This window comes from Novosphingopyxis baekryungensis DSM 16222 (assembly GCF_000420305.1).
Lineage (GTDB): Bacteria > Pseudomonadota > Alphaproteobacteria > Sphingomonadales > Sphingomonadaceae > Novosphingopyxis > Novosphingopyxis baekryungensis.
Genome location: NZ_ATUR01000004.1, coordinates 223,357 through 277,049 on the forward strand (window position 1 = coordinate 223,357; position 53,693 = coordinate 277,049).

Consider the following 53,693-nt stretch of genomic DNA (forward strand, 5'->3'; position numbering starts at 1 on the left):
ATCGATCGGCTGCGCCTCGATCGGCTCGGCCACATCGGGCTGGCAGATGGTGTTGGCCACGGTGGCATCGGTCAGGCCGGCAATGGCGATAATCTCTCCGGCCACGGCCACGTCCACGGGGACGCGCTCCAGCCCGCGAAAGCTCATCAGCTTGGTGGCGCGACCGGTTTCGACCAGCTTGCCGGTGCGGTCCATCGCCTTGATCGGGTCGTTCACGCGGATGGTGCCGGACTGGACGCGGCCGGTCAGCACGCGGCCCATGAAATTGTCACGGTCCAGCAGGGTGGCGAGGAATTTGAACGGTGCGGTCTCGTCCAGGCCGGGGGCCGGCACGTGGGAGACGATCTTCTTGAACAGCGGCGTCAGATCGCCCTCGCGCGCGTCGACATTCTCGCTGGCATAGCCGTTGCGGCCCGATGCGTAGAGCACGGGGAAATCGAGCTGATCGTCATTGGCGTCGAGGTTCACGAACATGTCGAACACCTCGTCCAGCACTTCCTGCGGACGGCCATCGGGACGATCGATCTTGTTGACGACGACGATAGGGCGAAGGCCCAGCGCCAGCGCCTTGCCGGTGACGAACTTGGTCTGCGGCATCGCGCCTTCGGCAGCGTCGACCAGCAGGATCACGCCATCGACCATCGACAGGATGCGCTCCACCTCGGCGCCGAAATCGGCGTGGCCCGGGGTATCGACGATGTTGATGCGAGTCGCCTCGCCATCATGCTCCCACTCCACGCTGGTGCATTTGGCGAGGATGGTGATGCCGCGCTCTTTTTCCAGATCGTTGGAGTCCATCGCGCGCTCATCGATGCGCTGATTGTCTCGGAAGGTGCCGGACTGGCGGAAAAGCTGATCCACGAGGGTGGTCTTGCCATGGTCAACGTGGGCAATGATCGCAATGTTGCGAAGGGACATGGTTGTTCTGCCTGCAGGAAAGGGACAGGCGCCGTCCGCCCGTCATATACGCGCGGTCCTATAGCGAAGCTTGTGCGGCGCAGCAAGGGCTGTGGATTCCGCTTGCATGCCATGGGCGGCGCGGCGATGGCCCGGCGCATGATCTGGCGCGCCTTTACCGACAAATTCGTGATGCTGCTGTTCGCCACGGTGGCGCTGGCCAGCGTGCTGCCCGTGAGCGGACGGTCGGCCGAGATCGCCAGCGATGTCAGCGCGGCGGCGATCTTTCTGCTGTTCTTCCTGCACGGCCTGCGCCTGCCGCGCGAGGAGCTGGGCCGCGCGCTGAAGAACTGGAAGCTGCAGGCGGCGCTGTTCCTGTTCGTCTTCGGCCTGATGGCGGCGGCGGGCTTTGGCCTGTCGCATCTGATGCAGACCGTCCTGCCGGTCGATCTGGCGCTGGGCCTGCTGTTCCTTGGCACCCTGCCCTCCACCGTCCAGTCCGCCACCGCCTATTCCAGCCTGGCGGGCGGCAATGTGGCGGCCTCCGTGGTGGCCGCCGCGCTCTTGAACCTGATCGGCGTGGTGCTGACACCGGTCCTGTTCGCGGCGCTGGCGAGCACGGCGGGCGTGACCGTGACGGGAGACGCGGTGCTGCGCATCCTGTCCATCCTGCTGCTGCCCTTTGCGCTCGGGCAGATTTTGCAGCGCTGGCTGCGCCCGCTGGTGGCCGAGCGCAAGGCGCTGGTCACCTGGATGGACCGCACCGCGATTGCCATTGCCGTCTATGTCGCCTTTTCGGGCGCGGTGGTGGACGGCGCGCTGGGCCGGGTGAGCGCGGGCCAGTTCGCGATGCTGGGCGGCGTCATCGCGCTGTTTCTGGCGATCGGCTTCGGCGGGGCCTGGCTTACCGGCGGGGCCCTGCGGCTGGACGGGCCGGACCGGCGCACCATGCTGTTTTCCGGCGCGCAGAAAAGCATCGCCATCGGCGCGCCGCTCGCCGCGATCCTGTTCGCGCCGGACCGGGCGGGCGTGATCCTGCTGCCGGTGCTGGTCTATCATCTCGCGCAGCTGGTCCTCAGCGCGCCGCTGGCCGCGCGGCTGGGCGCCAGTGCCGACGGCTGAGACCGCGCGCCAGCCTTGCCCGCCGGGCAGGGAAAGGCCGAACGCCCCTTCCCACTGTTCTGCCAATGCAATACAGTGTAAGATGAACGCGCTTGATGGACGGCCCGGCAGCCGCCATCTTTTGCAGTGAAGGAGAATGCATGGCCCAGCCTACCGATTCCGCGACCCAGACCGCGACTGCATCCAAGCTGGAACTGACCCCGCCCGATCCCGTGCCCACCGTGACCGCGGAACGCGCCGCCGGTCTGGTGCCGGTGAGCGAGGAGAAGAAGAGCAAGCTGGACGAGAAGGTGGACCAATTCCTCAGCGAGCTGGTGGCGCAGGACGTGAACTCGCCCGAATTCGGCAAGCGCGTGGACCAGATCACCAATATGGGCCGCAAGGAGTTGCAGGTGGCCGCCGGGCAATCCAACCGCTTCCTCGACCGGCCCGTACGCGCGATGGACGAGACCAGCGGCGTTGGCGCCGATCTGGCCGAGCTGCGCCGCACGGTGGAGGATCTCGATCCCAGCAAGCGCGGCAAGCTGCTGCAGAAGAAGAAGCTGTTCGGCGTCATCCCCTTCGGCAACAAGCTGCGCGACTATTTCGACGGCTACAAGAGCGCGCAGGGGCATATCTCCTCGATCCTCGACCGGCTGAAGAACGGCAAGGACGAGCTGCTGATGGACAATGCCGCCATCGATGTGGAGCGCACCAAGCTGTGGGAGGCGATGGGCAATCTGGAGCAGATGATCCACATCTCCAAGACCATGGACCAGCGGCTGGAGGACAAGGCCGACGAGCTGGACCATAGCGATCCGGCCAAGGCCAAGGCGATCCGCGAGACGGCGCTATTCTATGTGCGCCAGCGCACGCAGGACCTGCTCACGCAGATGGCGGTGACCGTGCAGGGCTATCTGGCGCTGGACCTCGTCAAGAAGAACAATGTCGAGCTGTTGAAGGGCGTGGACCGCGCCAGCACCACCACCGTCGGCGCGCTGCGCACCGCCGTCACCGTGGCGCAGGCGATGACCAATCAGAAGCTGGTGCTCGATCAGATCACCGCGCTCAACACCACCACCGCCAACATCATCCAGGGCACCGGCAAGATGATGCGCGAAAACACCGCCCTGATCCACGAGCAGGCCAGCAGCAGCACCATCCCGCTGGAAACGCTGAGCCAGGCGTTTCAGGATATCTATGACACGATGGACACGATCGACCAGTTCAAGCTGGCCGCGCTGGGATCGATGAAGCAGACGGTCGATTCGCTGGAAGGCGAAGTGGAGAAGAGCAAAGGCTATATCGCCCGCGCCGAAGGCCAGGCCAACGCGCTGAAGGATGCGCGCGGGGCCGAGCCGGAACTGCTGAGCGCGCTGGGGGCCGAATGATGCTTGCCGCGCGCAGTTTGCCCTTCATCCCGGCGACAGATTGAGGAACGCCATGGTCTCCGCCTCCGGTTCCGACGCCATTCTGCGCAGCGCCAGCGCCGTGATCCCCAATCAACGCGCGCGGCGCGACGGATCGATCGGCGAGCGGTCCAAGGCGCTCAAGCGCAAGAAAGCGATGCAGAAACTGGCCGTGGGCGCGGGCGGTGCCGCCGCCGTGGTGATCGCGGCGATGGTGGTCGGCATGATTTTGAACGGCATCGGCTTTGTCGGGGTGATGATCGCCATCGGGCTGATCCTGCTGGCCTTTGTCATCGCGGCGATCCTGCCCGGCTTGCCCGAACCGACGCCCGAAAGCATCCAGAAGGCGGACCTCAAGACGCTGGCCGGCAAGACCGAAATCTGGCTGGAACGCCAGCGCCCGGCCCTGCCCGCGCCCGCCGTCACGCTGATCGACGGGATCGGCACCCGGCTCGATCAGCTCTCCCCGCAGCTCGCCACGCTGGGCGAACATGATCCGGCAGCCAACGAAGTGCGCAAGCTGGTCGGCGATTATCTGCCCGAAATGATCAACAGCTACCGCTCGATCCCCGAACCGCTCCGGCGGCAGGACAATGGCGGCGCCACCCCCGAAGAGCAGCTCATCGGCGGCCTGCAGCGGATCGACCGCGAGATCGAAACCATGACCGGCCAGATCGCCCGCGGCGAACTCGACAAGCTGGCAACAAGAGGCCGGTTCCTGGAACTGAAATATGACGGTGCCGACGAGGCCTGAGGGGCATCGACCGAAGATGGTGGGCGCGGCAAGGATTGAACTTGCGACCCCACCCGTGTGAAGGGTGTGCTCTACCACTGAGCTACGCGCCCGGATCGTTGATCCGAAGGCGGGGCCAATGCCAGAGCGCGGCGGCTATTGCAAGCGTGCTCCGTCCGCCACGCTCGTTTCTGTCTGCGCGATGGCGGCGTGCTGCCAATCCGGCAGGTCCAGGCCGGCCATATCCTCCACCCGGCGATGCTCGACCGACAGGCCGAGATCGGGATAGGCGATGCGCTGGCGCTTCTCGTTCGCCTGATCGATCGGCACGACCACCAGCCGCCGGTTGATCTTCTGCCGCCAGTTCATCCGCGCGGTATTTTCCTGGCCGACATAGCAGCCCTTGTCGAACGCGACGCCGTGCAGCTCGATGGCATTGCATTCCAGCCACAAGGTGGCGTCCTGCCCCAGCTCGTCCGTGCCTTCCGGCACGCCGAGCGACAGGCGGTGCGCCCGCCAGGCATCGGAAACATCGCGATCCTTATCCCTCATCGGCGCAATCCAGCGGTGGCCGAGCGCCGGGATACGCGGGTCGCGCGCGGCGGCGGCGGCATCGTCATCCCCGGACGGCCCGGCATCGGCTGACCAGAACACCCCCAGCATCGGGTCCTTGGCGATCGCGATCTTGCGGCGCAGGCGGTAGATCGACAGCCGCTTGATCAACGCATCGGCCTGGGCCGCCTCGCAATCGATCAGCACATTGGCCCCATCGGCCCAGAGCAGGAAATCGAACAGCGCCTTGCCCTGCGCGGTGAGCAGCGCGGCCCAGATCGGTGGCGCGTCCGCCGCCGCCTCAAGCTGCCGCATATCGTTGGTGACGAGGCCCTGCAGGAAGCCGCGCACGTCCTCCTCCGGCTCGGTGGCGGAAATGCGGATGATGGCGCGGTCGAACAGGCGGGGGGATGTCATGCCCCATGAGATAGGCCTTCACCGCGATCATTAAAACCGTTTGCCGGGTGCTTGTCGGTGGGCGGGACTTCTATAAACTATGGGCGCAAAACCCAGCATGGCCCTTCGACAAGCACGGGGCCAACGGATAGGAAAGCCGGATATGACCGAAACCCTCACCCTGCGCCGTCCCGATGACTGGCATGTCCATTTGCGCGATGGCGACATGCTGGCCGCGGTGGCCGGCTATACCGCCCGCCAGTTTGCCCGTGCGATCGTGATGCCCAATCTCTCGCCGCCGGTCACCAGCGTGGCCGCGGCGGAAAGCTACCGCAACCGCATCCGGCTGGCGGTGCCTGAGGGCATGGACTTCACCCCGCTGATGACGATCTATCTGACCGATGACAGCGACCCGGACGAGATGGCGCGCGGGCATGAAAAGGGCGTGTTCACCGCGGCCAAGCTGTATCCCGCCAACGCCACCACCAACAGCGCGGCGGGCGTGAGCGATATCGCCAATCTGGGCAAAGTGCTGGAGCGCATGGAACGCATCGGCATGGTGCTGTGCGTTCATGGCGAGGTGACCGACCCGGCTGTGGATATCTTCGACCGGGAAGCGGTGTTCATCGATCGGATCCTGACGCCGATGGTGCGCGATTTCCCGGCGCTGCGGATCGTGCTGGAGCATATCACCAGCGAGCAGGCGGCGCAGTTCGTGGCCGATGCGCCGCCCAATATCGGCGCGACGATCACCCCGCATCACTGCATCATCAACCGCAACGCGATGTTCGCCGGCGGCATGCGGCCGCACGCTTACTGCCTGCCGGTGGCCAAGCGCGAGCGGCACCGGATCGCGGTGCGCGCGGCGGCGACATCGGGCGATTCCAGCTTCTTCCTAGGCACCGACAGCGCCCCCCATGCGCGCGGGGCCAAGGAAAGCGCCTGCGGCTGCGCGGGCATCTTCAACGCGCCCTACGCCATCGAGACATACGCCCGGATTTTCGAGGAAGACGGCGTGCTCGACCGGCTGGAAGGCTTTGCCAGCGAACATGGCGCGCATTTCTACGGCCTGCCGCTGAACGAAGAGACGATCACGCTGCGCCGGTCGGACGCGGTGGTGCCCGATCGGCTGGACGGCGATCTGGTGCCGTTCATGGCAGGCGAGACGCCCGGCTGGTCGCTGGACTAAAGCGCCTCGCCCCGCCGCGATCGCCGGACGCTGTCTACCGAGAAGATCACCAGCGCAAACCAGATCAGTGCGAAACAGGCCAGGCGCGGGGTCGTCAGCGGCTCATCGTACAGCAGCACGCCCAGCAGGAACTGGATGGTGGGGCCGATATAGCTGATGAAGCCCAGCGCGGTCAGCCGCATGCGGCGCGCGGCGCCGGCGAACATCAGCAGCGGAAACGCGGTCACCGCGCCGCCCGCGATCAGCAGCAGGTCGATCTTCAACGAGCTGCCGAAGCCGCCGCTGCCGCCATACATCCAGAACCAGGCCACCGCCCCCAGCGCCACGGGCGACAGGATCACCGTCTCCGCCGTCAGCCCCGGCATCGACCCCACCGGCGCCAATTTGCGCACCAGCCCGTACATGCCGAAGCTGAAGGCCAGCGCCAGGCTGATCCACAGCGTATCGAGCGCGCCCGCCGCCAGAATGGCCACGCCGATCATGGCCAGCAGCAGCGCGACGAAGGTGGCCCGCGTCATCCCTTCTTTCAGGAAGAAATAGCCGAGCAGCACGTTCAGCAGCGGAGTGAGATAATAGCCGAGGCTGGCCGCCAGAATATGATCGGCAAACACGGCGTAGACGTAGATCAGCCAGTTGGCCGCGATCAGCGTTGAGCTGAGCAGCATCAGCCAGCGCGTTTGCGGCGTACGCAGAACCGCCCAGAAAGACGGCAGCTGCCGGCGTATCGCCAGGATCAGCAGTAACAGCGGGACCGACCAGATCACGCGGTGCGCAACCACCTCCACCGCCGGGACGCTGGTCAGCTGCTTGAAGAACAGGGGCATGAAGCCCCAGGCCAGATAGGCCCCAATACCTTGGGCAAGGCCGCTGCCCTTTTCGGGCGGCGGCGCGGCGGCGGCAGCGCTGGTCATGAAATTACAGGAAGACGATCAATCGCAGGAAACACAGCACGAAGATCAGGATGCAGAAATTGCGCCCGCTCTTCCGGCGCGAGAAGCTGCCGATCAATATGCCGATCAGCGGCAACGGCAGAATGATCAGCGCCAGCAGCCAGCCCAACACGGGCAACACCGCCGGGATCGCAAGCACTGCGGAGACAAGACCGATAAGCCAGGCGGCGATATTTCCCATGGGACAAGCCCTGCCGATTCGGCGCGGCACTGGCAAGCGCTTTCGCCCTGCACCGCACCGATCGGGAAATCTGCCGTTCAGGCTGCAAACGGTCCGTCGACGGAAAACCACCGCTGGTCTTGTCGCCGGACGTTCATGAAACCGGGCGTAAAACTGAACTGTTCTCGACATCATGATGAACCGGCACCCCATTTCCGGTTCCGGCAAAGGAGTAGTTTCATGAAGTTCGCCATCCTCGCCGTCGCAGCCGCCTTTACGATGACGGTACCGGCACCGGACCTCGGCCCCATTACCGAAGGCGCCGCCGTCCATGCCGACAGCGGCAAGCATTACAAGAAACGGTACAAGCGCCAGGAACGCTATGAGCGCCAGCGCGCGCGGGACTATCGGCAGGACCGGCGGGCCTATAACCGCGACGTTCGCCGGGATCGCCGCCTGGCCCGCAATGACCGGATCTGGCGCGGAAATGACGGGCGCTACCGCTGCCGCCGCGATGACGGCACGGCCGGCCTTGTGATCGGTGGCGCGCTGGGCGCGATTGCCGGGTCTGAAGTCGCCGGCCGGCAGAACCAGACCATCGGCGCCATCATCGGCGCTGTCGGCGGCGGCCTGCTCGGCCGTCAGATCGATCGCGGCGGGCTGAGCTGCCGCTGATCCCACCACGATATCGTCACGCGAAAGGGCGCCTGTCACGGGCGCCCTTTTTTGTACGCGCGAACCGGGCTACTGCGCACGCTTCCCAGCGAAAGGCGCACCCAACATGTTGAACGGCCCCCTGATCGTCACCGAACGGCTTATCCTGCGCCCGCCAGCCGCCGAGGATTTCGAGGCCGCCGCCGCCTTCCATGCCGATGCCGAGACCATGCGCTTTCTGGGCGGCGCCAAGGAGCGGTCCGAGGCGTGGCGTGCCTGGTGCACCCTGGCGGGCAGCTGGCATATCGAAGGCTTTGGCATGTTTTCCATGATCGAGCGGGCCAGTGGCCGCTGGATCGGCCGCACCGGCCCATGGCAACCCGCCGACTGGCCGGTGGCCGAAGTCGGCTGGGCCGTGGCGAAGGACTTTGCCGGCAAAGGCTTCGCGCAGGAAGCCGCGGTCGCCTCGATCGACTATGCGTTCGATCAGCTGGGCTGGAATGCGGTGCATCACCTGATCGATCCGGAAAATACGGCGTCGATCGCGCTGGCCGAACGGTTGGGATCGCAACGCATGGGCTCCGCACGCATGCCCGCCCCGTTCGCGGACAAAGAGGTCGATTGCTACGGCCAGTCGCGCGAAACATGGCAGGCGCGCACAGCCTAGACCGCGTCCAGATCCACCGCCTGCACCAGCTTCGGCTTGGCCCGCGCGGCGATGAAGCTGCCCGCGACGATCAGGCCCGCGCCCGCCAGCACCGGCAGGCCGGGCCTTTCCGCAAAGAACAGCCAGCCGAACAGGATGGCCCAGAGAAAGCCGGTATATTCCACCGGGATCAGCGCCTGCGCCTCGGCCCGCGCATAGGCCCAGCTCAGCAGCAGCAGCGACAGGCTGGACAGCGCCGCCGCGCCCAGAATGGCGGGCCAGTGCTCGGCGGCTGGCGGCGTGGCCAGAAACGGCGCGGCCAGCCCGTAATAGGCCGCCAGAAACAGCCCCATGAACAGGGCGATCTCCATCGGCCCGGCCATCTGCGCCTGTCGCCGCGCGAGGATGAGATTATAGGCGAACAGACAGGCCGAGACGAGCACCGCCCCCGCCGCCCACAGCGCGCCCGGATCATAGACGCCGCGCAGCCGCCCGCTGACGATCACACCGACCCCGATCAGCCCGAGCAGCGACGCCCAGATGGCGCTGCGCCCGATCGTCTCTTTCAGCAGCAGCGCGGCCAGATACAGCGCAATCACCGGCGCGATGAAGCTGAGCGCGATCGCCTCGGCCAGCGGCAGCCGCCCGAGCGCCCAGAAAAATGCCAGCCCCATCGGCAACACCACGGCGGCGCGGTGCGCATGCATGCGGATCGCCGCGCGCGTCGGCCGCGTCCGGCGGCGCAGGACAAAATAGGGAAGGACAAGCATCGCGATGGCCGCCAGCTGCCGCCAGAACAGCGCGTTATACACGTCGATCTGCAGCACCAGCCCCTTCATCAGCGCGTCCATCAATGAAAAGCTGCCAATGCCCGCACAGGCGACGAGAAAGGGGATGAGCGGGCGCTGATGCATGATCGCCCTGCTATCGGATGGGCGGCGGATGCTGTCCAGTAGTCGCAGGCAGCCGGGCACCGTTCGGACTGGCCCCGCCAAATCCTCGGCCATCCGTCGCGGCGGCCCCGGCGCGTCATGGACGGCTTCGGGTCAAATCATATCAAGAGCGCGAGCTAAGGGGCGTCTATAGAAGTGGGCAACCCATAGGACGGCGTAACCGAATAGCTGATACGGCACGCGATGTGCTTAGACTTGCCTTTCCGCTAACGACTCACTTGCGGGCGTTCGCCACCTTCGCCACGAAGCCATGATGAAAGCTATGCATTATGCCCTCGCGATTGCTTCCCTGTCAGTGGCAACGAACCCTGCAAGTGCTTCGGCGCCAGCTGACTGCCCTCTTGCGAATATCGAAAGGCAGACAGAGCTGCACAAGTTTTTGAGCTTGCGTGCCATCGAAATCGTGAGGCTTGCCACGAGTGGCGACCGCAAGCGTCTTGCGAAGTGGATCACCCCAACTGCGCGTTTCAATCTTGGCGGTGGAGATGTTGGTCGGCCGCTTGGAGCCGGTATTCAGGGCGCTGAAACGCTTGCAGCCATGATGAACGCTGACACTTACCGTTACCTAGGCTGGGACTATATGAATGGGCCCGCGATGCCATGTGCTTCGCAGAAGGTGACGGTTGAGTTCGTGGACAGCCAGGGCAAGGCAGTGTCGCAGGTCCAATTCACCTTCATGGGTGGCCGCCTCACTGACGCCAGCGGGTGGCAACGATCGTTCGAAGAGGGGGCACTGATTGCTGCTCACCCCAGCCACTAGCTGATGGTAGCTAACCACCCCATTTTTGGCCGTTCGCGGCGGTTTGAAGCGTGGCTGTAAGCGGGCCCTCGCAGAACACACCGAAGACGGAGCAAGGTGACGGGTTCTAAGCATGCCCACAGGCGATAACGGCGACAGGCCGGCGGCGGTTTGTTACACGGATGGTGTCGAACCAACAGGAGCCGTCCATGATCCGTACCCTTGCCCCGCTTGCGGCGCTCATGCTGGCCGCATGTGTCACCAACCAGCCGGACGGGCCAGCCTCCCCTTACGAGATCCAGCAGCAAGTCGCCGAAGACGGCGGCGTTGCAGAGCCCGAAGATGCGCCGGAAAAGCTGGAGAGCACCACGGTGTTCGATCAGTCCGCGCTGGACCGATTGCGCAACAATAGCGGGCTGACGCTGCAGTGGATCGGATGGGAGGATCGCGGAGCGTTGACCGTGACGCAGCCTGGCCGGATCGTCTATCTGAAAGGGCGCCAGACCGGCACGCCGCAGCGCCCCGGCACGCTGACGCTGGACGGCGCGGTGGTGGCTATCGATACCGACACATTCACCTTTGATGGCACCATCCACATTCGCAATACGCCCGATCCGGGCCGGGATTGTTTGCGGGAAGGACAAATGACGTTCGCAGTCACGCAGAACCGTAAATATTGGCGGCTCCAGGACATGACCGCGTGCGGCGGGCTGACCGACTATGTCGATATCTATTTCTGAAACTTAACGCCGCGCCTGCACCTGTTGCGGCGCAGGCCACCGGGTGTTTTCATCGGCCATGCTGAGCATCGCGTTCGCGTGGCGCTGCGCCACGACGCGCTGGTCGGCCCCATATCCGCCGCCCATGGCGCTCGCCACCGGAATGCCGCGCGACCGTGCTTCGCGGATCACGAACCGGTCGCGCCGTTCCAGCCCGCCGTCGGTCAACGCCAGACGCCCGAGCTTGTCCTGCGCATGCGGATCGACACCGGCCTGGTAGAGGATGAGATCGGGCCGATGGCTCTCGATCAGGCGCGGCAGATGCTGCGACAAGGCGGAAAGATAGCCGTCATCGTCGGTGCCGTCGGGCAGCGGCAGATCGAGATCGGACCGCGCCTTGCGGACCGGGAAATTCTTTTCGGCATGCATCGAAAAGGTGAAAATCGCCTCGCGCCCGGCGGTGAGCGAGGCGGTACCATCACCCTGATGCACGTCCAGATCCACGATCAATATGCGCCGCGCATCGCCCTCGGCCAGCAGCCGGTTGGCGGCCACCGCCAGATCGTTGAACACGCAATAGCCCGCGCCCGTATCGTGCAGCGAATGATGGCTGCCACCCGCGCTATTTGCGGCGAAGCCGTGCTGAAACGCCAGATGCGCCGCGCGCCAGGTGCCGCCATTGGTGTGCTGCACGCGCTGCGCGATATGCGGGGTGACCGGAAAGCCGATCCGCCGCTCCTTTTCGCGCGGCACGCTAGCCGCCAAGACGCTATCGACATAATTGGGATCATGGACCGCAGCGAGCCAGTCGCGCGGCATGGGCGGCGGGGCATGTTCGGTCATCGCCGCGCCGGATTCGCGCAGCAGGATCATGACCAGCTGATATTTGTCGAACTTGAAGCTGCCGCGTTCGGGCGGCGGGGCCATATAATCGGCGTGGTGGACGACGTGGAGCATGGGGCAGAATGTGGCGCTTCGGCCGGTTCATTCAACCGATATGGCTGCGCCCACAGCCCATTCAGCCGGGCGACCCCGCAAAGGCCGTCAGCGCCGCGCCATCCATCCGCATCACGCGCCATTCCGGCTGCATCTGTGCGCCCAGATGCTCATAGACGCGGATCGCGCTCTCATTCCAGTCGAGCACCACCCATTCGAACCGCGCGCAACCCCGCTCCACCGCAATCTCGGCCAGCCGCTTGAGCAGCGCCGTGCCGATGCCATGGCCACGCTTGGCCTCGCTCACATAGAGGTCTTCCAGATAAAGACCCTTGCGCCCCTGCCAGGTCGAGAAATTGTGGAAGAACATCGCGAACGCCGCCGGCTGCCCGTCCCATTCCGCAATCAGCGCCTCGACCACGGGGCGCGCGCCGAACAGCGCGTCGTGCAATCCCTCCGGCGTGGCCTTGACCGTGCCGGGCGGTGCTTTCTCGAACGTCGCCAGCTCCTCGATGAAGCGCAGGATATGGGCGATATCGTCCGGCGTGGCGGGCCGTATTTCTGTGGTCACTCGGCCGCCACCGGCTCGGCCGCCGCGTTCGCCGCCTCGATTTCCGCGGCCTTGGCCTCGACCAGCCCGACGATATGATCGAGCATCGCGTCGCTTTCGACCGTGTGGTCGGTCACGCCGCTCAGATACACCATATGCTTGCCCTTGCCGCCGCCGGTCAGGCCGATATCGGTCTCGCGCGCCTCGCCGGGGCCATTGACCACGCAGCCCAGGACGGAGAGCGAGAGCGGCGTGTTGATGTGCTGCAGGCGGCTTTCCAGCGCCTGCACCGTGCGGATCACGTCGAAGCCCTGCCGCGCGCAGGACGGGCAGCTGACGATGCGCACGCCGCGGGTGCGCAGGCCGAGCGTCTTGAGCATCTCATAGCCCACCCGCACCTCTTCCTCCGGCTCGGCGGAGAGCGAGACGCGGATCGTATCGCCGATCCCGGCCCATAGCAGATTGCCGATGCCGATGGCCGATTTCACCGTGCCGCCGATCAGCCCGCCCGCCTCGGTAATCCCCAGGTGGAGCGGGCAGTCGACGGCGTCGGCCAGCTGCATATAGGCCGCCACCGCGAGGAACACGTCGGACGCCTTCACGGCGACCTTATATTCGTGGAAATCCTGATCCTGCAGCAGCTTGATATGATCGAGCGCGCTCTCGACCAGCGCTTCCGGGCAAGGCTCGCCATATTTTTCCAGCAGATCGCGCTCCAGCGATCCGGCGTTCACGCCGATGCGGATGGCGCAGCCATTGGACTTGGCGGCGTCCACCACTTCCTTCACCCGCGCCTCGCTGCCGATATTGCCGGGGTTGATGCGCAGGCAAGCCGCACCCGCATCGGCGGCTTCCAGTGCGCGTTTGTAATGGAAATGGATGTCCGCCACGATCGGCACCTTGGCGGCGCGCACGATCTGTTTCAGCGCGGCGGTGGAGGCTTCATCGGGGCAGGACACGCGGATGATGTCCACGCCCGCCTCTTCGCAGCGGCGGATCTGGTCGATCGTGGCCCTGGCATCCTCGGTCGGCGTGTTGGTCATGGTCTGCACGGTGATCGGCGCATCGCCGCCCACGGGCACATCGCCCACCATGATCTGCCGGCTCTTGCGGCGTTCGATATCGCGCCAGGGGCGCAGGGACGGATTGTCGGCGGTCATGGAACGGGCCTCGATGCTCGGGTGTTTGCCATCATATAGCCGCTCGGCGTTACAGTTGCGAGAGGCGCTTCCCCATAACCACAAAGGCTTTTCCCATGCCCACCATTCTCATCACCGGCGGCAGCCGCGGCATCGGCGCCGAACTCGTCCAGCAATATGCCGCAGAGGGCTGGGACGTGATTGCCACGGCACGCAGCGACGACGATCTGAAAGAACTGAACGCGATGGACAAGGTCGAGGCGCTGGAACTGGATGTGGCCTCGGACGAGAGCATCGACTCCTTCGTCAGCGCGCTCGGCGACCGGCCGATCGACGTCTTCCTGAACAATGCCGGCGTCGCCAGCATGGACGCCACCAACCGCAGCGAATTTCTGAAGACGCTGGAAATCAACACCGTTGCCCCGTCCATTCTTGCGCATAAGCTGAAAGGCCATGTCGCCAAATCGGACCAGAAGAAAATGGCGGTGGTGACCAGCCGCATGGGGTCGATCGGCGACAATGGCGGCGGCGGCCATATCCCCTATCGCGCATCCAAGGCGGCGGTGAACGCGGCATGGAAAAGCCTGGCGATCGACCTGAAGGATGACGGCATCTCGGTCGTCATGCTGCATCCCGGCTGGGTGAAGACCGCGATGGGCGGCAGCAACGCGCAGATCGATACGCAAACCAGTGCCAAAGGCTTGCGCAAGCAGATCGACGAGACGGGCATGGACAATAGCGGGCGCTTCGTCGCCTATGACGGCGCCGCCATCGAATGGTGACAATCGCCGGTTGCTGACAAGAAAAAAGCCCGCCCCGCCGTCCGACAGCCGGAGCGACGGGGCGGGCTTTCTGGCGTTCTTTAGAACTTTGCGCGCAGGGCCAGGGCGAACTGGTCCACATCGCCGCGATTGGTCGACCGGACGGTCTGCGAGATGGCGGCGGGCGTTCCTTCGAAGAAGCTGCTGGTCAGGTTCAGATCCGCCGTATCGACGAATACATGCGCATAGCTGGCGTCCAGACCGAAATTGCGGCTCAGCTCATAGCTTGCACCGACCGAGCCCCATACCCGGTCCCCGTCCGGCACGCGCGTGCCGCGGAACGCGTCATTGACCGGGCTTTCATCGAACATCGTGCCCGTGCGCAAAGTCAGACGATCGGTGAAATCATGCTCCGCGCCCAGCGCCATGGACCAGCTGTCCGAATAATTCTGCTCGGCGACCTGCGGCGGCAGGCCTTCGGGGAAGATACGGATCGCATCGAATGTGGACCAGTTGTACCAGTTCCAGCTGCCATAGACGCGCGTCGGGCTGTCCACGCCGAACATCACGCTGACGGTGGCGATATCGGGCAAGGTGATCGGGGCGATCGCGCCGACCGAGCGGTTCTGACCCGCCAGCGGACCGACCAGTCCGGACAGATCGAAATCGCCTTCCAGCTGATGCTCCATGCGGGACCGGTAGTGCGCGCCGAGACGAACCTTCTCCACCTCGAGCTGCGCGCCGACATTCCAGCCCAGGGAGAAATCATCCCCCTTCACGCTGAGGGAACCGTCGCCGCTCAGCGGGCTGAGATTGGGCACGGCGTTGGTCAGCTCGACATCGATATATTGCACGTCGAAACCGGCGCCGATCGAGAGATTGTCGTTGATCTTGTACGCGACGCTGGGCTGCACATTGATGGTGAACACGTCGGACCGGTTCGAATCGTACCGACCGAAAAAGTCATCGTCATAATCCACCACAACGCCGAACGGGCTGGACACGCCAAGGCCCACCCACAGGCGGTCGCTCATCTGCGCGCTGGCATAGGCCTGCGGCACCACCAGGGGCTGGGAGAAGGGGTTGCCGCCATCGCCGCCGGGCACCGGAAAGGCGTTGGTGACGCCGGGAATGCTGCGGGTGGTGCCGCGATTTTCCTGGCCGGAATTCACGAACAGCATTTCGCCGCCGATTTCGATCTGGACACCCTCCAGCTCGGTCATGCCGGCGGGATTGAAATAGATGGTTGCTGGCGAATCGGCGGAGGCCGCTTCGCCGGAAAAGGCCCGGCCCACTTCACGCGCGGACTGTTCCTGCAGATAGAAGCCGCCGGCAAAAACCGGGGTAGCACAAGCGATTAGCGGCAAAAACGCGGTCGCGGCAAGACGGAGAGACGTCATATTCATCCTTGTAAGCAAAATTAGGTGGGAGATGATTTGCCCTCCTCTAGCGCGCAAAAGGATAACGCGCTCCATACCCTTTCCGATTAAAATACACTGTGACTCTGCGGCATCGTTTTTGGGCCTGCCGCCGCCATCCGGCCGGCAAAAGCAGCCGGGCGACGCGCCGTCTTCACGCGGCAACAATTCAGGCCTAGAGGGCCAGCCCTATGATCCGTTCCCTGCTGATATCGCTGCTGGCGCTTGCCGCCCTGCTTCCCACGCCTGCCCTTGCCTGGGGCGAATATAGCCATCGCAGCACCGCGGCCATCGCGGCGGCCAATCTCTCGCCGCGTGCGCGCAGCAGCATGCAGCGCCTGCTGCGCGCCGCGCCCCTGCTCGGCACGCCGGACTGTCCGCTGGACAGCATCGGCGATGCCAGCGTCTGGGCAGACTGCGTTCGGCGGGACCGGGACCGCTGGGGCTATACCAGCCCATGGCATTATCAGAATGTCGATATCTGTGCGCCCTTCGCGCTGGAGCCCAATTGCCCGAACGGCAATTGCGCCTATGCGCAGGTGGAGCGGAACTTCAAGATCCTGTCCGACCGGTCTCTGCCGGACAATGTGCGGCTGGAAGCATTTGCCTTCCTGGTCCATTTCACGGGCGATCTGCACCAGCCGCTGCATGCCGGCGATCGGCATGATCGCGGCGGCAATGATGTGGACGCCGATTATGGCATCATCCCTGGTCTCAATCTGCATTGGATATGGGACGGGCCACTGGCCGAACGGGCCATTTCCACCCCGCCGCAGATCATCCGCAGCTATGGCCCGGACGAGCGCGCCGGGATCGTGACCGGCACCCCGGAAGACTGGAGCCGGGAAGCCTGGCAGGTCAGCCGCGACATCGCCTATGCGCGCGCGCTGGATGGCGATCCGTGCGGGCCGAAGCCGCAAGGCACCGTGGTGATCGACGAGCCGGATGTCGCCGCCTCCACCGAGGCGCTGCGCCTGCAGGTGGTCCGCGCCGGATTGCGGCTGGCCGATATGCTCGAAAAGGCGCTGTAGCGCCGTTAGCACCATAACAATCCGCCCGGCCCCCGCCAGCAACGTTGCCCAATAGTCACAGCGCGCACTCGGTTGAACGCTGGTGGAAACCTTTTCGCCGTCCGACGTTATGTCATGGAGTGTGAAAGGATAGAGTTATGACAGTGCAGCCCGCAATTCAGAGCTTCGGTGTTCAGGGTGCAATGAAGCGTTATTCCTTCTTGTATCATCATGGTGAGACGAACCACTGCCCCGGCTGTGGCCACACCCACTGGCATATTGGCCGTGCGACGGCGGAATGCGCCAATTGCTTCACCGCGATGCCGCTGGCCGAGGTCGCGTCCACGCCGGCCCGCCCGCTCTTCTATGTGCGCAGCAGCAAGACGGCGATGGCCGCCTGACCCGGTTGTTCGGGGACGGATTCGGGACCATTCCGGATCGCTGCCGATGACAGCGCCAGCACGGCGCTGAACTGCACACCCCTCGGCGCTCAATCCCCTCGACGCTGATGATGCGTCCTGTAATTCGATATGATCGAGCATGAAAAAGGGCGAGCCGTGAGGCCCGCCCTTTCTGATTCCGTATCGACCGCTCTTATTCGGCGGTTGCGTTCACCGGGAAGCCACGCTTTTCCAGAATGTAGCGCACTTCCGGATCGCGGCCGCGGAAAGCGCGATAGGCCTCGATGCGGTCCGTCTCATTGCCGGTCGAGAGCAGGATTTCGCGGAAACGATTCGCTGTGGCCTTGTCCCACGGGCTGCCCGCTTCCTCGAACGCGGCCCAGGTGTCCGCGTCCATCGTTTCGGACCAGAGATAGCTGTAATAGCCGGCCGAATAGGCATCCGACGAGAACAGGTGATTGAACTGCGGCAGGCGGTGCCGCATCACGATCTCCTTGGGCATGCCGATCGCGTCCAGCGTCTCACGCTCGAACGCATCGACATCGGTCACCGGTTCGCTGCGGTCATGCAGCTTCATATCGACGATCGCGCTCGACAGATATTCCACCGTCGAAAAACCCTCGTTGAACTTGGACGACGCCTCGATCTTGTCGACCAGCTCCTGCGGGATCGGCTCTCCGGTCTGATAATGCACCGCATAATTGTTCAGGATGTAGGGCGTCAGCAGCCAATTCTCGTTCACCTGGCTGGGATATTCCACAAAGTCCCGCGGCGTGCCGCGCAGGCCGGGATAGGTCACGTCGGTCAACAGCGCATGGATCGCATGGCCGAATTCGTGGAACAGCGTGCTGGCATCGTCCACGCTGATCAGCGCCGCCTCACCCTCCGCAGGCTTCACGAAATTATTGTTGTTGGAGGCGAGCACATTGCGCTCCCCGCCCAGCGACTGCTGCGAACGATAGGTGGTCGCCCAGGCGCCGGAGCGTTTGCCGGTGCGCGCATAGGGATCCATGTAAAACACGCCGACATTGCTGCCGTCGCGCTTGTCCGTCACCACCCAGGTGCGCACATTCGGGTCGAACACGGGAATTTCGCCCGTATTCTCGGTAAAGTCCAGATCGTAGAGACGCCCGGCGGCATCGAACATGCCCTCGATCATCTTGCTCAGCTGGAAATAGGGTTTGATCTCGTTCTGATCGAGGTCGTATTTATCCTTGCGCACCTTCTCGGCATAGAAGCGATAGTCCCAGGGCTGGATGGTGATGTCCGCCTGTTCCTTGTCGGCGATGGCCTGCATGTCGGCCACCTCTTCCTTCACGCGCGCCACGGCGGCGGGCCAGACCTGCATCATCAGGTCCATCGCGCGCTCGGGCTCCTTGGCCATGGTATCGGCCATCCGGTAATCGGCATGGGTTTCAAAGCCCAGCAGCTCGGCGCGCTGCTGGCGCAGCTTCAGGATGTTGGCGATGGTGGCATTGGTGTCGTTCTCGCCGCCATTGTCGCCGCGATTCACATAAGCGGTGTACACTTTCTCCCGCAGATCGCGCCGCGTGGAATTTTCCAGGAAAGGCTGCATGAAGCTGCGCGTGTTGACCACGGCCCAGCCGGTTTCGCCATTCTCCTCGGCCGCGCCCTTCATCGAGGCGACCAGGCTGTCGGGCAGGCCCGCCAGATCGGCCTCGTCGGTCAGCAGGATATAGCTTTCCTCATCGGCCAGAACCTTGTTGGAAAAGTCCGAAAACTCGCCCGCAAGCGCGGTTTCGATGCCGATCACTTCCTGCTTCTGCTCGGGCGTCAGCAGCGCGCCGCCGCGCACCAGATCCTCATATTGCCGGGTCAGCAGACGCATCTGCTCGGCATCCAGCCCCAGCGTATCGCGCCGGTCGTATAGCGATTTCACGCGCGCAAACAGGCGCGGATCGAACTGCAGCTCGTTGAAATAGGCGCTGAGCTTGGGGCTCCATTCGCCCTGGATCGCCCGCACTTCGGGGCTCGACAGGTTGGAGGTGTAGACCCCCCAATAGCTGAAGACGCGGCCGATCTCTTCGCCCGCCAGTTCCAGCGGCACCATGGTGTTTTCGAACGTCGGCTCGGCCGGATTGGCCAGGATCGCCTCATATTCCGCCTTGGTGCTGGCCATGGTCTGCGCAAAGGCATCGGGAAAATCGGACACGCTGACCTTGTCCCACTGGGGCACGCCCTCATAGGGGCCGGTCCAGGGATTGAGCAGCGGATTGGCGTTCATGGTCTCGGGGCTTTCGTCATCGGGCGAGGTGGCCGGGGCTTCGCCCACCACGGCGCCGGTTCCGCTATCGGTGGCGCCGCCCATTTGCGCCGCCGCGGGCGACGACAGGGCAAGGGCGGAAACGGAGAGGGCGAACGAAGCGATGGTCTTTGGCAAAGGGCAAACCTTTCGAATGGATAATGTTGTCATGCGATGTGGCGGCACCGGGCCGTTACCGCAAGGGGATGCACGGTGCGCCACATGGCGCGGCAATCGAAACCGAAATGGATCGAATTTGCTTGCCAGCATGATCGCCGTTCGCTGAATAGTCGATGACTGTCTTGGGGGAGGCGTGCGACGTGGAAATGTTTCCGGAAAACAAGCCGTTGGCGCTGCTGATGGGCATGCGCGGCGCGCAGGGCGATCGGCTCCCGGCCTTGGCGGACATGGCCGGTTGGCGTTCGCTCGACATTGGAGCTTCCTTCGACTGGCCGGGCGACCATGCTCTGCTGACACCGCCGGAATTGATCCTGTGCCTGTTTCAATCCGAAACGGAGACGCCTGAACGCGAAATCGCGCGCGCTGCGCAATATGCCGCGGATCATGGCACCGCTTTCATCCTGTGGACCGATTTCGCCCGGCTCGATCTGGCGGCTGCGCTCGCGCCTGAAGATGCCGACATATTGGTCGATCCGGATCCGGCGGAAGCGGTCTTCGCCTTGACCAGAGCCCGAGCGAAGACGCGCGGGAGCGCAAGGGAGGACCGGGGCGAAAGCCGGGAGCTGATGCGGCTGAGCGACGAGCTGGTCGATATGGCGCGCCGGGTGGCCGCGCTGACGCAAGGCGGGGGCAGCGACGGCGGCGGGAAAGTGCGCGCCGATCCGCTGGCCTATCGCGGCGCGCCCGGCGGCGGCACCACGGCGCTGGGCAAACCGCCGGCGCTCAAAGCCGCCACGATTCGCGAGATGATCCGCCTGCGCCGCATGCGCGAGGACATGTTCGAATCGGACCTGTTTGCCGATCCCGCCTGGGACATGCTGCTCGATCTCATGGCCTCCCGGCTGGAGGACAAGCCCGTCTCCGTGTCCAGCCTGTGCATCGCCTCCGCCGTGCCGCCCACCACCGCGCTGCGCTGGATCAAGCTGATGACCGACCGTGGCCTGCTGGAACGCCGCGCCGACACCGCCGACGCCCGCCGCATCTTCATCGCGCTCAGCGACGAGACCGCAGCGCGCCTGCAAGGCCTGCTCGCCGCCATGATCGGCAGCAAAACCCCGGCGGTCTAGCGTAGCAAACGAGGACGTGATTTTATGATAATATAAGACCGCGGAACGATAATCACAGGAGAAGCGCTCGTGGCTAAGAACATAATGATCTTTGCTGATGGCACCGGCCAGATCGGTGGTATCAAGCCCGATCAACGTCTTTCGAACGTATATAAAATGTTTCGCGCGATGCGGCCCGGCCCGGCCTCGTCAATTATGTGCCAAGATCAGGTAGCTTACTATGACCCTGGTCTAGGCGCAGGTGAAATCGAAGGCGTAACATTCAGCAAGATACGCAATATCTTTGAATCCGCTGTTGGGGCTGGCATCGAAGACAATATGATTGACTGTTACGAAAGGATTTTGTCCTATTACGAGGCTGGCGATCGTATAATTCTAATTGGTTTTTCAAGAGGTGCCTATACTGTCAGGGCATTGGCCAATATGATGAACCTGTGCGGCGTGCCGACACAGCAGCAGGATGGCAAACCAATCCCTAAATCAGGCAAGATTCTGAGGGAAATTGCAACCGAAGCTGTAAAGTCTGTATATGGCCACGGTACGGGCAAGCCGCGCGGTTTAAAACCATATTTTCAACAACGAGAGGAAAAAGGGCGGCGGTTCCGGGAGAACTATGGTTGCGAAGATACTGTCGAACAAGGCAACAAACGCGGTAATGTCGAGCCCACATTCGTTGGCGTTTTCGATACCGTCGCCGCGCTCCAAAATTCAGTTCTCACTTGGATAATCCGCGGCATCTTTGGCGCAGCTTTCACGGCAGCTCTTTGCAGCTTCCTTTTGAGTTGGTCCATCGGCTGGACAATCGGACTAGTTATTGTGTGTTGCCTCTCGATCTTTGGGTACATGTGGACAGTATCACAACAGATCCGATTTTATGAACCTGATCCAGCCAACCCTCTTAGTTTGATGAAACCTTGGCATTGGCCCCATATCCTGAAAAATACTCATCGAGCGTATTGGAGAAAGAAAAATTACGATATGTGGCTTTCTCCACAGGTCTGCCACGCGCGTCACGCTTTATCGATAGACGAATATCGGTCAAACTTTCCCCGCGTCGGATGGGGACTGGAGTCTACCGCCGAAACTATAAAAGATCGCGTTCCCGCTTGGCTCAAGCAAGTTTGGTTTGCCGGATGTCACAGCGATGTCGGCGGAAGCTATCCCGAAAACGAATCGCGGCTAAGTGACATTTCACTAAATTGGATGGTCGAAGAGCTTCGGGATTGCGTGCCTATGGTCAAAATTCAAGCGCATCTGCTGGTCACCAATCCCGATAGTCTTGGCTTGCAGCATGATGAAATTTACATGTGGAATAAATGGTGGCTAAAGATCAAATGGCCCCGAAAAGCACGGCGTCTGAAACGCGATATTCCTCTGCACCCTACTGTTTTAGAGCGCCTAGCTGCAAAAAACGCCCCACATGAAAATGTCACCAAACCCTATCGTCCGACCGAACTTGCAAGCCATCCGCAAGCCAAAGACTTTTACAAATAGTCATTTCATGGCAGTCGATTATCGCGGAAATGGTGGGCGATGACGGGCTCGAACCGCCGACCCTCTCGGTGTAAACGAGATGCTCTACCAACTGAGCTAATCGCCCGCTTGTTCGGCTCTACCGCGGGTCAGCCGAAGGTCAAGAGGCTTCCGCCAGCATCTCGGCCACGGCAGGGTCGTTCCACTCGGTCGGGCCGATCAGCCGCCAGACTTCCTGCCCCTGGCTGTCATAGAGAATGGTGGTGGGCAGCTGCACATTGCCGCCCAGCGCGGTGAGCAGGCTATTCTGGCTGTCCGTATAGGGCTCCAGCGTGGTGAACCCCTGCTTTGCCCAGAACGGATCGACCGCTTCCCGGCCGTCCAGATCCTGCGACACCACCAGCACTTTGGGGCCGCTCTCTCCGGCCGCCAGCGCGTCCAGCGTCGGCATTTCCTTGATGCAGGGCGCGCACCAGGTGGCCCACAGATTCACCAGCAGCGGCTTGCCCTTAAAATCCGCCAGCTGCGCCATGCCACCGGTCGGATCGGTGAACTGCCCATCCAGATAGGGCTCACCGGCATGCGCGTAGCTCAGCTCCGCTTTCAGCCCGTCGGCAGTTTCGATCAGCGCGCCCTCGCCCGCCTTGGCCGGCGGTGCATCGGCTGCCTGCTCTTGCTCCGCCACCGGCGCGGCTCTATCGCATGCGGCCAGCCCCAGGATCAGGGCGGCAGGGACGGCAAGGAAAGACAGGCGCATGAGCGATTCCAACAGCATGTGGGGCGGGCGCTTTTCGGGCGGCCCTTCGGCGATCATGCGGGAGATAAACGCCTCCATCCCCTTCGACAAGCGGCTGTGGCGACAGGATATCCGCGCCAGCAAGGTGCATGTCGCCATGCTGGCGGCGCAGGCTATCGTCAGCGAGGCCGATGCCGCGACGATCCGCGACGGGCTCGATACCATCGCCGCCGAATATGAAGCGGGCGGGCTGGTCGAGAATCTCGATCTGGAAGACATCCACATGCATGTCGAGGCGCGGCTGACCGAGCTGATCGGCCCGGTGGCCGGGCGGCTGCACACCGCACGCTCGCGCAACGATCAGGTGGCGACGGACTTTCGCCTGTGGGTGCGCGAGGCCTGCGACGAAATGGAGGCCGGCCTCGCCGCGTTCCAGAACGCGCTGCTGAGCCGTGCCGAAGAGCATGCCGATACGGTGATGCCGGGCTTTACGCATCTGCAGGCCGCCCAGCCCGTCACGCTCGGCCACCACCTGATGGCCTATTATGAAATGGCCAAGCGCGACCGCAGCCGGTTCAGCGATGCCAAGGCGCGCGCCGCCGAATGTCCGCTGGGCAGCGCCGCGCTGGCGGGCACCAGCTTCGATCTGGACCGGAACAAAACCGCCGGGGAACTCGGCTTCGCCCGGCCCACCGCCAATTCGCTCGATGCCGTGTCGGACCGCGATTTCGCGCTCGACTATCTGATGGCGGCCACCACCACCGCGCTGCATCTCAGCCGTCTGGCGGAGGAATTCGTGATCTGGGCCAGCCAGCCCTATGGCTTCGTCACACTGTCTGATGCGTACAGCACCGGCAGCTCGATCATGCCGCAGAAGCGCAATCCCGACGCCGCCGAACTGGTGCGCGGCCATTCGGGCCGGATCGCGGGCTGCATGCAGGCGCTGGTGATGGTGATGAAGGGCCTGCCGCTCGCCTATGCCAAGGATACGCAGGACGACAAGCCGCCGGTGTTCGAGGCGCATGATCTGCTCGCGCTCAGCATCGCGGCGATGACCGGCATGGTCGAAACCAGCGATTTCCGCGCCGACCGGATGCGCGCGCTGGCCGCCGGTGGGCACAGCACGGCGACCGATTTCGCCGACTGGCTGGTGCGCGGCATCGGCATGCCGTTCCGCGAGGCGCATCATCTGACCGGCGCGGCGGTCAAGCTGGCCGAGGAGAAAGGTTGCGACATATCCGAGTTGGAAGCCGATGCGCTGCGCGGGCTCGATCCACGTCTGGCGGAGGCCGATCTGCCGGATCTGAGCGTGGAAGGCTCGGTCGCCAGCCGCATGAGCTATGGCGGCACCGCGCCCGCGCGGGTAAGAGAAGCCATCGCTGCCGCCCGCAAGTCGATTGCCGAGGATATGGAATGAGCCGCACGAGCCTATTGCTGCTGAGCGCCGCCGCGTTGCTGTCCGCCTGCGGCAAGGTCGGCCCGCTATCACCGGCGCCGGGAGCCAGCCTGCCGCCGAAAACCTATGCGCAGGACGGTGCGGTCGATCCGCAGGCGCTGCTCGAACCATCGACGCAGGCCCGCCCGAGCCGGGTCGACGAGCTGCTGCAGCGGTCCGAGCCGCGCGCGGCCGACCCGTTCGATCTGCCCCCCGCCGGACGCCCTGTCGTCAACAGCGATAGCGCCAACGACGACGCTACCATTCCCACCACGCCGGAAGACTGATGGACCATTTCACCTATCGCAACGGCGTGCTCCACGCCGAAGACGTACCGCTGCCTGCCATTGCGCAGGCCGTCGGCACGCCCGTCTATATCTATTCGCGCGCCACGTTCGAGCGGCATGCCCGCGTGTTTCGCGACGGGCTGGCTGCCATCCCGAACAAGCATATCGCCTTTGCCATCAAATCGAACCCCAATCTGGCCGTGCTCAACGTGCTCTCGCGCGAAGGCTATGGCGCGGATGTGGTGAGCGGCGGCGAGATGGCGCGCGCGCTGGCAGCTGGCGTTCCGGCGAAGGACATCGTCTTTTCCGGCGTCGGCAAGACCCGCGCCGAACTGGCGCAAGGCCTGAAGGAAGGCATCGGCCAGTTCAATATCGAGCATGAGCCCGAAGGCGTGGCCCTGGCCGAAACCGCGCACGCCATGGGCCTGACCGCGCCGGCCACGCTGCGCGTCAATCCCGACGTGGATGCCGGAACCCATGCCAAGATTTCGACCGGCAAGAAGGAAAACAAGTTCGGCGTCGGTATCGACAGCGCGCCGGAGATCTTCGGCCGCCTCGCGGCGCTGCCGGGCTTGAACCTTCGCGGTGTGGCGGTGCATATCGGCAGCCAGCTGTTCGATCTTGCGCCCATGGCCGCGGCGTTCGAGCGCGTTGGCGCGCTGGTGCAGACGCTGCGCGACGCGGGGCATTACATCACCCATGTCGATCTGGGCGGCGGCCTTGGCATTCCCTACAAGGCAGGCGAGGCGCTGCCACCGAGCCCGGCCGACTATGGCGATATGGTCGCGCGCGTCACCAGGGACTGGAACGTGCATCTGACGTTCGAGCCGGGCCGCGTGATCGCGGGTAATGCCGGTGTGCTGCTGACCGAAGTGCTGTGGGTGAAGCCCGGCGCGGCGGCGCCCTTCGTGGTGGTCGATGCCGCCATGAACGATCTGGCCCGCCCGGCGATGTATGACGCCTGGCATGATTTTCAGCCGGTGATCGAGACAGGCGAACGCATGACCGCATCGCTCGTCGGCCCGGTGTGCGAGAGCGGCGATACCTTTGCCATCGGGCGCGATATCGGCGTGGTCGGTCCGGGCGATCTGGCCGTGTTCCGCACCGCCGGGGCCTATGGAGCGACCATGGCGAGCACCTATAACAGCCGCGCACTGGTGCCCGAGGTGATGGTGGATGGCGACCGGTTCGCCGTCGTGGCCGATCGTATTCCAGCCGGCACCATCATGGCCGCGGAACGTGTGCCGGACTGGCTGCGCTGAGCCGGTGCGCCAGTTTCCGCTCTTTCTGAACCTGAGCGGGCGCACGGTCATACTGCTGGGCGCCGGCGAAATGGCGGACGCCAAGCGGCGGCTGTACGAGCGCGCCGGGGCGGTGATTACCGACAATGCGCATGCGCCGGACGCCGCGCTCGGCATCGTCGCGCATGAGGATGCCGAGCTGGCCGCACTCGATGCGGCGAAGCTCAAAGCGCGCGGGCTGCTGGTCAATGTGGTCGACCGGCCGGCTCTGTGCGATTTCACCACGCCCGCCATCGTCGACCGCGATCCGCTGACGGTGGCGATCGGCACGGCGGGCGCCTCGGCCGGGCTGGCCAAGGCGGTGCGCCAGCGGATCGAGGCGATGCTGCCGCCCGGCACCGGCGCGCTGGCGCAGGGCCTGTTCGATGCGCGCGATGCCATTCGCGCCCGCTGGCCCGACGGGGCCGATCGCCGCCGCGCGATCGACGTGGCGCTGTCCGATGGCGGTCCGCTCGATCCGGCCACCGGGCGCGGCGATATCGACGCCTGGCTGGCCGCTGACGAAGCGTCGGTGGCCACGGGCCTGCATATCTTCGACATCGGCAGCGATGATCCGGACGATCTGACGCTGCGGGCCGCCCGCCTGCTCGGCCAGGCGGACCGGGTCTATCATGATGCGGATATCGCAGAAGCCGTGCTGTTGCGGGCCCGCGCCGATGCCGAGCGGATTGCCGGCGCACCGCCAGTGGAACCGGAAGACGGGCTGACACTCTATTTGCGCTGGATGGGCTAAAGTAGCGCGCGTCTGCGCCTACGCCTCCTTCACCAACCGTCCTTCCCGGTTACTCGCACCCTTTGCCCCAATGCAAAGCGGCGCCGATCCCGAGGAACCGACGCCGCAAAGTTTTCTCAACCGGACCTAAGTCCGGCGGAGCCGATTCAGATCAGAAGTGGAACACCACCGCTGCGCTTGGGCGGAAGGAGTTGAAGTCCTTGAACGTGTCCACACCGAAGCGCAGACGCGCGCCGCTGTTGCCGGTCAGACCGCCAAGACCGATGTCCTTCGGGCCAACTTCGGCACCGATGCCGTAGATCACGCCGTCGCGATCGCGGATGCTGCCGTCATAGACCAGCTGGTTGCCAGCGGCGTCGAGCAGGATCGGATCCTTCGACTCGCGACCTTCGACCCACATATAGCCGACGCGGCCATAGAACAGGCCGCTATCGCCCACGCGGACGCCGAAACGGCCCGCTGCGCCATATTCCCAATCCAGCTCGTTGAAGCCCTTGGACGCGAAGCCTTCTGCACCCACGAACAACGGGCCAAGCGGCACATTGGCACCGACGATCCCGTTGATGACGGCGCCTTCAGTGGAGTCCACACCGAAGCGCGAAGGCTCATCGGTGGTGTCGTAAATATCATAACCGCCGCCGATGGCGACATAAGGCTCGAACCCGAAAGCGGGCGTGCCGTCGGGCGCTTCGACATCGCCATTCTGCGCGAAAAGCGGGGCGGGAGCGAGGGAGAGGATAGCTGCCGTGAGCAGCGTGGTCTTGTTCATTTTTCTTGATTCCTTAGCGCGTGAACGCCGGCCCGTGGCCGGAGCCCATCTCTACGCGCCTTGAAACAATCCGTTCCTCAACTCGTCGCAAAAGTTCAAAGAAACATTTTATCCTAATATTCAGCCGGAATTAAGCTTTCGGAGTACGCAATAAATAGTGCATCTGAGCCGAGGCAATGAGTCGGTTTCGATCGTCCTGCCAGGCCACCGCCTCCACATTGGCCATCGTCCGCCCAAGGCGGGTGATACGGCCCACGGCAAAGGTGTCATGATCGATCCCGCCGCGCATGAAATCCACCGTCACGTTGACCGGCTTGATCCGCATCTCCAGCGCCTCGGCGGCCAGCGCGCTGTACAGCGCGGCCATGGAGGCGATCTCCAGAAGGCCCGAGATCGCGCCGCCGTGCAGAAAGCCGGGACGGCCGAGCACTTCGTCGCGAAACGGCATACGCAGCACCGGCAGACCGTCTTCCTGGCCCGTTGCGGCAATCTGCAGCGCCAGCGCATAAGGCGGCATCGCCACGTTTCCGAGAAAATTGCTCATCGGCCAAACCCCGCAGTGCGAATGAACGTACCGGTGACATGCGCGATCGGATCGGCCGGATCGCCATTATGCGCCAGCCCCCGCACGAAACCGATCGAGCGACTGACATGATAGCATTCGCCGCGCCCGATCACCGCGGCGCCGGGCGGCGAGGGCCGCATATAATCGACCCGCAGATCCATGGTCGCGTGCGGACGGAACTTGCCGAGCCTGGTCCAGATCGAAAGGCTGGTGGCCATGTCCATGAGCGAGATGATCGGTCCGGACGCCAGAATCTGGGTCTGCGCATCGCCCACCAGATCCGCCCGCCAGTCCATCTTCAAGGCAACCCAATCCGGCCCATGGTCATGATAGCTGATGCCCAGCATGCCGCCATGGCCATATTTGCCCATGAATTCGCTGATCTGGGCGGGATCGAACCGTTCGCCTTCCGCCATGTCTCCGGGAGATTTCGTCATGCGCCTGGCCATAGCCGTTTTTAGGCAGCGCACAAATGGCCTGCGTCCAGCGCTTGTGGCGCACCGGCCCGGCGCTACATTGCAACCATGATCGATACCATCCTATCGCACAGCGTCGGCACCGCGACTGTGCTGTCCGTGCTGCAGACTGCGCTGACGCCCGCTTTCCTGCTGGTGGCGCTGGGCAGCATGCTGAACCTGTTCACCGGGCGGCTGACGCGGATCATCGATCGCGCGCGCGACCGGGAGGGGCGCTATGAAGACACCGAGGGCGCCGAGCATGACCGGCTGGTTTACGAACTGCGCATGCTGGAACGGCGCATGACGGTGACGGGCCGCGCAATCTGGTTCGGCGTGGCGGCGGCGATGGTGGTGTGCGTGATGATCGGAATGCTGTTCCTGATCGGCCTGGCCAGGCTGGAACTGGCCATCGCCATTGCCGGCACCTTTCTGCTGGCGCTGGTCCTGATGGCATCCGCGCTGGGCTGCTTCATGTTCGAGGTGCATCTGTCCACGCGCGTGCTGCATGTGCGCGCCGAATATCTGGAATATGAGGAAAAGACCAAGCGCAGACGGCGGAGATGATCCCCCGCGCCATCAAGGCATAAGGGCGGCGACGCATAAGGGCGGCCAGCGCGAAAACCGTCTGCGCTTCTAGGGTCTGACCTGTTCGGCTCCCGCGCCGACGCTGGCCAGATATTGGGGCGGGACGCGGGCATCGGCGGCCCGTTCATAGGCATCGCCCACCTGCAGCAGAAAATCGTCCGTCCAGGCCGATCCGATGAAGCTGATGCCCACGGGCAGCCCCCCGATCAAACCCATCGGCACGGTGAGATGCGGATAGCCCGCCTGCGCGGGCAGGCCGCTCGCGCTGGGGCCGGTAAAGGCATCGCCCTCACCCAGCGTCGATAGCCAGACCGGGCTGCGCGTGGGCAGCGCCAATATGGTGACCCGGTGCTCGGCCAGCATCCGGTCGATCCCCATTGGCCCGGCCAGCCGCTTCGCCTTGTCCCGCGCGGCGATATAGGCCGGATCGTCGAGGCCCTCCTGCGCCTGCGCCGCCACGAACAGCGACTGATCGAAATATTGCAGCTCGCGGTCCTTGTCCGCCATATTGAAGGCCATCAGATCCGCGAGGTTACGGGCCTCGACACCGCCATTCTTCACGCCATCAGGCAGGCCCTGCAGATAGTCCGCGATGTCGGCCTTGAACTCGCTGAGCAAAACCTGAAACTCGGCATCGCCAAGGCCGTCCAGCCCGCTGCGGCTGTCGGCAATGTCGACGATGGTTGCGCCCTGCGCGCGCAGCACGTCCAGCGCCTGTTCGAACTGGGCGATGAGCGCCTCGTCATCCCCCAGCCGGTCGCGCGGCACACCGATCTGCAGGCCGTTCAGCACGTCGCGGCCCAGCAGCCCGGCATAGTCCGACACCCGGCCCTGCGCCGCCGCCGTGGCTGGATCGCCCGGATCGACGCCGGCCATGGCACCCAGCATGATCGCGGCATCGCGCACGCTGCGCGTCATCGGGCCGGCGGTGTCCTGGCTATGGCTGATCGGCACCACGAAGCGGCGGGAGACGAGGCCGACCGTCGGCTTGAAGCCGACCACGCCATTGGACGAGGCCGGGCAGGTGATCGATCCATCGGTTTCCGTGCCGACCGCGCCCGCCGCCAGACTGGCCGCCGCCGCCACCGCGCTGCCACTCGACGAGCCGCAGCTGTTGCGGTCCAGCGCATAGGGATTGCGCGTCAGCCCGCCGACCGCGCTCCATCCGCTGGTGGAATCATTGGAGCGGAAATTGGCCCATTCGGATAGATTGGCCTTGCCCAGGATCACCGCCCCGGCAGCGCGCAGACGGGCCACCAGCGGCGCATCGCGATCGGTGACATTGTTCTCCAAGGCAAACGAGCCAGCGGTGGTGGGCACCGGACCGGTGGTCTCGATATTGTCCTTCACGATGACGGGGATACCGTGCATCGGCCCGCGCACCCGTCCGGCGGCGCGTTCCGCGTCGCGCAAGCGTGCTTCGGCCATCGCGCCGGGCAGCAGGGCAATCACGGCGTTCAGCTGCGGACCGCGATCATCGAGCGCGGCGATGCGATCGATATAGGCCTGCGTAATCGCGGCGCTGCTGGCCTCGCCGGATGCCATGGCGGCGTCCAGATCGCCGATGGATTTCTCTTCGACCGGATAGGAGGCCGGGGCCGTGTCGCCGCTCGTCTGCGCGGCCAGTGGGGTGGCCAGCAAGGCCAGCGGTGCGGCAATCCGGCCCAGGCGCATCAGGCGTCGAACAGCCGGGCGAGCTCGCCATTGCGGTCACGCGCCGCCTCCAGCACGTCGGTCAAGAGCTTGACCAGCCGTTCGTCCGCGTCGAGCACGTTCATGCCTTCGCGCGTGCTGCCGCCGGGGCTGGCGACACGATCGGCCAGAACACCGGGATCGTCATCGGCCTGCACGGCCAACGCCGCGGCGCCTTCCACCGTGGCCAGCGCCATGCGCGCAGCCTGATCTTCGGGAAGGCCCAGGCGCGTTGCCGCCGTCGCCAGCGCGTCGGTGAAACGATAGACATAGGCCGGGCCGGATCCGGCCAGCGCGGCGACGAGGTCCATGTCGGACTCCTTGTCGATCCATTCCGCCGCGCCGGTGGCGTCCATCCAGCGGGTGAGCGCGGCGCGCTCGCCATCCGACAGGGCAGCGGAATACAGGCCCAGCGGTGATTTGCGCAGCGCCACACCGAGATTGGGCATCAGCCGCACATTCTTGGCGTCGGGAAACAGACGGTCGAGCGTGGCAATCTCGATTCCCGCAAGGATCGAGATGATGATGGTACCGGGCTTGATGGTCTTGGCGATATCGCCGGCCAGATCGCCCAGCATCTGGGGCTTCACGCCCAGCAGCACGATATCGAACGGCTCGGTCGGCGGGCTGGCGACATGCTTCACCCCGTCGGGAACACCGCCCGGATGCGGATCGAAGGCGGTGAAAGCGGCAGGGTCTGCGCCCGCGCTGATCCAGCCTTTGAGAATGGAACCCGCCATATTGCCGCAGCCATAGGCGAGAAGATCGGTCGGAAAATCGCTCTGTTCGTTCATGCGGCTTGGTGTGGCATGCGCGCGGCATCGCATCAAGCATTGCTGTTTTCTAGAGCGGCAAAGTTCCGTTTTGTCGCAATACGGCCCCGGCAGCGCAGCTCAGGCTTCGCCCGCCGTATCGATCAACGCGGCGTCGATCGCCTCCTGCGGCGTCTTGCCGCCCCAGATGATGAACTGGAACACCGGATAGAAGCGCTCGCATTCGTCGATCGCGGCATCGATCAGCATCTGCGCCTGGTCCACGCCCAGCATGCCGTTGGGCCCCAATAGCGCTCCATGCCGCATCAGCAGCATGCCGTTGGAAGACCACAGATCGAAATGGCCGAGCCAGAGCTGCTCGTTGATCAGCCCGATCGCCTCATACATCGATGCGCGCAGATTGTCCGGCACGGTGATGTCCGGCAGCACCAGAAGCTGGACCACATTGTCGTCCTCGCGGGCGATCACGCGCAGCTGATAGCTGGTCCAGCTGCCCTTTACTTCGGCTGCCAGCTCATCGTCGCCAGACATTTCGCAAGCCCAGCCACGCGCTTCGAACAGGGCGGCAAACATGTCGACGGCGGGTGCATCGCCATCGTCCATGTCACTGATATCTTCGTCATGCCCGTGCATGGCTGCCCCTTTTCGGCTTTGGTAAGCATGCCGAATCTGGCCCCGCCATCGCTTTGGGGCAAGGAGATTTACAGGCGGCCCCGATTTGGACTGGGGACCCTCTGTGGAAAAGGGTGGCGGCCTACAGGCCGTCCGGCGCGTTCTTCAACGGCTCGGATGGCGCAGGCTTGTCCGTGCCCTGTGCCGCACCGGCGCCCGGACGCCCGGCTTCCATGGCATCGAGCCGGGCCTTGAGCGCTTCCACTTCTTCCCGGGCTTTGGCCGCCATGGCTTTCACCGCGTCGAATTCTTCCCGGCTGACAAAGTCCATGCCGCCGACAAATTCACGGGTGCGCTCCTTGAAGGAGGCCTCCGCCTCGCGGCCCATGCCGGCCACCGTGCCGGCCATGCCGTTTACAAATTTGACAAGGTCGTCGACGATACGGTTTTCGCTCTGCATGGCGGGTCCTTCATGTGATCTTGGAGCCCTGATGGCGGGCCAGCCTAAACTTATGCGCCTATATCTGGGTACGCGCAGCAGGCGCGTAAAGGGTTTCGGCGTCCGGGTTCATCCGGTCGATCTGAAAATTCAGCACCGCGGCAAAGCATAGCCAGGCGAGATAGGGCACCATCAGCCAGGCCGCCAGCGTCCGAACCCGCCCGAACAAAAAGGTGGTGCCAAGTGCCAGCAGCAGGATGAGGAGGATCCAGTAAAAGGCCGTGGTCACCTGATGCATGCCGAAGAACAAGGGCGACCAGACGAGATTGCAGATCAATTGCAGGGCGAACAGCCCCACGGCGGCCCAACGCAGCCGGGCGCGGCGCGCGTTCAGGATCATCGCCAGCGCCAGACCCTGCATGAAATACAGGATCGGCCAGACAATCCCGAAGACATAACCGGGAGGCTGGGCGGCCGGGCGGTTAAGCGCTGAGAACCATGCATTATCCTCACCGGAGCCGGCAACCATGCCGGATAGCCAGCCCAGAAGCATGAGGAGCGGGATCGTCAACAAAGACCAGCGAAACAGCGACATGCGCAGCTGCGATGGGGATGCCAGTTCACTCATAAATACGGCTCTTTCACGTCGAGAAGTTCCGGGCCGAACCTGGCCTTAGCCGGGCCTTTTATAATTATCCACAAGCTCTTGCCGCTGCCCCGGCGTGGGACGATCCGTCCGGTTCGCCTTCCAGCCGGGCGGCGATCAGAAATTCCACATTGCCGCTGGGCCCGGTGATGGGGCTGCGATCGATCCCGATCACGGTCCAGCCCTGTCCGGCAACCCATTGCGCCACCGCGTCGCAAACCCTTTGATGCACCGCCGCATCGCGCACCACGCCGCCCTTGCCCACCTCGCCGCGCGCCGCCTCGAACTGCGGCTTGATCAGCGCCACCAGACCGGCGCCGGGCCGGGCAAAGCGCAGCGGCACCTCCAGCACCTTGGCCAGCGCGATGAAGCTGGCGTCGCATACGATGAGATCGACCGGTTCCGGGATATGCTCCGCCGTCAGAATACGCGCGCTGGTCTGCTCATGCACCACCACACGCGGGTCCTGCCGGATTTTCCAGGCCAGCTGATTGGTGCCGCTATCCACGGCATAGACGCGCACCGCGCCGCGGCTCAGCAGCACATCGGTAAAGCCGCCGGTGGAGCTGCCGACGTCCATCGCCACGCCACCGTCCGGATTGATGGCAAACCGGTCCAGCCCGTGCGCCAGCTTGATGCCGCCGCGCGAGACCCAGGGGTGGTCGCGCCCGCGCACGTCGATCGCGGCATCGGGGGCAACCTGCTGACCGGGCTTCAGCGCCTTGACCTCCCCGATATAGACCAGGCCAGCCATGATCAGCGCCTGCGCCCGCGTGCGGCTCTCCGCTTCGGCGCGGTCCACCAGCAATTGATCGAGACGTATCTTTTTTGCAGCCATGATGCGCATCGGCCTAGCCCCCATTCGCGCCGGATGCCATAAGTAGCGCCATGTTGCGTTTCCGTCCTGCCACCGCCCTGCGTCTCGCGCCTCTGGCCGCTCTCACGCTCACCTTGTCCTGCTGCGTTGCGCCGGAACGCGAACCGGCACCGGCCGCCACCGCTCCTGCCCCGGCACCGGCACCGGCACCGGTGTCTTCCCCCACATCCGCGCCCAAACCCACCGGAGAGTGGACCGAATGGACGGCGACGCCCGGCCAGTGGATCTATCGCCGCGACGAACGCGGCACCTTGGCGCTGTTCGGCGAGCCAAATCAGGATGCGCTGCTGACCCTGCGCTGCGAACTGCCGGCGCGGCGGATGTTCCTGACCCGGGCCGGCAGCGCCAGCGCGCCGACCCCTCTCACCATCCGCACCACATCGGGGCTGCAAGGCTTCACGGCCCAGCCGACCGGCGGCGTTCCGCCCTATGTCGGCATTGCGCTGTCGCCGACGGACATGATCCTGGACCGGATGATCTACAGCCGCGGCCGTTTTCTGGTGGAGGGCGGCGGCGCACCGCTGATCGTGCCCAGCTGGCCCGAAATTGCGCGCGTGGTCGAGGACTGCCGCGCCTGACTGCCTGCACGATCAAAGCCTGCTCGATCACTGTCTGGATGATGGCTGGCGGCTGGGTGACTGGCCGAAAACCAATTGCGGGCTAACCGATTGCTCGAAGCCTCCCGACAAGACGGCGGCGTTCGAAGCAACGGATGCGCCGGGCAATAAAAAAGCGCCGCAAACTCGCGGCGCGACACAGACGAACATGATCGCCCCGAAAAAAAGAAATTTCAAGCCTTGTTTCCAGGCCGCGAATGACTCACCTTGCGAGATGTGGAGGGCAGAACAATGCACACCATAATCGAGTTTCAACAAGCGAAAGGAGGTGATCCGATGTCTCATGGTTCAGTAAAGGGGTCGGCTAATTCCGTTCGGAGGACCACGCGCTAACGCAAAGGCCAACAGCGCCGATAATTACAAGCGTTAGAATAAGCACAGCTTCCGGCAGCGGACACTTCCGACCGCTGACCATGTTCTGGGGCCGCCCGTCGCCAAAGGCGCAGGTGGCCCCTTTTCATGTCCGCCATCGGTCGCCCTGCCGTTGCCATCATGACGCCCGTCACGACCAAGACGCCCGTCGCGATCATGACGGCCATAAGCGGCCTGCGCTTCTGTCTGTCGGCTGGGATGGCCCGCTGATCGAAAGGCCATGGCCTTGTGCGCGGTGCCATCTATGCACCGGATGGCAATAGAATTTTCAAACATATAGCTTCCAAAGGACTCGCATGAGCTTCGTCAAAGGCGCCTGGAAAATACTCGTCGGCATCAAGGATGGGCTGGCGCTACTGCTTCTGCTGATGTTCTTCGGCCTGCTGTTCGCGATCCTGAGCGCGCGCCCCAATGCGACGACGATCAGGGACGGCGCGCTGATGCTCAAACTGCAGGGCACCATTGCCGAACAGCCCGCCGCGCCCGATCCGTTCGGGGCGTTGTTTGCCGATGGACCGGTGATGCGCGAATTTGCCGTGCGCGATCTTGTGCACGCGCTGGAAGCGGCCAAGGACGATGCCAAGGTGAAGGCTGTCGTGCTGGACCTCGATGGCTTTGCCGGCGGCGGCCAGGCATCGCTGGCCACGATCGGCCGCGCGCTCGACGATGTCAGGAAAGCCAACAAGCCGGTATATGCTTATGCCACGGCCTATGCCAATGACGGCTATCAGCTTGCCGCCCATGCCAGCGAGATCTGGATCGATCCCATGGGCGGTGCAATCGTCGCCGGCCCAGGTGGCAGCAACCTGTATTTCGGCGATGCGCTCGACAAATATGGCATCAAGGCCAATGTCTATCGCGTCGGCACGTACAAGAGCGCGGTCGAACCCTTTACGGGCAATCAGGCATCGGAGCCTGCCAAGGAAGCGCTGAATGCATTGCTGCAGGAAATCTGGGGCGACTGGCAGGCAGAAGTGACCAAGGCACGCCCCAAGGCACGCCTGCAGAACATCATCGATCAGCCTGCCGATGCGGTGGAATCCGCCAACGGCAATCTTGCCCAGCTGGCACTGCGCGACGGTCTGGTCGACAAGCTGGGCTCGCGCACGCAGTTCGGCGATTATATTGCCGAGAAGGTGGGCCAGGGGCTGGACGAGACCCCCGGCAGCTTTGCCCAGATCGATTATGACGACTGGCTGGACGCGAACGAACTGAGCGACGAAGGCGAGGCAATCGGCCTCATCACCGTGGCGGGCACGATTACCGATGGCGAGGCCGGCCCCGGCACCGCGGGCGGCGAAACCGTTTCCAAGCTTATCTATAATGCGCTGGCCGAGGACGATCTGAAGGCGCTGGTCGTGCGGGTCGATTCCCCCGGTGGCTCGGTTCTGGCATCGGAGCAGATCCGCCTCGCCATCCAGGCGGCCAAGGACAAGGGCCTGCCGGTCGTGGTCTCCATGGCCAATCTCGCGGCCAGCGGCGGCTACTGGATCTCGACGCCTGCCGACGCGATCTTTGCCGAGCCGGACACGATCACCGGGTCGATCGGTATCTTCGGCATCATTCCCAGCTTCGAAGAGGCGCTGGGCAAGCTGGGCGTCAATGCCGATGGTGTGAAGACCACGCCGCTGTCTGGCGAGCCGGATGTTTTCGCCGGCCCGAACGAGACGTTCAACCGGGTGGCGCAATCGACCATCGAAAATGGCTATCGCGATTTCCTGACGCGGGTGGCCAAATCGCGGAACATGACCGTGCAGCAGGTGGACGCCATCGGCCAGGGCCGGGTCTGGGCGGGCGGCACCGCGCGGCAGCTGGGTCTGGTCGATCGCCTGGGCGGGCTGGATGAAGCGATTGCGGAAGCGGCCAAGCGGGCCAAGCTGGGTGAGGACGATTTCCATATCCGCACCATCGAAGAGCCGGTCGACCCCTTCACCGAACTGTTGCTGGCCATGAGCCGCGACGACGATGCCAAGACGGTGCGGCTCGACCTGTTCGGCCATGCGGCCATGCGCCAGCGCCTGACCATGTTGCAGGCCGCCGCGACCGCGCAGGAGCTGGTCGGCACCACCGGTGTGCAGGCGCGCTGTATGGAATGCGATCTGATGGTGCCGCGCGGCACTCAGAGCGCGCTGGATCGCGGCGGATGGGCCGCTCTGCTGGCGCGCTGGCTTTGAGCGCCAGCATGGCCTGCGCTTTCAGCTGACCGCCGCTGGCGCTGGTTTCCGTTTTCGACGGCGGAACATCAGCACGGTGCCGATGAGGGTGCCGCCAAGGGCAAGCGCGGCAAAGCCTATCAGGAGGGGATGGTTGATATCTTCCCGCCCCTCCAGATCCATGATGTGCAGCCCCCAGGCCAGATCGAACCAGCGCCAGAGCCTTGTGCGGACCGCCAGAAGCTCTCCGGTATCGGCGTCGATATAGAAGCGCGCGCCATCATCGAAGGCGACCTGCCACGCCGGTCGGTCGCGGCGCAGATCCAGCGGCGGATGATCGGCATCGCTCCGGCGCAAGGCCGCGATGGTCCCGCCACCGGCGCGCATGATCGTCGCGATCTCGCCCGCTTCGACGGCGCTCACCGGTGGCAGCAGCGCGCCATCGTTGACGGACGCCCGGCGGCGGCCACCGTCTTTATAGGCAATGATCCACATCGGCGCATCGCCCGCGCGGATGAGGCGCAACTCCTCCACCGCCCGCCCCTCTAGCATGGGCGCTACCGGCACGATGGGCGGAAGCGGCGCCAGCTGTGCCCGCAGATCCTCTCCGCGCACCTTTTCGATGGGGTTGGCGACCATGAACAGCCCGCTGGCGGTCCAGAACAACAGCGGGACGGCGATCAACCAGCCGAGCCGGATGTGCCATATACGCAGAGTCGACATCAACAGGATCTTTCAGGCAAACGGGTCGGCAACCTTGGCCGCTACTCTGTAATCGGCGCAAGCTGCGTCAGCGATGATGGGCATGGGTGATCGCCACGGCCAGGGCGTCGGCGGCATCGGCCCCGGCCAGCGCGACGCCGGGCAGCAACAGCTTGAGCATGGCCTGAACCTGCTTCTTGTCCGCCCCCCCTGTCCCGACAACGCTCTTCTTCACCAGACGCGCGGCATATTCGCCAATCTCGACCCCCGCCTTGGCTGCCGCAAGCAGCACCACGCCGCGGGCCTGCCCCAGCTTCAGGGTCGATTGCGGATTGGCGTTGACGAACACTTCCTCGACCGCGGCAGCCTCCGGCCGATATTCGGCGAGGACCCTGGCCAGCGCCGCGTCCAGTTCGAGGAGGCGCGCTGCCATGGGCGCGCTGGCGGTGGTCTTTACCTGGCCATTGGCGATATGCGTCAGGCGGTTGCCCTGCGCGCGTATGACGCCCCAGCCCGTGATCCCCAGGCCGGGGTCCAGCCCCAATATGATCATGCCGCGATCAGGACCTGACCGGAGCCAGCGTTCCATGGTCGTCCCGGGCATAGCGCGGCGCGCGCTGCACATCCCAGACCAGCCCGAGCTTTTCCCAGACATCGACCGTCCAGCCGCAGAAATCGAACTCCCACCAGCGGATCTTGCAGGAAGCCGAGCGAGGATGGTGATGATGGTTGTTATGCCAGCCATCGCCCAGCGTCAGGATGGCCAGCAGCCAGTTGTTGCGCGATTGCCCGCCGCCGCTCTTCAGCTGATAACCACGGCTGTGGCCGAAGCTGTTGAGGCTGAGTTCGGCATGCAGCACCGCGTTGATGCGCAGGAACCCGCCGATCAAGATGGTGCCGGCAATCACGCGTCCGTCAAACCCGGCAAAGGCGATGGCCCAGAGGGCCGGCAGCGCGAAAATGCTGAAATAATACCAGAACCAGCGGGTCCGGTGGGTGAAGCGCAGCACCGCGTCGTCCAGCCCCTTGCCATAGAGCGCCTCGTCCGTTGTGCTGGCATCGAAGAACCAGCCCATATGGGCGCGAAACAGCGCCTTGCCGCCGCTGGCCGGGCGTCCCTCGCTGTCGAAATAGGGGCTGTGCGGATCGCCGGGCTGATCGGTGCGGGCGTGGTGGCGCCGGTGATCGATCACCCATTTACGGACCGAGGCCATGCCCGCCAGCTGCGCCATGATGCCCAGCGCATAGCGCATCGGCTTGCTGGTCTTGAAGCAATTATGCGTGAAATAGCGATGATAGCCGATGGTCACGCCCATCATGTTGAGCACGTAAAAGGCGAAGAACGCGCTCCACTCCACCCAGCCGGCGCCGTAAACGATGAGCCATGCCACCGCGAGCACCACACCGGGCCAGCGGGTCAGCGACAGCAGCAGATATTCCCGCTTCTTTTCGCGCCCCGCCCGGCCGCCGAGCAAAATGCCCGGCACCGGTCCGGGGACCGCCTCCCCGGAACCGTCTCTGGCCGCTGCCCTGAATTGTGTGTGATCTGCCATGCCTGCGCCCGCCCCGCTGCAATAAGGGCAAAGGCTAGGCGCTATGGGCCAGGCCTGCAATGCAGTTAACCATTGGAGGCGGCGGAGAAGCCCGGTTCAGGCGTCCTGACCGAGCTTTTCCATGATCTCGTCCGAGACGTCGTAATTGCCCCAGACGGTCTGCACGTCATCATCGTCATCCAGTGCATCGAGGAGGCGGAACAGCGTATCGGCATCGCTTTCGGCCACATCGACCATCAGATTGGGCTTCCAGGCCAGCTTGACCGTCTCCGCCTCGCCCAGCGACTTTTCCAGCGCGCCGGCAACCTCATGCAGATCGTCGCCTGCGGTCCAGATCTCATGCTCTTCCTTGCCGGACTGGATATCGTCCGCGCCCGCTTCCATGGCCGCTTCGAGCACCTTTTCCTCGCCACCGATCGCAGCGGGATAGACAATCAGCCCCAGCCGTTCGAACCCATGTGCAACCGAGCCGGAGGCACCCAGATTGCCGCCGTTTTTCGAGAAAGCGGTGCGCACATTGGTGGCGGTGCGGTTGCGGTTGTCGGTCAGCGCCTCGACGATGATCGCCACGCCGCCGGGGCCATAGCCTTCATAGCGGATTTCTTCATAATCATCGCCTTCATTGGCGGTGGCCTTGTCGATCGCGCGCTGGATATTGTCCTTGGGCATCGACTGCGCCTTGGCGGCCTGCACGGCGGCACGCAGGCGCGGGTTCATGTCCGGATCGGGCATGCCCATCTTGGCCGCGACGGTGATTTCGCGGCTGAGCTTGCTGAACATGGCCGAGCGCTTCTTGTCCTGCGCGCCCTTGCGATGCATGATGTTCTTGAATTTGCTATGGCCTGCCATGGCCTGTTTCCTTCACTTGAATGATGTGCCTGTCCTTTAGGTCAGGGCAGGCCCGCCGCGCAAGCCGGGCGAGCGGACGGGGACATGATCCTGCAAAGGCGACGCACCATGCGGGCGATACGGGAGAACAGGCGCAGCGCCGCAGATATGGCTAGATCCGCACCGCCGTGCCGGACACGCTGACCATCAGCATCGAGCCGTTCTGGCCGATCACCTCATAATCGATATCGACGCCCACCACGGCATTGGCCCCGCGCTTGGCCGCTTTCTCTTCCAGCTCCTCGAACGCCTCTTCGCGCGCGCCGCCGAGCGCCTTTTCATAGGAACCCGACCGCCCGCCGACGATATCGCTGATATTGGCGAACAGATCGCGAAAGATATTCGCGCCGATGATCACTTCTCCGGTCACCACGCCATAATATTCGGCGACCGGTTTGCCTTCGATGGTGGGCGTGGTGGTGATGATCATGGCGCGGGCTCCTGTTCCTGTTGTACGAATGCTGCCCGGAATAGAAGCGGGCACCATCAGCTGACCAGCCTCATCGCATGAGAGGCCCTGGCTTTTCGACAGGCAGCATGGCGCCCGCCCCTCCCCCATGTTCGGGCCGAGCAGCGCACCATGGAATCAGCCGATGCCGAGCGCCGCCTTGTAGGTCTCGATCAACATTTCCATTTCCTTTCGCTCTTCGGGCTTCAGCTTCCTGAGGCGCACGATCTGGCGCATGATCTTGACGTCATAGCCCTGGCTCTTGGCCTCGGAATAGATGTCGCGGATATCGTCGCTGATACCCTTTTTCTCTTCTTCCATGCGCTCGACACGCTCGATGAACAGGCGCAGCTGCTGGTCGGTGGTGGTGGCTTCTTCTTCGGCCATGGATCGATCCTTTTCGTTATGGTCCCGTTCGTGCCAAGCGCTGTCGAGGCATCTATCGATCCGGCGCGGTGCCATCCGGATAGCCCACTCGACTTCGCTCGGGGCGAACGATGATGGAGATTGAGCGTTCAGGCCGACTGGCCCGAATCGCGAAGCGCTGTGCCTAGCCAGCGTCGGCGTTCTTCGCCACGCTTTCCTTCATCGCTGCCAGCTGCGCCTCGCTCGCGGGCGTCTGATGCGCATCCTTATAATCGCCATAGGGCATGCCATAGACATAGGTGCGCGCCTGTTCCCTGGTCATCGATCCGTCCGCTTCCATCAGCCAGTCGGCCAGGCAATTGCGGCAGAAACCGGCGGTGCCCATGATATCGACATTCTGCACATCGGTGCGATGGCGCAGATGGGTGAGCAATCGCTGCATGGTGGCGGCGAGCACGGCCTCGCCGGGCGCAGAAGGGGGCGTGCTGGTAGCGTCGGTCATGGCTGTTCATACCTGTTCATGAGAGGGCTGGCCGGTCGGGCGGCCCGGAATTTCTTGGGTCCGTCATGCTAAGCCGCTAAGCCCTTGTCGGCAAGCATGGCAGCCGCAACATGCCACGCGCCGAGGAGCCCTGATGACCGACTATTCCAAACCGCGCACCCGCAAGATCCGAATCCTCGCCACGCTTGGCCCGGCCAGCGAAAGCGCCGAAGCGATCGAGAAATTGCACCGCGCGGGGGCCGACGCCTTCCGCATCAATATGAGCCATGGCGCGCAGGAAGATAAGAAAAAGCTGTTCGATCATATCCGTGCGCTGGAAGAAAAGACCGGTCGACCAACCACGATCCTGGCCGATCTGCAGGGCCCGAAGCTGCGCATCGGCACCTTTGCGACCGGCAAGATAGAGCTGAAAGAAGGCGCTGCCTTCACGCTGGATCGCAAAGACGAGGCGGGTACGCAATCGCGCGTGACGCTGCCGCACAAGGAAATCTTCGATGCGCTGTCGGCGGGCGACCGGCTGCTGCTCGACGACGGCAAGATCGCGCTGCGCATCACCGAAGCGGGGCCGGACCGGATCGAGACGCGCGTGGAAGTCGGCGGTCCGCTCTCGAACCGCAAGGGCGTGAACGTGCCCGACGTTGCCATCCCGATGAGTGCGTTGACCGAGAAGGACCGCAGCGATCTGGCCTATGCGCTGGACCAGGGGGCGGACTGGATCGCCTTGAGCTTCGTCCAGCGGCCGGAGGATGTCGCCGAGGCCCGCCGCCTGATCGGCAAGCGCGCGGCCTTGCTCGCCAAGATCGAGAAGCCATCGGCCTGCACGCGTCTGGAGGAAATCCTCGAACTGTCCGATGGCGTGATGGTCGCGCGTGGCGATCTGGGCGTCGAACTGCCGCCCGAGGCCGTGCCGACCTTGCAAAAGCACATCGTCGCCACCGCGCGCGCCATGGGCAAGCCGGTGGTGGTGGCCACGCAGATGCTCGAATCGATGATTACCGCGCCCACGCCGACTCGCGCCGAAGTCTCGGACGTGGCCACCGCGGTCTATGACGGCGCGGACGCCATCATGCTTTCCGCCGAGACGGCGGTGGGCGAATATTCGGAGGAGGCGGTGTCGATCATGGACCGCATCGCCACCAGCGTGGAGAGCGATCCAGGCTATGCCGGCCGCGTGCATTATACCGAGACGCGGCCCGATTCGACCACATCGGACGCCATCGCCGCGTCATCGAGCAGCATTGCCGATACCATCTCGGTCTCGGCCATCGCCTGCTTCACCTTTTCCGGCTCTACCGCGCGGCGCATCGCGCGTGAGCGGCCCTCCGCGCCGCTGCTGGTGCTCACCCCGCAGCGCGAAACGGCACGCCGCGTCGGCCTGCTCTGGGGGGCCTATGCCGTAGTCACCCGCGATGTCGGCGATTTCGAGGAGATGATCGCCAAATCCAAGCGCATGGCGCTGCGCCACGGCTTCGGCGGCGCGGGCGAACGGCTGATCGTGATCGCCGGCGTTCCCTTCGGCACGCCCGGCAGCACCAATTTGCTGCATGTGGTGACGCTGAAAGGCGATGAGCTGAAAGGGCGGTGAGCCTTTACCGAAATCCGGAAGCCCTGGGTTTGTCGCAGGGCGTTTCTCGGCAAGGCATGGCACCGAATCGAGAGCCGTCCCTCGACGGGCCCGGGGTGCGGCCATCCACGGTCAAGGGACAGCTATAGCAACGCCGTCCGTTCCAGCTCGGCCTGCAGCGTTTCCGCATCCTGAAACACATGGCCGTGCATGCCGGCCGCCTCGGCCCCGCGCACATTCTCGATTCGGTCGTCGATGAACAGGCACTGCGCCGGATCGACATCGAATCGCTTGATCGCCAGCGCATAGATCGCGGCATCGGGCTTCATCATCTTTTCGGTCCCGGACACCAGTATGTCTTCGAACAGGTCGAAAATCGGCTGTTCGGGGCGGAAACCGGCCCAGAATTCATGCCCGAAATTGGTGATCGCATAGAGCGGCACAGCGCGGTCATGCAGCGCACGGACCAGATCGTGACTGCCGGGCACGGGGCCGGGCACCGTTTCGTTCCAGCGCTGGGCGTAGGCACGAATCAGCGCTTCATGGTCTGGAAATTGCGCGATTCGCTCTTCCAGCATCGTCGCCAGCGGGCGGCCCGCATCCGCCTCGAAATGCCAGTCCTTGGTCACGACATTGGACAGAAACCAGTCGAGCTCGTCCGGATCGGCGATCAGTTTTTCGAACAGGAAACGCGGATCCCATTCGAACAAGACATGGCCGACGTCGAAAATGGCGATGCTGGGGTGGATCATGAAACGGTCCCGGACACGAAAAAAGTCACCCCGAAGCAGCTCCGGGGTGACCTGATATTCTATCTAACAGGCACGGGCCAAATTGGCCCGAACGCCGAATCAGCCCTGGCGGGCCTTGAAGCGGCGGTTGGTCTTGTTGATGACATAGACGCGCCCACGGCGGCGGATCACGCGATTGTCGCGATGACGGCCCTTGAGCGACTTCAGCGAGTTGCGGATCTTCATGGCTGATGCTTCTTTGGTCAGGAGGAAATGTCGAATTCGGAAGGCGCGCACCTAAGTAGGCACCCGGCCAAAGTCAAGCACCGCAACCAAGGCAGCGGCACAGACGTTGGCTCCCCATACCCTATGAAATGCCGCTCTTTCCAGAGGAATTCTTCCATGTTTCGATTCCAGCCGCGTATTCTGGCTCCCGTCCTGCTTGCCGCCTCCACCACCGCTGGCCTGGCCGGGTGCATGACGCCTGCCGGCCCTGTCGAAGTGACGCGCTTCCACCGTGCCGAAGCCGTGCCGGTAGCGCGCGGCACCATCTCGGTAGCTCCCCTGCCCGGCTCGATGCTCGATCCGCAAAGTATCGAGGCGCGGGCCTATTATGACGCTGTCGCGGCGGAGCTTGCCAGCCTTGGATACAGCGTGGTCGAATCGGGCGGCCAATATCGCGCGCAGGTCACCGCCCAGCGCGGCACGGCAGCGCAGCTGGCGAATCGGGGCAGCGGCGTATCGGTCGGTGCCGGCGCGGGCGGATCGACCGGGCGCTATGGCGGCAGCGGAGTCGGGCTGGGTGTCGGGCTCGATCTGACCCGCCTGCTGGGCGGCGGAAACGACACACGCGTGGTGACAGAGCTGGATGCCCGCATCCTGCGCGCATCCGATAATCTGGTGATCTGGGAAGGCCGCGCAGAGCAGGAAACCGGCGCGACGAGCGAGGCGGCGCAGCTTGGCGTGATCTCACGCAAATTGGCCGCTGCGCTTTTCCAAGGGTTTCCCGGCAACAGCGGAGAGACTATCAGGGTCAAATGACCTTATCCATCTCCTCCGCCTTCGACAGCGGCAACATCATCGTGGAATCCATTGACGGCGACAGCGCAAAACTGCGCATCGCCAAGGACCATGCGTCCGAATTCTACCAGTGGTTTCATTTCCGCGTGTCTTGCGCGCCCGGCACAAGACTGCAACTGAACATCACCGATCTCAATGGCAGCGCCTATCCCGGCGGCTGGCAGGATTACAACACGGCGGTGACCGAAGATCGCGTCGACTGGCTGCGCGCACCCAGCAGCTGGCACAAGGATGCCGATAACGGCACGCTCAGCATAGACTGGACGTGTGAGAGCGGCACCGCCTGGTTCGCCTATTTTGCGCCCTACAGCTATGAACGGCATCAGAATCTGGTGGCCGAGGCGGCGTCCTATGACGGCGTCAGCTATCGCCAGCTGGGCACCACCGCACAGGGCCGCCCGATCGATTGCCTGGCAATGGGCGATGGCGACAAGCAGGTGTGGCTCTATGCGCGCCAGCATCCCGGCGAATCGATGGCCGAATGGTGGATGGAAGGCGCGCTTGCCAAGCTGACCGATCCCGCCGATCCGCATGCCCGCATGCTGCGCCAGACCTGCCGCATCCATGTCGTGCCCAACATGAACCCGGATGGCAGCGTGCTCGGCCATCTGCGCACCAATTCCAAGGGCGTGAACCTGAACCGCGAATGGCATGAGCCGACCGAGGACAAGAGCCCCGAAGTGCTGTGCGTGAAGCAGGCGATGGACGAGACCGGCGTGGACTTTGCCATGGACGTGCATGGCGACGAGGCGATTGCCGCGGTGTTCCTGGCCGGCTTCGAGGGGATCGAGGACTGGACCGACGCGCTGGGCGGCAAGTTCACGCGCTATCAGCAGCTGCTGGCCAAGCGCACCCCCGATTTCCAGCATGAGCTGGGCTATCCCAAGGCCAAGCCCGGCACCGCCAACCTGTCGATGAGCACCAATCAGCTCGCCCAGCGCTTCGGCGCCGTATCGATGACGCTGGAGATGCCGTTCAAGGACAACCAGTTCCTGCCCGATGAGGACCATGGCTGGAGCCCCGAACGCTGCGTGCGGCTGGCCGACGACTGCCTCGCCGTGCTGGCCGAGATGATCGAGGAAATCTGATTAATGCCGAACGAGTTTTTCGCCTTTCTTGCCTATCCCCGCGAGCGATTTGAACTCACGCAGAGCATTTACAACTTAGTCACAGCACTTGGCGTCAATTGCTGGTGGGATAAAGAGAGCCTTCACGGCGGCGATGCGTGGGACGATCGACGCTCCCAAGCTTTAAAAAGCTGCAATCTGTTTTTGCTCGTTTGCGCGCCAGAAACCTTTAATAGACAAGGCGTTATTCAAAGAGAAATTAGGGAAGCGCTACAACGGTCAAAAGACCTCCCTGATGGCAGAAATCTCATAGTTCCTATTATAGCTGAAGAAGTTATTCTTAAATACGACTTGGATAAGTTTCATTGGCTCGAAAGCAAAAGTGAGAGCTTTACCAGGGACTTGGCCAAGTCCCTGGTAAACGCTTTTCACCAACAAGGCATATCCCCACCTGAAAGTCTTGAGGTGGCAGCGACATCCTCAACTTCTGAAGAAGGGGTGCACACGGTAGTAAAAGAAGAAAACGACGAGTTCGGCGATAAATACGTGTCGTATATTCAGTACTCTTCTAAAGAAGAGTTTTGGTCGTTCGTAAATAGCTTAGCTGAATTTCACGCGCTTCAACAGTTTTATTTTTTCAGTCAGTCCCAAAAAAATTGGGCGAAAAGAGGAAGCAGTAGCTATGGCCAGTTCGAGGTGCGGGAGTATCATACGGTAGGCACGCTGGTCTCTCTTACATTGCTAGCCAGTGATTATTATGCAGGGACCATACACCCAAATCACTCAGTTCGGACGTTGAATATTTTAGGCCCGGAGAATGGTATATTAGCCATTGAGGAATTGTTTGATAATAGCGAAGATGCTCGATCAGCATTAGCTGATTATATTACACTTGACCTCAAGGCGCGAGAGTTTGAACCTTCCGATCAAGGTTGGATCGAACAACTTATTAAGGACGGCGGGTGGGATGCACTTCGTCAGTATAATTTGAATGAACGAGGGATTATATTTAGCCTTTCTGTTGCAAGTGGCTTTCCGCATGTTTTTGGGGTTCAAGAAGTTTATGCTCCTTGGGAAGGCTTCAGGAAGTACCTTACTGAAACAGCCAGGAGCTTTCTTGTTTCAGTGGGAATGCCCGCCGAATCGTTATAAATAAATTCCGACCATGATCCCCGATTAATAAGATTAAGCGGGCAAAACTTAAGGAGTACCCATGCCCAAACTCATCCTGCTGCGCCACGGCCAGTCCGAATGGAATCTGCAGAACCGGTTCACCGGCTGGTGGGACGTGGAGGTGACCGAAAAGGGCGTGGAGGAAGCCAGGGCCGCCGGTCGGTTGATGCTGGAAAAGGGGCTGGAGCCGGACATCTGCTTCACCTCGCTCCAGTCCCGCGCAATCAAGACGCTGCATCTGGCGCTGGAGGAGATGGACCGTTTGTGGCTGCCGGAGATCAAGGATTACCGGCTGAACGAGCGCCATTATGGCGGGCTGACCGGGCTCAACAAGCAGGAAACGCGCGACAAGCATGGCGATGAGCAGGTGCATATCTGGCGCCGCAGCTTCGACACCCCCCCGCCGGAACTGGAGGCGGGCAGCGAATATGATCTGTCGTCCGATCCGCGCTATGCCGGCATCACGGTGCCGACCACCGAGAGCCTGAAGCTGACCATCGAGCGCGTGCTGCCCTATTGGAACGGCACCATCGCGCCCGAGCTGAAGGCGGGCAAGACCGTGCTGATCAGCGCGCACGGCAACAGCCTGCGCGCGCTCGTCAAGCATCTGTCCAAGATTCCCGATAACGAGATCACCGGCCTGGAAATCCCCACCGGGCAACCGATGATCTATGAGCTGGACGACGATCTGGCCGAGGTGGAGCGCTATTATCTGAAGGACCGGTAAGGCCTTTGTCATGGCGAGGCGCCGAAGGGGGCGCGGCAATCGGGGGCGGCCCTGACGCCGCGCACGTGCTGGATTGCCGCGTTTCGAACGCAACGATGCATTTGCGCAAATCCTCAGGTTCTGCCCATTGCCCTTGGCCCGCCCCTTCGATATCGCACCGGGCTACTGACGCAGCGTGATCGGGCGGGATATGGGCGAGGGACCAGTTATCGGTATCATCATGGGCAGCCAGTCCGACTGGCCGACCATGCGGTGCGCCGCCGATATTCTCGATAATCTGGGCATTGCGCATGAGGTGCGCATCGTGTCCGCCCATCGCACGCCGGACCGGCTGTATGATTATGCCAAAACCGCCGAAAGCCGCGGACTGCAGGCGATTATCGCCGGCGCGGGCGGCGCGGCGCATCTGCCGGGCATGGCGGCGGCGATGACGCGGCTGCCGGTGCTGGGCGTGCCCGTGCAGTCGCGCGCGCTGGATGGCATGGATAGCCTGCTGTCCATCGTGCAGATGCCCGGCGGCGTGCCCGTGGCCACCTTTGCCATTGGCGAAGCGGGGGCAAAGAACGCCGCGCTTTTTGCGGCCGCCATGCTGGCGACAACGGACCCGGCGCTTGCCGAAAAGCTGCACGCGTTCCGCAAGGCGCAAACCGACAGCGTGGCCGAGGAACCGCAATGATCCAGCCGCTGCCACCCGGTTCCACCATCGGCATCCTGGGCGGCGGTCAGCTGGGCCGCATGCTCGCGATGGCCGCCGCGCAGATCGGTTATCGCTGCCATGTCTATGCGCCGGAAGGCCGCGCCGTGGCCGCCGATGTGTGCGAGACGCGCACCACCGCCGCATTTGAGGATGAAGCCGCGCTTGGCCGCTTTGCCGATGCCTGCGACGTCCTGACCTATGAATTCGAGAATGTGCCGACCGCCCCGCTGAAAGCCCTGGGGCTGGCAGACATGGTGCGCCCCGGCATCCCGGCGCTCGATATCGCGCAGAGCCGGATCGCGGAGAAGAATTTCTTCAGCGATCTGGGCGCACGCACCGCGCCCTTCGCCTGGGTGGAGGACGATACCACGCTGGAGGATGCGGTGGAGCAGATCGGCGCCCCGGCCATCCTGAAAACCGACCGTATGGGCTATGACGGCAAAGGGCAGGCGCGCATCGATGCGGCCGAGGCCGTGCGGCGCGGCTGGAGCAAGATCGGCCAGCGTCCGGCGGTGATGGAGGGTTTTGTCTCCTTCGATGCCGAGTTTTCGGTGATTCTGGTGCGCGCGGCCAGCGGCGAAATCCGGTTCTGGGACTCCACCCGCAATATTCACGAGGACGGTATCCTGCGCCGCTCGATCTGGCCCGCCGGTCCTGCGATCGAGGGTCAGGTGGCCGAGGCCCGCAATCTGGCGCGCACCGCAGCCGAAAGGCTTGGCGCGATCGGCGTGCTGACGTTCGAATTCTTTGCCACCGCAGACGGCCCGCTGTTCAACGAATGCGCGCCGCGCGTGCACAATAGCGGCCACTGGACCATCGAGGGTGCGGTCACCAGCCAGTTCGAAAACCATATCCGCGCCATCGCCGGTTTGCCGCTGGGCGATTGCGGCACGGTGGGACGGCGCATCGAGATGAGCAACCTGATCGGAGACGAGATTGGCGAGAGCGCCGCGATCCTGGGCGATCAGGCCGCCCATTTGCACCATTATGGCAAGGCCGATGCCCGTCCGGGGCGGAAAATGGGCCATGTCACCAAGCTGTATTTTTGACATGCTCTGGGTTAGGCGCCGCTAAGCGATGAACCATCCTGAAATCATCTTCGTTCTGGCCCGCGCGGCCAATGGCGTGATCGGGGCCAATGGCGATATGCCCTGGCACCTGCCGGCGGACTTGCGCCACTTCAAGCAGAAGACCGGCGACAAGCCGATGATCATGGGCCGCAAGACGTTCGACAGCCTGCCCGTCGCGCTGCCGGGCCGCCGCCATATCGTGATGACCCGCAATCCCGAGTGGAGCGACGACGATGCCGAGACGGTGCATTCGGTGGAAGAGGCGCTGGCGCTGGCCAACGCCCCGCATGTCGCGGTGATCGGCGGAGCGGAGATTTTCAAGCTGTTCCGCGCGCGGGCGGACCGGATCGAGCTGACCGAAATCCATGCCGAGCCGGAGGGCGATACCTTCGTGCCCGCTTTCGGCCCAGATGAGTGGACCGAGACCGCGCGCGAGACGCATCCCGCAGAGGGCGGCCGCCCCGCCTTCGATTTCGTGACGCTCGTCCGGAAATAAGTGGATGGCGCGGTCAGGACTTTCGCGATGAGCAGCATCGCCCGTTTCGGTATCGACACACCGCTGCCCGAACATATGCGCGGCGCGATCATCGCGCTCGGCAATTTCGACGGCTTTCATCAGGGCCATCAGGCGGTGGCCGGAGAGGCGATCCGCTGGGCGCGCGAAGAAGGCCGCCCGGCGATCATCGCCACCTTCGATCCGCACCCCGTGCGCCTGTTCAAGCCCGATACCCCGCCCTTTCGCCTGACGACGCTGGACCAGCGCCAGCGATTGTTCGGCGCGGCAGGGGCGGATGCCATGCTGGTGCTGGCGTTCGACCGGCAGCTGGCGGCCACCAGCGCACAAAGTTTCGTGCGCGATCTTCTGGCAGACCGCCTGGGCGCATCGGGCGTGGTGACCGGCGAGGATTTCACCTTCGGCAAGGGCCGCGAAGGTAGCGCGCCGGACCTCGGCACCCTCGGCGCGGATCTGGGCCTGCGCAGCCGTATCGTCTCCCCCGTTCAGGGCGGCGGCGCGGTGGTATCGTCCACCCGCATCCGCGAGGCGCTGAAAGCGGGCGATCCGCAGCTGGCCGCCCGCCTGCTCACGCGCCCCTTCGCCATCGAAGGTCCGGTGGTGCATGGCGCCAAGAACGGGCGGCAGCTGGGCTATCCCACCGCCAATCTGGAGCTCGGCCAGTATCTGCGCCCCCGCTACGGCATTTACGCGGTGCGCGGGCGGCTGCCCGACGGGCGCATGCTGGAAGGCGCGGCCAATATCGGCATACGCCCCAGTTTCGATCCGCCCGTCGAGCTGCTGGAGCCCTATTTCTTCCAGTTTTCCGCCGATCTGTACGGACAGACCATCGCCGTGGAACTGCATGCCTTCATCCGCCCCGAGCAGAAGTTCGACGATCTGGAAGCGTTGAAAGAGCAGATGGCCAATGACTGCGACCGCGCCCGCGCACTGCTGGCCGATGCCCCCGCTGGTGAGGACGCCGGTTAGGCCGCCGTTCAGGCGGCGCGCTGCACGGGGAGTGGACGCTGGCCGCCTTTCGTGCAATCGGGTGGCCCGCAACAAGGGACGACGGAGCTTGCAAGCCACATGACGCGCATCAAGACTTATGGGCTAATGCTCGCCACGCTGGTCGTCCTGCTCGATCAGGCGGTGAAATATGCCATGATCGTGCCGCTGTCGCTGCAGAGCAAGGGCACCATCTATCTGCTCCCCATTTTCAGCCTGACCTGGGCGGAGAACAAGGGCGTGTCGATGGGCATGTTCCAGGCCGGCACCGATGCGCAGCGCTGGATGCTGGTGGCGCTGACCGGCGTGCTGGCGCTGGCCGTGCTCGTCTGGATGGGGCGTGAGCGGCGGCTGGGCGACGTGCTGGCGCTTGGCGCGATCCTGGGCGGCGCGATCGGCAATATCATCGATCGGGCGCGCTTCGGCTATGTCGTGGATTATGCCGATTTCCATGTCGGTGGCATCCGCCCCTTCTTCATCTTCAATCTGGCCGATGCCTGTATCACCATCGGCGTCCTGATATTGCTTGCCCGTGCGCTGCTCATGCGCGACAAGCCCGACCAACGAAATTCGGAGAATGTCCATGCGTAAATCGCTCGCGATCCTAGGCGGCGCGGTGCTGCTCGGCGGCCTGTCCGGCTGCGGCGGCGGCGGTCTGTTCGACCGCGATCGTCCCGACGAATTTGCCGTTTCGCGGCAGGCCCCGCTGATCATCCCGCCGGATTATTCGCTGGAGCCGCCGCAGCCCGGTGCTGCCCCGGTGCAGGCCGGTACCGATCAAGAGCAGGTGCTCGATGCCCTGTTCGGCGGCCCGGCCCCGCGCTCGGTGGTGGAGCAGTCGATCAACAACCAGGCCGGCGACAGCGAACTCGGTATTCGCAGCGAAGTGGGCGACCCGCAGACCAATGTGGTCAACAAGGGCTCGGTCACGCGTGACATCATCGCCGCGCCGGAAGGCAATGGTCAGGAAGCACAGGTCGGCGTGCCGGCCGGTCAGGCCGCACCCGTGGACGCCAGCCAGCCGTCCGTTCCCGAAGGGTATAATGAGGCGCCCGCGCCAAACTGATGGCGCGGTCCCGCCGCCTTCCAGCGCGGGAGACCTTTCAGAAACAAGAAAAAGGCCTGCCGCGGTGCCATTCCGCAGCAGGCCTTTTTCTTTTTCGTAACGTGCTTTTGGCCGTTGCGCCAATCAGGCCCGCGCACCGGCCTCTTCGATATCGGTGCTGTTATGGCGCAGCGCCTTGAGCACCTTGTCCACGATATCCGGCGCCATCAGACCTGCTTCGGCATATTGCCGGTCCGGCTTGTCCTGATCCTGAAACACGTCCGGCAGGCGCATGGTCCGCACCTTCAGCCCGGCATCGGTGAGCCCTTCATCGCTGGCCATGGTGAGCACATGCGCGCCCAGCCCGCCGACGGCGCCTTCCTCGATGGTGATGCACACTTCATGCGTGCTCATCAGCTTGCGGATCAGGTCATTGTCCAGCGGCTTGGCAAAGCGCAGATCGGCCACCGTGGTGCTGAGGCCCTTGGCGTCCAGCGTGTCGGCAGCCTTCATGGCTTCGGCCAGCCGGGTGCCGAGCGACAGAATCGCGACCTGACGGCCTTCGCGCACGATGCGTCCCTTGCCGATTTCCAGCTTCTCCGGCGTTTCCGGCAGCGCCACACCGGTGCCCGCGCCGCGCGGATAGCGGAACGCAATCGGCCCGTCGTCATAGGCGGCGGCGGTATGCACCATATGGACCAGCTCCGCCTCATCCGCCGCGGCCATCACCACCATGTTCGGCAAGGTGGCGAGATAGGCGATGTCGAACGATCCGGCATGGGTCTGCCCGTCATCCCCCACAAGCCCGGCGCGGTCGATGGCGAAGCGCACCGGCAGATTCTGGATCGCCACATCATGCACCACCTGATCATAGGCGCGCTGCAAAAAGGTGGAATAGATGGCGGCGAACGGTTTCATGCCCTGCGCGGCCAGCCCGGCGGCAAAGGTCACCGCATGCTGTTCGGCAATGCCCACGTCGAAGCTGCGCTCCGGAAAGGCGGCGGAGAATTTGTCGACGCCCGTACCGCCCGGCATTGCGCCGGTAATCGCGCAAATGCGCTTGTCCGCCGTGGCTTCGGCGATCAGCGCATCGGCAAAGACATTGGTGTAGGTGGGAGGGCCGCCGCCCTTGCCCTTGTCCTGCTTGCCGGTCACGACGTCGAATTTGGACACGCCGTGATATTTGTCGGCGGACGCTTCGGCGGGGCCATAGCCCTTGCCCTTCTGCGTCAC

Annotated in this window: 62 protein-coding genes and 2 tRNA genes (2 of these 64 only partly in view); 32 read left to right on the forward strand and 32 right to left on the reverse strand. The window is 63.9% G+C overall.

All coding sequences use genetic code 11. The features are described from left to right. On the reverse strand, positions 1-918 hold the 5' portion of the coding sequence (gene typA / locus G410_RS0107980; RefSeq protein ID WP_022673127.1) for a translational GTPase TypA. Its footprint begins 909 nt before the window's first position; only the first 918 of its 1,827 coding nucleotides appear in the window; it begins with the start codon at positions 916-918; its stop codon lies off the left edge, out of view. Positions 919-1,029: 111 nt separating this feature from the next. Between typA and G410_RS0107985 the strand changes: the two genes are divergently transcribed. The 3 genes from G410_RS0107985 to G410_RS0107995 all read left to right on the forward strand — a co-directional run bounded on the left by G410_RS0107985 (position 1,030) and on the right by G410_RS0107995 (position 4,161). Beyond that, the gene (locus G410_RS0107985; protein ID WP_022673128.1) at positions 1,030-2,019 is read left to right on the forward strand and encodes a bile acid:sodium symporter family protein; all 990 of its coding nucleotides are present in this window, start codon (positions 1,030-1,032) and stop codon (positions 2,017-2,019) included. Positions 2,020-2,159: 140 nt separating this feature from the next. Next, entirely contained in the window at positions 2,160-3,389 is a 1,230-nt protein-coding gene (locus G410_RS0107990; protein ID WP_022673129.1) for a toxic anion resistance protein, read from the forward strand. 52 nt (positions 3,390-3,441) lie between these two features. After that, positions 3,442-4,161 (forward strand): hypothetical protein, encoded by a 720-nt coding sequence (locus tag G410_RS0107995; RefSeq protein ID WP_022673130.1) that lies wholly within the window; start codon positions 3,442-3,444, stop codon positions 4,159-4,161. 17 nt (positions 4,162-4,178) lie between these two features. Here G410_RS0107995 and G410_RS0108000 read toward each other — a convergent pair. Both G410_RS0108000 and ygfZ read right to left on the reverse strand, forming a co-directional pair. Continuing rightward, a tRNA-Val gene (locus G410_RS0108000) sits at positions 4,179-4,253 on the reverse strand. A gap of 43 nt (positions 4,254-4,296) precedes the next feature. Beyond that, positions 4,297-5,109, reverse strand: coding sequence for a CAF17-like 4Fe-4S cluster assembly/insertion protein YgfZ (gene ygfZ, locus G410_RS0108005; RefSeq protein ID WP_022673131.1), 813 nt, complete (start codon positions 5,107-5,109; stop codon positions 4,297-4,299). 142 nt (positions 5,110-5,251) lie between these two features. Here ygfZ and pyrC point away from each other — a divergent pair, with 142 nt between their 5' ends. Next, entirely contained in the window at positions 5,252-6,277 is a 1,026-nt protein-coding gene (gene pyrC / locus G410_RS0108010) for a dihydroorotase (RefSeq protein WP_022673132.1), read from the forward strand. On the opposite strand, the gene rarD is transcribed toward pyrC, so the two are convergent. After that, positions 6,274-7,188 (reverse strand): EamA family transporter RarD, encoded by a 915-nt coding sequence (rarD, locus tag G410_RS0108015; RefSeq protein ID WP_022673133.1) that lies wholly within the window; start codon positions 7,186-7,188, stop codon positions 6,274-6,276. The genes pyrC and rarD overlap by 4 nt on opposite strands. Positions 7,189-7,192: 4 nt before the next feature. Beyond that, positions 7,193-7,408, reverse strand: coding sequence for a hypothetical protein (locus G410_RS0108020; protein ID WP_022673134.1), 216 nt, complete (start codon positions 7,406-7,408; stop codon positions 7,193-7,195). Between the two features lie 219 nt (positions 7,409-7,627). Between G410_RS0108020 and G410_RS0108025 the strand changes: the two genes are divergently transcribed. Together G410_RS0108025 and G410_RS0108030 are read left to right on the forward strand one after the other, a co-directional pair. Continuing rightward, on the forward strand, positions 7,628-8,062 hold the full coding sequence (locus G410_RS0108025; protein WP_022673135.1) for a glycine zipper 2TM domain-containing protein: 435 nt from the start codon (positions 7,628-7,630) through the stop codon (positions 8,060-8,062). A 106-nt stretch (positions 8,063-8,168) separates the two neighbouring features. Continuing rightward, positions 8,169-8,708, forward strand: a complete 540-nt coding sequence (locus tag G410_RS0108030; RefSeq protein ID WP_022673136.1) for a GNAT family N-acetyltransferase — start codon at positions 8,169-8,171, stop codon at positions 8,706-8,708. Here the strand turns inward: G410_RS0108030 and G410_RS0108035 are convergent. Further along, positions 8,705-9,601 carry a DMT family transporter gene (locus G410_RS0108035; protein ID WP_022673137.1) on the reverse strand — a complete coding sequence of 299 codons (897 nt, stop codon included), beginning with the start codon at positions 9,599-9,601 and terminating at the stop codon, positions 8,705-8,707. The two genes, G410_RS0108030 and G410_RS0108035, sit on opposite strands and share 4 nt — an antisense overlap. Positions 9,602-9,890: 289 nt before the next feature. On the opposite strand from G410_RS0108035, the gene G410_RS0108040 reads away from it, so the two are divergent. Further along, complete coding sequence (locus G410_RS0108040; protein ID WP_022673138.1) at positions 9,891-10,400, forward strand: hypothetical protein; 510 nt, start codon at positions 9,891-9,893, stop codon at positions 10,398-10,400. Between the two features lie 188 nt (positions 10,401-10,588). Continuing rightward, positions 10,589-11,119 (forward strand): hypothetical protein, encoded by a 531-nt coding sequence (locus tag G410_RS0108045; protein WP_156851897.1) that lies wholly within the window; start codon positions 10,589-10,591, stop codon positions 11,117-11,119. 3 nt (positions 11,120-11,122) lie between these two features. Here the strand turns inward: G410_RS0108045 and G410_RS0108050 are convergent, their stop codons facing one another. The 3 genes from G410_RS0108050 to ispG all read right to left on the reverse strand — a co-directional run bounded on the left by G410_RS0108050 (position 11,123) and on the right by ispG (position 13,744). Then, positions 11,123-12,055 (reverse strand): histone deacetylase family protein, encoded by a 933-nt coding sequence (locus tag G410_RS0108050; protein WP_033317472.1) that lies wholly within the window; start codon positions 12,053-12,055, stop codon positions 11,123-11,125. Positions 12,056-12,116: 61 nt separating this feature from the next. Next, positions 12,117-12,605: a GNAT family N-acetyltransferase gene (locus tag G410_RS0108055; RefSeq protein WP_022673141.1), complete on the reverse strand. Its 489-nt coding sequence runs from the start codon at positions 12,603-12,605 to the stop codon at positions 12,117-12,119. Further along, on the reverse strand, positions 12,602-13,744 hold the full coding sequence (ispG, locus tag G410_RS18295) for a flavodoxin-dependent (E)-4-hydroxy-3-methylbut-2-enyl-diphosphate synthase (RefSeq protein ID WP_022673142.1): 1,143 nt from the start codon (positions 13,742-13,744) through the stop codon (positions 12,602-12,604). The genes G410_RS0108055 and ispG overlap by 4 nt, the downstream gene beginning before the upstream one ends. 95 nt (positions 13,745-13,839) lie before the next feature. Between ispG and G410_RS0108065 the strand changes: the two genes are divergently transcribed. Further along, positions 13,840-14,505, forward strand: a complete 666-nt coding sequence (locus G410_RS0108065; protein WP_022673143.1) for an SDR family oxidoreductase — start codon at positions 13,840-13,842, stop codon at positions 14,503-14,505. Between the two features lie 80 nt (positions 14,506-14,585). Here G410_RS0108065 and G410_RS0108070 read toward each other — a convergent pair whose 3' ends face one another. After that, positions 14,586-15,884 carry an OmpP1/FadL family transporter gene (locus G410_RS0108070; protein WP_028971222.1) on the reverse strand — a complete coding sequence of 433 codons (1,299 nt, stop codon included), beginning with the start codon at positions 15,882-15,884 and terminating at the stop codon, positions 14,586-14,588. Positions 15,885-16,093: 209 nt separating this feature from the next. Here G410_RS0108070 and G410_RS0108075 point away from each other — a divergent pair, with 209 nt between their 5' ends. After that, positions 16,094-16,933 carry a S1/P1 nuclease gene (locus G410_RS0108075; protein ID WP_022673145.1) on the forward strand — a complete coding sequence of 280 codons (840 nt, stop codon included), beginning with the start codon at positions 16,094-16,096 and terminating at the stop codon, positions 16,931-16,933. A 137-nt stretch (positions 16,934-17,070) separates the two neighbouring features. Next, on the forward strand, positions 17,071-17,313 hold the full coding sequence (locus G410_RS16095; protein ID WP_022673146.1) for a hypothetical protein: 243 nt from the start codon (positions 17,071-17,073) through the stop codon (positions 17,311-17,313). Positions 17,314-17,506: 193 nt separating this feature from the next. Here the strand turns inward: G410_RS16095 and G410_RS16100 are convergent, their stop codons facing one another. Then, the gene (locus tag G410_RS16100) at positions 17,507-19,714 is read right to left on the reverse strand and encodes a M3 family metallopeptidase (RefSeq protein ID WP_245559319.1); all 2,208 of its coding nucleotides are present in this window, start codon (positions 19,712-19,714) and stop codon (positions 17,507-17,509) included. A gap of 182 nt (positions 19,715-19,896) precedes the next feature. Here G410_RS16100 and G410_RS16105 point away from each other — a divergent pair, with 182 nt between their 5' ends. Then, entirely contained in the window at positions 19,897-20,823 is a 927-nt protein-coding gene (locus G410_RS16105; protein ID WP_156851899.1) for a helix-turn-helix domain-containing protein, read from the forward strand. Positions 20,824-20,892: 69 nt separating this feature from the next. After that, complete coding sequence (locus G410_RS17690; RefSeq protein WP_084489063.1) at positions 20,893-22,317, forward strand: DUF2235 domain-containing protein; 1,425 nt, start codon at positions 20,893-20,895, stop codon at positions 22,315-22,317. Positions 22,318-22,347: 30 nt separating this feature from the next. Here the strand turns inward: G410_RS17690 and G410_RS0108100 are convergent. Next, positions 22,348-22,423: transfer RNA gene (locus G410_RS0108100), tRNA-Val, on the reverse strand. Between the two features lie 33 nt (positions 22,424-22,456). After that, positions 22,457-23,053, reverse strand: coding sequence for a TlpA family protein disulfide reductase (locus tag G410_RS0108105; RefSeq protein WP_033317513.1), 597 nt, complete (start codon positions 23,051-23,053; stop codon positions 22,457-22,459). A gap of 16 nt (positions 23,054-23,069) precedes the next feature. On the opposite strand from G410_RS0108105, the gene argH reads away from it, so the two are divergent. The 4 genes from argH to G410_RS0108125 are packed head-to-tail and all read left to right on the forward strand — an operon-like array spanning position 23,070 to position 26,788. Further along, entirely contained in the window at positions 23,070-24,449 is a 1,380-nt protein-coding gene (gene argH, locus G410_RS0108110; RefSeq protein WP_022673151.1) for an argininosuccinate lyase, read from the forward strand. After that, on the forward strand, positions 24,446-24,754 hold the full coding sequence (locus tag G410_RS16110; protein ID WP_022673152.1) for a hypothetical protein: 309 nt from the start codon (positions 24,446-24,448) through the stop codon (positions 24,752-24,754). Before argH ends, G410_RS16110 begins: the two co-directional genes overlap by 4 nt. Then, positions 24,754-26,016: a diaminopimelate decarboxylase gene (gene lysA, locus G410_RS0108120; protein WP_022673153.1), complete on the forward strand. Its 1,263-nt coding sequence runs from the start codon at positions 24,754-24,756 to the stop codon at positions 26,014-26,016. The genes G410_RS16110 and lysA overlap by 1 nt, the downstream gene beginning before the upstream one ends. A 4-nt stretch (positions 26,017-26,020) precedes the next feature. Next, on the forward strand, positions 26,021-26,788 hold the full coding sequence (locus G410_RS0108125; RefSeq protein WP_022673154.1) for a precorrin-2 dehydrogenase/sirohydrochlorin ferrochelatase family protein: 768 nt from the start codon (positions 26,021-26,023) through the stop codon (positions 26,786-26,788). Between the two features lie 151 nt (positions 26,789-26,939). Here G410_RS0108125 and G410_RS0108130 read toward each other — a convergent pair whose 3' ends face one another. From G410_RS0108130 to G410_RS0108140, 3 genes are all read right to left on the reverse strand, one after another. Continuing rightward, positions 26,940-27,557: a hypothetical protein gene (locus tag G410_RS0108130; RefSeq protein WP_022673155.1), complete on the reverse strand. Its 618-nt coding sequence runs from the start codon at positions 27,555-27,557 to the stop codon at positions 26,940-26,942. Between the two features lie 130 nt (positions 27,558-27,687). Continuing rightward, positions 27,688-28,101 carry a PaaI family thioesterase gene (locus tag G410_RS0108135; RefSeq protein ID WP_022673156.1) on the reverse strand — a complete coding sequence of 138 codons (414 nt, stop codon included), beginning with the start codon at positions 28,099-28,101 and terminating at the stop codon, positions 27,688-27,690. Continuing rightward, positions 28,098-28,559 carry a PaaI family thioesterase gene (locus G410_RS0108140; protein WP_084489067.1) on the reverse strand — a complete coding sequence of 154 codons (462 nt, stop codon included), beginning with the start codon at positions 28,557-28,559 and terminating at the stop codon, positions 28,098-28,100. The genes G410_RS0108135 and G410_RS0108140 overlap by 4 nt, the downstream gene beginning before the upstream one ends. Positions 28,560-28,646: 87 nt before the next feature. Between G410_RS0108140 and G410_RS0108145 the strand changes: the two genes are divergently transcribed. Further along, positions 28,647-29,144 (forward strand): DUF2721 domain-containing protein, encoded by a 498-nt coding sequence (locus tag G410_RS0108145; protein WP_022673158.1) that lies wholly within the window; start codon positions 28,647-28,649, stop codon positions 29,142-29,144. Between the two features lie 69 nt (positions 29,145-29,213). Here G410_RS0108145 and G410_RS0108150 read toward each other — a convergent pair whose 3' ends face one another. The 6 genes from G410_RS0108150 to G410_RS16115 form a co-directional block, all read right to left on the reverse strand. Beyond that, on the reverse strand, positions 29,214-30,839 hold the full coding sequence (locus G410_RS0108150; RefSeq protein WP_022673159.1) for an amidase: 1,626 nt from the start codon (positions 30,837-30,839) through the stop codon (positions 29,214-29,216). Beyond that, on the reverse strand, positions 30,839-31,651 hold the full coding sequence (locus G410_RS0108155; protein WP_028971227.1) for a pyrroline-5-carboxylate reductase family protein: 813 nt from the start codon (positions 31,649-31,651) through the stop codon (positions 30,839-30,841). Before G410_RS0108155 ends, G410_RS0108150 begins: the two co-directional genes overlap by 1 nt. A 99-nt stretch (positions 31,652-31,750) precedes the next feature. Beyond that, the gene (locus G410_RS0108160) at positions 31,751-32,263 is read right to left on the reverse strand and encodes a type III secretion system chaperone family protein (protein ID WP_022673161.1); all 513 of its coding nucleotides are present in this window, start codon (positions 32,261-32,263) and stop codon (positions 31,751-31,753) included. A gap of 121 nt (positions 32,264-32,384) precedes the next feature. Next, entirely contained in the window at positions 32,385-32,702 is a 318-nt protein-coding gene (locus tag G410_RS0108165; RefSeq protein WP_022673162.1) for an accessory factor UbiK family protein, read from the reverse strand. A gap of 58 nt (positions 32,703-32,760) precedes the next feature. Then, a complete protein-coding gene (locus G410_RS0108170; RefSeq protein ID WP_022673163.1) occupies positions 32,761-33,309 on the reverse strand; it encodes a TspO/MBR family protein in 549 nt (182 codons plus the stop codon). Positions 33,310-33,373: 64 nt separating this feature from the next. Continuing rightward, positions 33,374-34,165 (reverse strand): TlyA family RNA methyltransferase, encoded by a 792-nt coding sequence (locus G410_RS16115; protein ID WP_051137259.1) that lies wholly within the window; start codon positions 34,163-34,165, stop codon positions 33,374-33,376. Between the two features lie 50 nt (positions 34,166-34,215). Between G410_RS16115 and G410_RS0108180 the strand changes: the two genes are divergently transcribed. The 3 genes from G410_RS0108180 to sppA all read left to right on the forward strand — a co-directional run bounded on the left by G410_RS0108180 (position 34,216) and on the right by sppA (position 37,367). After that, positions 34,216-34,782, forward strand: a complete 567-nt coding sequence (locus G410_RS0108180) for a hypothetical protein (protein ID WP_022673165.1) — start codon at positions 34,216-34,218, stop codon at positions 34,780-34,782. Between the two features lie 498 nt (positions 34,783-35,280). Then, positions 35,281-35,403 carry a hypothetical protein gene (locus tag G410_RS18385; RefSeq protein WP_022673166.1) on the forward strand — a complete coding sequence of 41 codons (123 nt, stop codon included), beginning with the start codon at positions 35,281-35,283 and terminating at the stop codon, positions 35,401-35,403. An 86-nt stretch (positions 35,404-35,489) separates the two neighbouring features. After that, positions 35,490-37,367 (forward strand): signal peptide peptidase SppA, encoded by a 1,878-nt coding sequence (sppA, locus tag G410_RS0108190; protein WP_022673167.1) that lies wholly within the window; start codon positions 35,490-35,492, stop codon positions 37,365-37,367. Positions 37,368-37,388: 21 nt separating this feature from the next. Here the strand turns inward: sppA and G410_RS0108195 are convergent, their stop codons facing one another. The 7 genes from G410_RS0108195 to G410_RS0108225 all read right to left on the reverse strand — a co-directional run bounded on the left by G410_RS0108195 (position 37,389) and on the right by G410_RS0108225 (position 41,805). Continuing rightward, the gene (locus G410_RS0108195; RefSeq protein ID WP_022673168.1) at positions 37,389-38,069 is read right to left on the reverse strand and encodes a PepSY domain-containing protein; all 681 of its coding nucleotides are present in this window, start codon (positions 38,067-38,069) and stop codon (positions 37,389-37,391) included. A gap of 67 nt (positions 38,070-38,136) precedes the next feature. Continuing rightward, positions 38,137-38,601: a crossover junction endodeoxyribonuclease RuvC gene (ruvC, locus tag G410_RS0108200; RefSeq protein WP_022673169.1), complete on the reverse strand. Its 465-nt coding sequence runs from the start codon at positions 38,599-38,601 to the stop codon at positions 38,137-38,139. 7 nt (positions 38,602-38,608) lie between these two features. Continuing rightward, the gene (locus G410_RS0108205) at positions 38,609-39,601 is read right to left on the reverse strand and encodes an acyl-CoA desaturase (RefSeq protein WP_084489069.1); all 993 of its coding nucleotides are present in this window, start codon (positions 39,599-39,601) and stop codon (positions 38,609-38,611) included. Positions 39,602-39,697: 96 nt separating this feature from the next. After that, complete coding sequence (locus G410_RS0108210) at positions 39,698-40,450, reverse strand: YebC/PmpR family DNA-binding transcriptional regulator (RefSeq protein ID WP_022673171.1); 753 nt, start codon at positions 40,448-40,450, stop codon at positions 39,698-39,700. A gap of 151 nt (positions 40,451-40,601) precedes the next feature. Then, positions 40,602-40,919, reverse strand: coding sequence for a heavy metal-binding domain-containing protein (locus tag G410_RS0108215; RefSeq protein ID WP_022673172.1), 318 nt, complete (start codon positions 40,917-40,919; stop codon positions 40,602-40,604). Between the two features lie 156 nt (positions 40,920-41,075). Beyond that, on the reverse strand, positions 41,076-41,324 hold the full coding sequence (locus G410_RS0108220; RefSeq protein ID WP_028971231.1) for a DUF2312 domain-containing protein: 249 nt from the start codon (positions 41,322-41,324) through the stop codon (positions 41,076-41,078). A gap of 163 nt (positions 41,325-41,487) precedes the next feature. Beyond that, a complete protein-coding gene (locus G410_RS0108225) occupies positions 41,488-41,805 on the reverse strand; it encodes a DUF1244 domain-containing protein (protein ID WP_022673174.1) in 318 nt (105 codons plus the stop codon). 133 nt (positions 41,806-41,938) lie between these two features. Here G410_RS0108225 and pyk point away from each other — a divergent pair, with 133 nt between their 5' ends. After that, the gene (pyk, locus tag G410_RS0108230; protein ID WP_022673175.1) at positions 41,939-43,390 is read left to right on the forward strand and encodes a pyruvate kinase; all 1,452 of its coding nucleotides are present in this window, start codon (positions 41,939-41,941) and stop codon (positions 43,388-43,390) included. A 122-nt stretch (positions 43,391-43,512) separates the two neighbouring features. On the opposite strand, the gene G410_RS0108235 is transcribed toward pyk, so the two are convergent. After that, positions 43,513-44,121, reverse strand: coding sequence for an HAD family hydrolase (locus tag G410_RS0108235; RefSeq protein ID WP_022673176.1), 609 nt, complete (start codon positions 44,119-44,121; stop codon positions 43,513-43,515). A gap of 99 nt (positions 44,122-44,220) precedes the next feature. Beyond that, positions 44,221-44,346 carry a type B 50S ribosomal protein L36 gene (gene ykgO / locus G410_RS0108240; RefSeq protein WP_022673177.1) on the reverse strand — a complete coding sequence of 42 codons (126 nt, stop codon included), beginning with the start codon at positions 44,344-44,346 and terminating at the stop codon, positions 44,221-44,223. 156 nt (positions 44,347-44,502) lie between these two features. Here ykgO and G410_RS0108245 point away from each other — a divergent pair, with 156 nt between their 5' ends. The 10 genes from G410_RS0108245 to G410_RS16120 all read left to right on the forward strand — a co-directional run bounded on the left by G410_RS0108245 (position 44,503) and on the right by G410_RS16120 (position 52,481). Further along, on the forward strand, positions 44,503-45,141 hold the full coding sequence (locus G410_RS0108245; protein ID WP_022673178.1) for a DUF4136 domain-containing protein: 639 nt from the start codon (positions 44,503-44,505) through the stop codon (positions 45,139-45,141). Then, positions 45,138-46,268: a M14 family metallopeptidase gene (locus tag G410_RS0108250; protein ID WP_022673179.1), complete on the forward strand. Its 1,131-nt coding sequence runs from the start codon at positions 45,138-45,140 to the stop codon at positions 46,266-46,268. Before G410_RS0108245 ends, G410_RS0108250 begins: the two co-directional genes overlap by 4 nt. A gap of 3 nt (positions 46,269-46,271) precedes the next feature. Continuing rightward, positions 46,272-47,399 carry a toll/interleukin-1 receptor domain-containing protein gene (locus G410_RS0108255; RefSeq protein WP_022673180.1) on the forward strand — a complete coding sequence of 376 codons (1,128 nt, stop codon included), beginning with the start codon at positions 46,272-46,274 and terminating at the stop codon, positions 47,397-47,399. Positions 47,400-47,460: 61 nt separating this feature from the next. After that, the gene (gene gpmA / locus G410_RS0108260) at positions 47,461-48,147 is read left to right on the forward strand and encodes a 2,3-diphosphoglycerate-dependent phosphoglycerate mutase (RefSeq protein ID WP_022673181.1); all 687 of its coding nucleotides are present in this window, start codon (positions 47,461-47,463) and stop codon (positions 48,145-48,147) included. A 190-nt stretch (positions 48,148-48,337) separates the two neighbouring features. Next, positions 48,338-48,823 (forward strand): 5-(carboxyamino)imidazole ribonucleotide mutase, encoded by a 486-nt coding sequence (gene purE / locus G410_RS0108265; protein ID WP_022673182.1) that lies wholly within the window; start codon positions 48,338-48,340, stop codon positions 48,821-48,823. Beyond that, entirely contained in the window at positions 48,823-49,893 is a 1,071-nt protein-coding gene (locus G410_RS0108270) for a 5-(carboxyamino)imidazole ribonucleotide synthase (RefSeq protein WP_028971234.1), read from the forward strand. Before purE ends, G410_RS0108270 begins: the two co-directional genes overlap by 1 nt. 28 nt (positions 49,894-49,921) lie before the next feature. After that, positions 49,922-50,410 carry a dihydrofolate reductase gene (locus G410_RS0108275; protein WP_022673184.1) on the forward strand — a complete coding sequence of 163 codons (489 nt, stop codon included), beginning with the start codon at positions 49,922-49,924 and terminating at the stop codon, positions 50,408-50,410. A gap of 27 nt (positions 50,411-50,437) precedes the next feature. Beyond that, entirely contained in the window at positions 50,438-51,397 is a 960-nt protein-coding gene (locus G410_RS0108280; protein ID WP_022673185.1) for a bifunctional riboflavin kinase/FAD synthetase, read from the forward strand. A 99-nt stretch (positions 51,398-51,496) separates the two neighbouring features. Next, complete coding sequence (gene lspA / locus G410_RS0108285; RefSeq protein ID WP_022673186.1) at positions 51,497-52,006, forward strand: signal peptidase II; 510 nt, start codon at positions 51,497-51,499, stop codon at positions 52,004-52,006. Next, positions 51,999-52,481, forward strand: a complete 483-nt coding sequence (locus tag G410_RS16120) for a DUF3035 domain-containing protein (protein ID WP_022673187.1) — start codon at positions 51,999-52,001, stop codon at positions 52,479-52,481. Before lspA ends, G410_RS16120 begins: the two co-directional genes overlap by 8 nt. A 123-nt stretch (positions 52,482-52,604) precedes the next feature. Here the strand turns inward: G410_RS16120 and dxs are convergent, their stop codons facing one another. Further along, positions 52,605-53,693, reverse strand: the 3' portion of a protein-coding gene (gene dxs, locus G410_RS0108295; protein ID WP_022673188.1) for a 1-deoxy-D-xylulose-5-phosphate synthase. 858 nt of this gene lie beyond the right edge of the window; only the last 1,089 of its 1,947 coding nucleotides appear in the window; its start codon lies off the right edge, out of view; it ends in the stop codon at positions 52,605-52,607.

Excerpts from the sequence above, each read along its gene's own strand:
- G410_RS0107985 (WP_022673128.1), top strand. The coding sequence starts at position 1,030 with ATGGGCGGCGCGGCGATGGCCCGGCGCATGATCTGGCGCGCCTTTACC.
- G410_RS0107990 (WP_022673129.1), top strand. The coding sequence starts at position 2,160 with ATGGCCCAGCCTACCGATTCCGCGACCCAGACCGCGACTGCATCCAAG.
- G410_RS0107995 (WP_022673130.1), top strand. The coding sequence starts at position 3,442 with ATGGTCTCCGCCTCCGGTTCCGACGCCATTCTGCGCAGCGCCAGCGCC.
- ygfZ (WP_022673131.1), bottom strand. The coding sequence starts at position 5,109 with ATGACATCCCCCCGCCTGTTCGACCGCGCCATCATCCGCATTTCCGCC.
- pyrC (WP_022673132.1), top strand. The coding sequence starts at position 5,252 with ATGACCGAAACCCTCACCCTGCGCCGTCCCGATGACTGGCATGTCCAT.
- rarD (WP_022673133.1), bottom strand. The coding sequence starts at position 7,188 with ATGACCAGCGCTGCCGCCGCCGCGCCGCCGCCCGAAAAGGGCAGCGGC.
- G410_RS0108020 (WP_022673134.1), bottom strand. The coding sequence starts at position 7,408 with ATGGGAAATATCGCCGCCTGGCTTATCGGTCTTGTCTCCGCAGTGCTT.
- G410_RS0108025 (WP_022673135.1), top strand. The coding sequence starts at position 7,628 with ATGAAGTTCGCCATCCTCGCCGTCGCAGCCGCCTTTACGATGACGGTA.
- G410_RS0108030 (WP_022673136.1), top strand. The coding sequence starts at position 8,169 with ATGTTGAACGGCCCCCTGATCGTCACCGAACGGCTTATCCTGCGCCCG.
- G410_RS0108035 (WP_022673137.1), bottom strand. The coding sequence starts at position 9,601 with ATGCATCAGCGCCCGCTCATCCCCTTTCTCGTCGCCTGTGCGGGCATT.
- G410_RS0108040 (WP_022673138.1), top strand. The coding sequence starts at position 9,891 with ATGATGAAAGCTATGCATTATGCCCTCGCGATTGCTTCCCTGTCAGTG.
- G410_RS0108045 (WP_156851897.1), top strand. The coding sequence starts at position 10,589 with ATGATCCGTACCCTTGCCCCGCTTGCGGCGCTCATGCTGGCCGCATGT.
- G410_RS0108050 (WP_033317472.1), bottom strand. The coding sequence starts at position 12,055 with ATGCTCCACGTCGTCCACCACGCCGATTATATGGCCCCGCCGCCCGAA.
- ispG (WP_022673142.1), bottom strand. The coding sequence starts at position 13,744 with ATGACCGCCGACAATCCGTCCCTGCGCCCCTGGCGCGATATCGAACGC.
- G410_RS0108065 (WP_022673143.1), top strand. The coding sequence starts at position 13,840 with ATGCCCACCATTCTCATCACCGGCGGCAGCCGCGGCATCGGCGCCGAA.
- G410_RS0108070 (WP_028971222.1), bottom strand. The coding sequence starts at position 15,884 with ATGACGTCTCTCCGTCTTGCCGCGACCGCGTTTTTGCCGCTAATCGCT.
- G410_RS0108075 (WP_022673145.1), top strand. The coding sequence starts at position 16,094 with ATGATCCGTTCCCTGCTGATATCGCTGCTGGCGCTTGCCGCCCTGCTT.
- G410_RS16095 (WP_022673146.1), top strand. The coding sequence starts at position 17,071 with ATGACAGTGCAGCCCGCAATTCAGAGCTTCGGTGTTCAGGGTGCAATG.
- G410_RS0108105 (WP_033317513.1), bottom strand. The coding sequence starts at position 23,053 with ATGCGCCTGTCTTTCCTTGCCGTCCCTGCCGCCCTGATCCTGGGGCTG.
- argH (WP_022673151.1), top strand. The coding sequence starts at position 23,070 with ATGTGGGGCGGGCGCTTTTCGGGCGGCCCTTCGGCGATCATGCGGGAG.
- G410_RS16110 (WP_022673152.1), top strand. The coding sequence starts at position 24,446 with ATGAGCCGCACGAGCCTATTGCTGCTGAGCGCCGCCGCGTTGCTGTCC.
- lysA (WP_022673153.1), top strand. The coding sequence starts at position 24,754 with ATGGACCATTTCACCTATCGCAACGGCGTGCTCCACGCCGAAGACGTA.
- G410_RS0108130 (WP_022673155.1), bottom strand. The coding sequence starts at position 27,557 with ATGAACAAGACCACGCTGCTCACGGCAGCTATCCTCTCCCTCGCTCCC.
- G410_RS0108135 (WP_022673156.1), bottom strand. The coding sequence starts at position 28,101 with ATGAGCAATTTTCTCGGAAACGTGGCGATGCCGCCTTATGCGCTGGCG.
- G410_RS0108140 (WP_084489067.1), bottom strand. The coding sequence starts at position 28,559 with ATGACGAAATCTCCCGGAGACATGGCGGAAGGCGAACGGTTCGATCCC.
- G410_RS0108145 (WP_022673158.1), top strand. The coding sequence starts at position 28,647 with ATGATCGATACCATCCTATCGCACAGCGTCGGCACCGCGACTGTGCTG.
- G410_RS0108150 (WP_022673159.1), bottom strand. The coding sequence starts at position 30,839 with ATGCGCCTGGGCCGGATTGCCGCACCGCTGGCCTTGCTGGCCACCCCA.
- G410_RS0108155 (WP_028971227.1), bottom strand. The coding sequence starts at position 31,651 with ATGAACGAACAGAGCGATTTTCCGACCGATCTTCTCGCCTATGGCTGC.
- G410_RS0108160 (WP_022673161.1), bottom strand. The coding sequence starts at position 32,263 with ATGCACGGGCATGACGAAGATATCAGTGACATGGACGATGGCGATGCA.
- G410_RS0108165 (WP_022673162.1), bottom strand. The coding sequence starts at position 32,702 with ATGCAGAGCGAAAACCGTATCGTCGACGACCTTGTCAAATTTGTAAAC.
- G410_RS0108170 (WP_022673163.1), bottom strand. The coding sequence starts at position 33,309 with ATGAGTGAACTGGCATCCCCATCGCAGCTGCGCATGTCGCTGTTTCGC.
- G410_RS16115 (WP_051137259.1), bottom strand. The coding sequence starts at position 34,165 with ATGGCTGCAAAAAAGATACGTCTCGATCAATTGCTGGTGGACCGCGCC.
- G410_RS0108180 (WP_022673165.1), top strand. The coding sequence starts at position 34,216 with ATGTTGCGTTTCCGTCCTGCCACCGCCCTGCGTCTCGCGCCTCTGGCC.
- G410_RS18385 (WP_022673166.1), top strand. The coding sequence starts at position 35,281 with ATGTCCGCCATCGGTCGCCCTGCCGTTGCCATCATGACGCCCGTCACG.
- sppA (WP_022673167.1), top strand. The coding sequence starts at position 35,490 with ATGAGCTTCGTCAAAGGCGCCTGGAAAATACTCGTCGGCATCAAGGAT.
- G410_RS0108195 (WP_022673168.1), bottom strand. The coding sequence starts at position 38,069 with ATGTCGACTCTGCGTATATGGCACATCCGGCTCGGCTGGTTGATCGCC.
- ruvC (WP_022673169.1), bottom strand. The coding sequence starts at position 38,601 with ATGATCATATTGGGGCTGGACCCCGGCCTGGGGATCACGGGCTGGGGC.
- G410_RS0108205 (WP_084489069.1), bottom strand. The coding sequence starts at position 39,601 with ATGGCAGATCACACACAATTCAGGGCAGCGGCCAGAGACGGTTCCGGG.
- G410_RS0108210 (WP_022673171.1), bottom strand. The coding sequence starts at position 40,450 with ATGGCAGGCCATAGCAAATTCAAGAACATCATGCATCGCAAGGGCGCG.
- G410_RS0108215 (WP_022673172.1), bottom strand. The coding sequence starts at position 40,919 with ATGATCATCACCACCACGCCCACCATCGAAGGCAAACCGGTCGCCGAA.
- G410_RS0108220 (WP_028971231.1), bottom strand. The coding sequence starts at position 41,324 with ATGGCCGAAGAAGAAGCCACCACCACCGACCAGCAGCTGCGCCTGTTC.
- G410_RS0108225 (WP_022673174.1), bottom strand. The coding sequence starts at position 41,805 with ATGACCGACGCTACCAGCACGCCCCCTTCTGCGCCCGGCGAGGCCGTG.
- pyk (WP_022673175.1), top strand. The coding sequence starts at position 41,939 with ATGACCGACTATTCCAAACCGCGCACCCGCAAGATCCGAATCCTCGCC.
- G410_RS0108235 (WP_022673176.1), bottom strand. The coding sequence starts at position 44,121 with ATGATCCACCCCAGCATCGCCATTTTCGACGTCGGCCATGTCTTGTTC.
- ykgO (WP_022673177.1), bottom strand. The coding sequence starts at position 44,346 with ATGAAGATCCGCAACTCGCTGAAGTCGCTCAAGGGCCGTCATCGCGAC.
- G410_RS0108245 (WP_022673178.1), top strand. The coding sequence starts at position 44,503 with ATGTTTCGATTCCAGCCGCGTATTCTGGCTCCCGTCCTGCTTGCCGCC.
- G410_RS0108250 (WP_022673179.1), top strand. The coding sequence starts at position 45,138 with ATGACCTTATCCATCTCCTCCGCCTTCGACAGCGGCAACATCATCGTG.
- G410_RS0108255 (WP_022673180.1), top strand. The coding sequence starts at position 46,272 with ATGCCGAACGAGTTTTTCGCCTTTCTTGCCTATCCCCGCGAGCGATTT.
- gpmA (WP_022673181.1), top strand. The coding sequence starts at position 47,461 with ATGCCCAAACTCATCCTGCTGCGCCACGGCCAGTCCGAATGGAATCTG.
- purE (WP_022673182.1), top strand. The coding sequence starts at position 48,338 with ATGGGCGAGGGACCAGTTATCGGTATCATCATGGGCAGCCAGTCCGAC.
- G410_RS0108275 (WP_022673184.1), top strand. The coding sequence starts at position 49,922 with ATGAACCATCCTGAAATCATCTTCGTTCTGGCCCGCGCGGCCAATGGC.
- G410_RS0108280 (WP_022673185.1), top strand. The coding sequence starts at position 50,438 with ATGAGCAGCATCGCCCGTTTCGGTATCGACACACCGCTGCCCGAACAT.
- lspA (WP_022673186.1), top strand. The coding sequence starts at position 51,497 with ATGACGCGCATCAAGACTTATGGGCTAATGCTCGCCACGCTGGTCGTC.
- G410_RS16120 (WP_022673187.1), top strand. The coding sequence starts at position 51,999 with ATGCGTAAATCGCTCGCGATCCTAGGCGGCGCGGTGCTGCTCGGCGGC.